At 71.8% G+C, this 56,783-nt stretch carries 50 protein-coding genes and 1 pseudogene (2 of these 51 only partly in view); 20 read left to right on the forward strand and 31 right to left on the reverse strand.

Annotated features, from left to right (window positions below):
• On the reverse strand, positions 1–592 hold the 5' portion of the coding sequence (locus MUU72_RS09395; protein WP_248012706.1) for an ABC transporter permease subunit. Its footprint begins 302 nt before the window's first position; only the first 592 of its 894 coding nucleotides appear in the window; the start codon lies at positions 590–592; its stop codon lies off the left edge, out of view.
• Positions 589–1,677, reverse strand: coding sequence for an ABC transporter ATP-binding protein (locus MUU72_RS09400; RefSeq protein ID WP_248012707.1), 1,089 nt, complete (start codon positions 1,675–1,677; stop codon positions 589–591). The genes MUU72_RS09395 and MUU72_RS09400 overlap by 4 nt, the downstream gene beginning before the upstream one ends.
• Before the next feature lie 251 nt (positions 1,678–1,928).
• Here MUU72_RS09400 and MUU72_RS09405 point away from each other — a divergent pair, with 251 nt between their 5' ends.
• From MUU72_RS09405 to MUU72_RS35590, 3 genes are all read left to right on the forward strand, one after another.
• The gene (locus MUU72_RS09405; protein ID WP_248012815.1) at positions 1,929–2,807 is read left to right on the forward strand and encodes a M24 family metallopeptidase; all 879 of its coding nucleotides are present in this window, start codon (positions 1,929–1,931) and stop codon (positions 2,805–2,807) included.
• Complete coding sequence (locus tag MUU72_RS09410) at positions 2,804–4,651, forward strand: SDR family oxidoreductase (RefSeq protein WP_308403799.1); 1,848 nt, start codon at positions 2,804–2,806, stop codon at positions 4,649–4,651. Before MUU72_RS09405 ends, MUU72_RS09410 begins: the two co-directional genes overlap by 4 nt.
• 358 nt (positions 4,652–5,009) lie before the next feature.
• On the forward strand, positions 5,010–6,197 hold the full coding sequence (locus tag MUU72_RS35590; RefSeq protein WP_248012708.1) for a MerR family transcriptional regulator: 1,188 nt from the start codon (positions 5,010–5,012) through the stop codon (positions 6,195–6,197).
• A gap of 147 nt (positions 6,198–6,344) precedes the next feature.
• On the opposite strand, the pseudogene MUU72_RS09420 reads toward MUU72_RS35590, so the two are convergent.
• The 4 genes and pseudogenes from MUU72_RS09420 to MUU72_RS09435 all read right to left on the reverse strand — a co-directional run.
• Positions 6,345–7,295: pseudogene (locus MUU72_RS09420) on the reverse strand (carotenoid oxygenase family protein); the annotation flags it as partial.
• Positions 7,296–7,384: 89 nt separating this feature from the next.
• A complete protein-coding gene (gene pspAB / locus MUU72_RS09425) occupies positions 7,385–7,948 on the reverse strand; it encodes a PspA-associated protein PspAB (protein ID WP_248012709.1) in 564 nt (187 codons plus the stop codon).
• 101 nt (positions 7,949–8,049) lie between these two features.
• Positions 8,050–8,949, reverse strand: a complete 900-nt coding sequence (gene htpX, locus MUU72_RS09430; RefSeq protein ID WP_248012710.1) for a zinc metalloprotease HtpX — start codon at positions 8,947–8,949, stop codon at positions 8,050–8,052.
• Positions 8,950–9,135: 186 nt separating this feature from the next.
• A complete protein-coding gene (locus MUU72_RS09435) occupies positions 9,136–10,032 on the reverse strand; it encodes an LLM class flavin-dependent oxidoreductase (protein WP_248012711.1) in 897 nt (298 codons plus the stop codon).
• 110 nt (positions 10,033–10,142) lie between these two features.
• Between MUU72_RS09435 and MUU72_RS09440 the strand changes: the two genes are divergently transcribed.
• Positions 10,143–11,021 carry an HAD family hydrolase gene (locus MUU72_RS09440; RefSeq protein ID WP_248012712.1) on the forward strand — a complete coding sequence of 293 codons (879 nt, stop codon included), beginning with the start codon at positions 10,143–10,145 and terminating at the stop codon, positions 11,019–11,021.
• Positions 11,022–11,294: 273 nt separating this feature from the next.
• Here the strand turns inward: MUU72_RS09440 and MUU72_RS09445 are convergent, their stop codons facing one another.
• The 4 genes from MUU72_RS09445 to MUU72_RS09460 all read right to left on the reverse strand — a co-directional run bounded on the left by MUU72_RS09445 (position 11,295) and on the right by MUU72_RS09460 (position 19,281).
• Complete coding sequence (locus tag MUU72_RS09445) at positions 11,295–13,031, reverse strand: sensor histidine kinase (protein ID WP_248012817.1); 1,737 nt, start codon at positions 13,029–13,031, stop codon at positions 11,295–11,297.
• A gap of 109 nt (positions 13,032–13,140) precedes the next feature.
• Positions 13,141–16,713: a thiol reductant ABC exporter subunit CydD gene (gene cydD / locus MUU72_RS09450; RefSeq protein ID WP_248012713.1), complete on the reverse strand. Its 3,573-nt coding sequence runs from the start codon at positions 16,711–16,713 to the stop codon at positions 13,141–13,143.
• Positions 16,714–16,761: 48 nt separating this feature from the next.
• Positions 16,762–17,763 carry a cytochrome d ubiquinol oxidase subunit II gene (cydB, locus tag MUU72_RS09455; RefSeq protein ID WP_248012714.1) on the reverse strand — a complete coding sequence of 334 codons (1,002 nt, stop codon included), beginning with the start codon at positions 17,761–17,763 and terminating at the stop codon, positions 16,762–16,764.
• Positions 17,764–17,772: 9 nt separating this feature from the next.
• Complete coding sequence (locus tag MUU72_RS09460) at positions 17,773–19,281, reverse strand: cytochrome ubiquinol oxidase subunit I (protein WP_248012715.1); 1,509 nt, start codon at positions 19,279–19,281, stop codon at positions 17,773–17,775.
• A gap of 257 nt (positions 19,282–19,538) precedes the next feature.
• Here MUU72_RS09460 and MUU72_RS09465 point away from each other — a divergent pair, with 257 nt between their 5' ends.
• On the forward strand, positions 19,539–19,907 hold the full coding sequence (locus tag MUU72_RS09465) for a cyclophilin-like fold protein (protein ID WP_248012716.1): 369 nt from the start codon (positions 19,539–19,541) through the stop codon (positions 19,905–19,907).
• Between the two features lie 112 nt (positions 19,908–20,019).
• On the opposite strand, the gene hisC is transcribed toward MUU72_RS09465, so the two are convergent.
• Positions 20,020–21,099, reverse strand: coding sequence for a histidinol-phosphate transaminase (hisC, locus tag MUU72_RS09470; protein WP_248012717.1), 1,080 nt, complete (start codon positions 21,097–21,099; stop codon positions 20,020–20,022).
• A 396-nt stretch (positions 21,100–21,495) separates the two neighbouring features.
• Between hisC and MUU72_RS09475 the strand changes: the two genes are divergently transcribed.
• The 3 genes from MUU72_RS09475 to MUU72_RS09485 all read left to right on the forward strand — a co-directional run bounded on the left by MUU72_RS09475 (position 21,496) and on the right by MUU72_RS09485 (position 24,964).
• A complete protein-coding gene (locus MUU72_RS09475; RefSeq protein ID WP_248012718.1) occupies positions 21,496–22,596 on the forward strand; it encodes a LacI family DNA-binding transcriptional regulator in 1,101 nt (366 codons plus the stop codon).
• A 279-nt stretch (positions 22,597–22,875) separates the two neighbouring features.
• Positions 22,876–23,928, forward strand: coding sequence for a metallophosphoesterase (locus tag MUU72_RS09480; RefSeq protein ID WP_282503861.1), 1,053 nt, complete (start codon positions 22,876–22,878; stop codon positions 23,926–23,928).
• Between the two features lie 211 nt (positions 23,929–24,139).
• Positions 24,140–24,964, forward strand: coding sequence for a hypothetical protein (locus tag MUU72_RS09485; RefSeq protein ID WP_248012818.1), 825 nt, complete (start codon positions 24,140–24,142; stop codon positions 24,962–24,964).
• A gap of 101 nt (positions 24,965–25,065) precedes the next feature.
• Here MUU72_RS09485 and MUU72_RS35250 read toward each other — a convergent pair whose 3' ends face one another.
• Entirely contained in the window at positions 25,066–25,197 is a 132-nt protein-coding gene (locus MUU72_RS35250) for a hypothetical protein (RefSeq protein WP_282503904.1), read from the reverse strand.
• A gap of 76 nt (positions 25,198–25,273) precedes the next feature.
• Between MUU72_RS35250 and MUU72_RS09490 the strand changes: the two genes are divergently transcribed.
• Positions 25,274–26,842, forward strand: a complete 1,569-nt coding sequence (locus tag MUU72_RS09490) for a recombinase family protein (RefSeq protein ID WP_248012720.1) — start codon at positions 25,274–25,276, stop codon at positions 26,840–26,842.
• A 150-nt stretch (positions 26,843–26,992) separates the two neighbouring features.
• Here MUU72_RS09490 and MUU72_RS09495 read toward each other — a convergent pair whose 3' ends face one another.
• Positions 26,993–28,207 carry a replication initiator gene (locus tag MUU72_RS09495; protein ID WP_248012721.1) on the reverse strand — a complete coding sequence of 405 codons (1,215 nt, stop codon included), beginning with the start codon at positions 28,205–28,207 and terminating at the stop codon, positions 26,993–26,995.
• Positions 28,208–28,338: 131 nt separating this feature from the next.
• On the opposite strand from MUU72_RS09495, the gene MUU72_RS09500 reads away from it, so the two are divergent.
• Positions 28,339–29,109, forward strand: coding sequence for a GntR family transcriptional regulator (locus MUU72_RS09500; protein ID WP_248012722.1), 771 nt, complete (start codon positions 28,339–28,341; stop codon positions 29,107–29,109).
• A 551-nt stretch (positions 29,110–29,660) separates the two neighbouring features.
• Here MUU72_RS09500 and MUU72_RS09505 read toward each other — a convergent pair.
• The 3 genes from MUU72_RS09505 to MUU72_RS09510 form a co-directional block, all read right to left on the reverse strand.
• Positions 29,661–30,176, reverse strand: a complete 516-nt coding sequence (locus tag MUU72_RS09505; RefSeq protein ID WP_308403801.1) for a phosphotransferase — start codon at positions 30,174–30,176, stop codon at positions 29,661–29,663.
• 242 nt (positions 30,177–30,418) lie between these two features.
• On the reverse strand, positions 30,419–30,550 hold the full coding sequence (locus MUU72_RS35255; RefSeq protein ID WP_282503862.1) for a hypothetical protein: 132 nt from the start codon (positions 30,548–30,550) through the stop codon (positions 30,419–30,421).
• A gap of 92 nt (positions 30,551–30,642) precedes the next feature.
• Positions 30,643–31,968: a VanZ family protein gene (locus MUU72_RS09510; protein WP_248012723.1), complete on the reverse strand. Its 1,326-nt coding sequence runs from the start codon at positions 31,966–31,968 to the stop codon at positions 30,643–30,645.
• A gap of 885 nt (positions 31,969–32,853) precedes the next feature.
• On the opposite strand from MUU72_RS09510, the gene MUU72_RS09515 reads away from it, so the two are divergent.
• Entirely contained in the window at positions 32,854–33,168 is a 315-nt protein-coding gene (locus MUU72_RS09515) for a DUF1330 domain-containing protein (RefSeq protein ID WP_248012724.1), read from the forward strand.
• A gap of 420 nt (positions 33,169–33,588) precedes the next feature.
• On the opposite strand, the gene MUU72_RS09520 is transcribed toward MUU72_RS09515, so the two are convergent.
• Positions 33,589–33,741, reverse strand: a complete 153-nt coding sequence (locus tag MUU72_RS09520) for a hypothetical protein (RefSeq protein ID WP_248012725.1) — start codon at positions 33,739–33,741, stop codon at positions 33,589–33,591.
• 87 nt (positions 33,742–33,828) lie between these two features.
• On the reverse strand, positions 33,829–35,619 hold the full coding sequence (gene thiC, locus MUU72_RS09525; RefSeq protein WP_248012726.1) for a phosphomethylpyrimidine synthase ThiC: 1,791 nt from the start codon (positions 35,617–35,619) through the stop codon (positions 33,829–33,831).
• A 221-nt stretch (positions 35,620–35,840) separates the two neighbouring features.
• Between thiC and MUU72_RS09530 the strand changes: the two genes are divergently transcribed.
• Positions 35,841–37,175, forward strand: a complete 1,335-nt coding sequence (locus MUU72_RS09530; RefSeq protein WP_248012727.1) for a YibE/F family protein — start codon at positions 35,841–35,843, stop codon at positions 37,173–37,175.
• A 202-nt stretch (positions 37,176–37,377) separates the two neighbouring features.
• Here MUU72_RS09530 and MUU72_RS09535 read toward each other — a convergent pair whose 3' ends face one another.
• From MUU72_RS09535 to MUU72_RS09550, 4 genes are all read right to left on the reverse strand, one after another.
• Positions 37,378–37,800, reverse strand: coding sequence for an SsgA family sporulation/cell division regulator (locus tag MUU72_RS09535; RefSeq protein ID WP_248012728.1), 423 nt, complete (start codon positions 37,798–37,800; stop codon positions 37,378–37,380).
• A 104-nt stretch (positions 37,801–37,904) separates the two neighbouring features.
• Complete coding sequence (locus MUU72_RS09540; protein WP_248012729.1) at positions 37,905–38,681, reverse strand: IclR family transcriptional regulator; 777 nt, start codon at positions 38,679–38,681, stop codon at positions 37,905–37,907.
• A 453-nt stretch (positions 38,682–39,134) separates the two neighbouring features.
• Positions 39,135–39,359, reverse strand: coding sequence for a DUF5326 family protein (locus MUU72_RS09545; protein WP_248012730.1), 225 nt, complete (start codon positions 39,357–39,359; stop codon positions 39,135–39,137).
• A gap of 198 nt (positions 39,360–39,557) precedes the next feature.
• Entirely contained in the window at positions 39,558–39,875 is a 318-nt protein-coding gene (locus MUU72_RS09550; protein ID WP_248012731.1) for a cupin domain-containing protein, read from the reverse strand.
• Between the two features lie 48 nt (positions 39,876–39,923).
• Between MUU72_RS09550 and MUU72_RS09555 the strand changes: the two genes are divergently transcribed.
• The 5 genes from MUU72_RS09555 (at position 39,924) to MUU72_RS09575 (ending at position 43,669) form a co-directional block, all read left to right on the forward strand.
• Complete coding sequence (locus MUU72_RS09555) at positions 39,924–40,301, forward strand: phage holin family protein (protein ID WP_248012732.1); 378 nt, start codon at positions 39,924–39,926, stop codon at positions 40,299–40,301.
• A 3-nt stretch (positions 40,302–40,304) separates the two neighbouring features.
• Positions 40,305–40,865, forward strand: coding sequence for a low molecular weight protein-tyrosine-phosphatase (locus MUU72_RS09560; RefSeq protein WP_248012733.1), 561 nt, complete (start codon positions 40,305–40,307; stop codon positions 40,863–40,865).
• Positions 40,862–41,986, forward strand: a complete 1,125-nt coding sequence (locus tag MUU72_RS09565) for a cystathionine gamma-lyase (protein ID WP_248012734.1) — start codon at positions 40,862–40,864, stop codon at positions 41,984–41,986. The genes MUU72_RS09560 and MUU72_RS09565 overlap by 4 nt, the downstream gene beginning before the upstream one ends.
• A 253-nt stretch (positions 41,987–42,239) precedes the next feature.
• Positions 42,240–43,136: a LysR family transcriptional regulator gene (locus tag MUU72_RS09570; RefSeq protein ID WP_248012735.1), complete on the forward strand. Its 897-nt coding sequence runs from the start codon at positions 42,240–42,242 to the stop codon at positions 43,134–43,136.
• A 53-nt stretch (positions 43,137–43,189) separates the two neighbouring features.
• Entirely contained in the window at positions 43,190–43,669 is a 480-nt protein-coding gene (locus tag MUU72_RS09575) for an NUDIX domain-containing protein (protein WP_248012736.1), read from the forward strand.
• 12 nt (positions 43,670–43,681) lie between these two features.
• Here MUU72_RS09575 and MUU72_RS09580 read toward each other — a convergent pair whose 3' ends face one another.
• From MUU72_RS09580 to MUU72_RS09590, 3 genes are all read right to left on the reverse strand, one after another.
• Complete coding sequence (locus MUU72_RS09580; protein WP_248012737.1) at positions 43,682–44,518, reverse strand: pyridoxamine 5'-phosphate oxidase family protein; 837 nt, start codon at positions 44,516–44,518, stop codon at positions 43,682–43,684.
• 94 nt (positions 44,519–44,612) lie between these two features.
• A complete protein-coding gene (locus MUU72_RS09585) occupies positions 44,613–46,379 on the reverse strand; it encodes a globin domain-containing protein (protein WP_248012738.1) in 1,767 nt (588 codons plus the stop codon).
• 455 nt (positions 46,380–46,834) lie between these two features.
• Complete coding sequence (locus MUU72_RS09590; protein ID WP_248012739.1) at positions 46,835–47,470, reverse strand: HAD family hydrolase; 636 nt, start codon at positions 47,468–47,470, stop codon at positions 46,835–46,837.
• A gap of 122 nt (positions 47,471–47,592) precedes the next feature.
• Between MUU72_RS09590 and MUU72_RS09595 the strand changes: the two genes are divergently transcribed.
• Entirely contained in the window at positions 47,593–48,141 is a 549-nt protein-coding gene (locus tag MUU72_RS09595; RefSeq protein WP_248012740.1) for a DUF2269 domain-containing protein, read from the forward strand.
• A 137-nt stretch (positions 48,142–48,278) separates the two neighbouring features.
• Here MUU72_RS09595 and MUU72_RS09600 read toward each other — a convergent pair whose 3' ends face one another.
• Entirely contained in the window at positions 48,279–49,499 is a 1,221-nt protein-coding gene (locus MUU72_RS09600) for an MFS transporter (protein ID WP_248012741.1), read from the reverse strand.
• Between the two features lie 130 nt (positions 49,500–49,629).
• Here MUU72_RS09600 and MUU72_RS09605 point away from each other — a divergent pair, with 130 nt between their 5' ends.
• Both MUU72_RS09605 and MUU72_RS09610 read left to right on the forward strand, forming a co-directional pair.
• Complete coding sequence (locus MUU72_RS09605; protein ID WP_248012742.1) at positions 49,630–50,112, forward strand: MarR family winged helix-turn-helix transcriptional regulator; 483 nt, start codon at positions 49,630–49,632, stop codon at positions 50,110–50,112.
• A gap of 66 nt (positions 50,113–50,178) precedes the next feature.
• Positions 50,179–50,631 carry a GNAT family N-acetyltransferase gene (locus MUU72_RS09610; protein ID WP_248012743.1) on the forward strand — a complete coding sequence of 151 codons (453 nt, stop codon included), beginning with the start codon at positions 50,179–50,181 and terminating at the stop codon, positions 50,629–50,631.
• 15 nt (positions 50,632–50,646) lie between these two features.
• Here the strand turns inward: MUU72_RS09610 and MUU72_RS09615 are convergent, their stop codons facing one another.
• From MUU72_RS09615 to MUU72_RS09635, 5 genes are all read right to left on the reverse strand, one after another.
• Positions 50,647–51,462, reverse strand: a complete 816-nt coding sequence (locus MUU72_RS09615) for a TetR/AcrR family transcriptional regulator (protein WP_248012744.1) — start codon at positions 51,460–51,462, stop codon at positions 50,647–50,649.
• A gap of 329 nt (positions 51,463–51,791) precedes the next feature.
• Positions 51,792–52,922, reverse strand: coding sequence for a pyridoxal-phosphate-dependent aminotransferase family protein (locus MUU72_RS09620; protein WP_372503052.1), 1,131 nt, complete (start codon positions 52,920–52,922; stop codon positions 51,792–51,794).
• Between the two features lie 197 nt (positions 52,923–53,119).
• Entirely contained in the window at positions 53,120–54,481 is a 1,362-nt protein-coding gene (locus tag MUU72_RS09625) for a serine hydrolase domain-containing protein (protein ID WP_248012819.1), read from the reverse strand.
• A gap of 377 nt (positions 54,482–54,858) precedes the next feature.
• Entirely contained in the window at positions 54,859–55,557 is a 699-nt protein-coding gene (locus MUU72_RS09630) for a hypothetical protein (protein WP_248012746.1), read from the reverse strand.
• 103 nt (positions 55,558–55,660) lie between these two features.
• Positions 55,661–56,783, reverse strand: partial view of a MerR family transcriptional regulator gene (locus MUU72_RS09635; RefSeq protein WP_248012747.1) — the 3' portion only. 17 nt of this gene lie beyond the right edge of the window; the window shows 1,123 of its 1,140 coding nt (coding positions 18–1,140); its start codon lies off the right edge, out of view; its stop codon occupies positions 55,661–55,663.

The following is a 56,783-nucleotide window of genomic DNA, read 5'->3' on the forward strand; positions in this document are numbered from 1 at the left end:
GCGGCGTGAGCGCCGAGACGAGCAGTCCTATCCCTGCGAAGAGCAAGGAGAGCAGGGCGGCGCAGAGCAGCCCCTGCCCGAAACCCTTGGTCTGCTTGAGGAAGTCCAGCTTCCCCAGCAGCGCCCCGACATAGAGGATCACCAGGGGCACGGCGGTCAGGATGAACAGCGCGCTGGCCATCGCCGCGAACTTCGCCAGGACGTAGTCGACCCGCTCGATCGGCCGCGAGAAGTACAGCGGCGTGGTCTTGAAGCGCAGGTCGCGGGAGACCGACTGCGGTGCCTGGGCGGCCAGATAGAGGCCGATGACCGCCTGGAGGTAGATGGGGTAGCGGGCGTAGCCGATGGGGAGGCTGCCGGCCTTGGTGAACAGCGTCACCGCGACCAGGATCCCGGCGGGCAGGCACATCACCGCGAAGAGCAGCATCGGCAGTACCTTGCTCTTCGCCGACCGCCCCAGGCCGTACGCACCGCGCAGGCTCTGCGAGAACAGCGACCGCCGGGCGTAGGCGCGGCCCAGCCGGGGGCCGTCGTAGTGGCGGTAGCCGATGTTGTGGATGGATGCGCCGGCCGGCGTGGTTTCGGTGCTCATCGTGCGTTCCCTCCGCCCACGGTGGTGGGGTGACCGGTGTCCTGCCCCGCTGTCGCGCCCTGCCCCGCCGGCGCCGGACCGGCCTGGTCCGCACCGCCCGCACCGGCGCGCGCGTCGGCGTCGCGGAACACCTCGGCGATCTGGTGCCGCCGCTGCTCCATCCGCACCAGGCCGAGGCCCAGCCCGGCGACGGTGTCGCGCACCAGGTCGTAGGTCTCGTCGCCGGCCGCCTCGACGAAGAGGACGTGGCCGGGCGAGGTGGCCCCCCGGTCTCCGGGGGCACCGGTGGAGACCACGGCGCCGGCCGCCGTCAGGGCCTCGCGCAGCGCGCCCGTACCGTCCGGGTGGCTGTCGGTGTCGGTGACCTCCACCGCCAGCGAGGTGGTGACCTTGGTGAACTCCTGGGTGGAGGACGAGCGCAGCAGCTTTCCGCCGTCGATGACGACGACGTGGTCGCAGGTGCGCTCCAGCTCCCCCAGGAGGTGGGAGGTGACCAGGACGGAGATCCCGAAGTCGGTGTGGACGCGGCGGATCAGGCCGAGCATCTCGTCCCGCCCGACCGGGTCCAGGCCGTTGGTGGGCTCGTCCAGGAACACCAGCTGCGGGTCGTGGACCAGCGCCTGGGCCAGCTTCACGCGCTGCTTCATACCGGTGGAGTAGCCGCCGATGGGGCGGTAGCGCTCCTCGTAGAGGCCGACGTGGCGCAGGGTGTCGGCGGTGCGCTCCCGGGCGGCGGTCGGTGGCAGACCGGACATCCGGGCCATGTGCACGACGAACTCGGTGGCCGAGACGTCCGGCGGCAGGCAGTCGTGCTCGGGCATGTAGCCGACCCGCTCACGGATGGTGCTGCCGTCCTTGGTCACGTCCAGGCCGAGGACGTGCGCGGTCCCTTCGGTGGCCGGAGCCAGACCGAGAAGGATCTTGATCAGGGTCGACTTGCCGGCGCCGTTGGCACCCACCAGGCCCGTTACGCCGGGGGCGATGCCAAGGGACAGCCGGTCCAGCGCGGTCACCCTCGGGTACCGCTTGGTCAGGCTTTCGGTCACGATCAGAGTCACGTCTTCGACGGTAGTGGCGCCCGCCACACCCGTCGTCAACCCCAGCGGTGGTCTTCGCCTACCCCTCCGGTACGAGATGCCCGTAGGGGTTCTCCTGCTTCAGCGGCAGCCGGCTCGGGGTCGGTACTCCGGGCCGCCGGCTCCGGAGGGCTGTCACGCGTGGCGTGGATCTCGCCGCCCGCCGCCCCCTTGACGCAGCCGCCGCTCATTGTCACATTCATCAGTGGCAAGTTACGGGCACGTACCGCGATGAACCGCTTACGGACGGACGGTTGGCGATGGCCTCAGGCACCTCAGCGACCTCAGCAGCGACCGGGCGACGCACCACCGAACTCAGCGCCGAACTCACAGGCTTCCGGGAGGTCCAGCGGCTCGCCTACGCCTGCGCGGAAGCCGTGGCAGCCCAGCTCAGGCCGGGGGTCACCGAGCGCGCGGCGGCGCGGATGCAGCGTGAGTGGCTGCGCGAGCGCGGCGTACAGGACTGGTTCCACCTGCCGTTCGCGTGGTTCGGCGACCGCACCGCGTTCGTCGACTTCCGTGTGCCGCTCCAGTTCTTCCCCACCAACCGCGAGCTGGAGCCGGGGATGCCGTTCATCCTCGACATGGCCCCGGTCCACAACGGCTTCACCGCCGACATCGGCTACTCCGGCTGCCTGGGCCTCAACCCCGTACACAACCGGCTCCTCACCGATCTCGAAGCCCACCGCGAACTGATCCTGCGCGAGGTGCGCGAACGGCGCCCGCTGCGCGAGATCTACCAGGACGTCGACCGGCTGATGGTGCGGCAGGGCTACGCCAACCGCCACCGCGCCTATCCCTTCGGCGTCATCGCGCACAAGGTCGACCGGGTCCGGCAGCGCCGCTGGTCCCCCACCCTCTTCGGCTTCGGCACCCAGTCCCTCAAGGGCCTCGCCTCGGACGCGCTGCACGGCCACCGGGAGGGCTGGTCGCCGCTGTGGAGCCCGTACGCCTTCTCCGACCACCCTCCGCAGCCCGGGCTGTGGGCGGTCGAACCGCACCTCGGATTCCGGGGCACCGGGGCGAAGTTCGAGGAGATCCTGGTCGTCACGGACTCCAAGGACCCGCAGGAAAGCGCTTTTTGGCTCGACGACGATCTGCCGCATGTGCGGCGCTGGCAGGAGGAGAAGGCCGCGTGAAGACGGGACGTGGACAAGGCGGGCAGCAGGGCCGGGACCCTCACCGGCGCGGGGGTGGGGAGCACGGGCGCCAGGGGCCCGGCGGGGCACTCGCAACGGCCCGGGAGCGCTGGGTCCGCACCGGCGGCGTCGACCTGTGCGTCGCCGAACTGGGCGATCCGGACCGGCCCACGGTGATCCTGGTGCACGGCTACCCCGACAGCAAGGAAGTCTGGTCCGAGGTCGCCCGCGGCCTGGCCGAACGCTTCCACGTGGTGCTCTACGACGTCCGGGGCTGCGGCCGCTCCACCGCGCCGCGTCCGCTGCGCGGCGGCTTCACGCTGGAGAAACTGACCGACGACTTCCTGGCCGTCGCGGACGCGGTCAGCCCCGACCGCCCGGTCCACCTCGTGGGCCACGACTGGGGCTCCGTCCAGGGGTGGGAGTTCGCCACCGTGCGGCGCACGGAGGGGCGGATCGCGTCGTTCACCTCGATGTCCGGGCCGTCCCTCGACCACTTCGGGCACTGGATCAAGAAACGGCTGGCGCGCCCCACCCCCCGGCGGGCCGCCCAGCTGCTCGGCCAGGGCGCCAAGTCCTGGTACGTCTACCTGCTGCACACCCCCGCGCTCCCCGAGCTGGCCTGGAAGGGCCCGCTCGGCAAGCGCTGGCCCGGCATCCTCCAGCGGGTGGAGAAGGTGCCCGCCGGCGACTACCCCACCGACTCGCTGCCCACCGACGCGGCCCACGGCGCCTGGCTCTACCGCGACAACATCCGCGCCCGGCTCCGCCGCCCCCGCACCGACGCCTACGCGCACTGCCCGGTCCAGCTGATCACCCCGACCGGCGACGCGTTCCTCTCCGAGCGGCTGTACGACGACCTCGGCCGGTGGGCGCCCCAACTGGTCCGCCGCACCCTCCCCGCCCAGCACTGGGTTCCGCGCACCCGCCCCGACCAACTGACTGCCTGGATAGCGGAGTTCGTCACCGCGAAGGAGGAAGGCGACCCGGCCAAGGGCGTCGGCGCGTCCGGACCGTACGCCGATCGCTTCGGCGGCCAGCTGGTGCTGGTGACCGGCGCGGCCGGCGGCATCGGCCGGGCCACCGCGTTCGCCTTCGCGGAGGCCGGGGCCCGGATCATCGCCGTGGACCGGGACGCCGAGGGCGCCGCCCGCACCGCCGACCTGGCGCGGCTGATCGGGGCCCCGCAGGCATGGGGCGAGGCCGTCGACGTCTCGGACGAGGCGGCGATGGAGAAGCTCGCCGACAAGGTGGACACCGAGTACGGCACCGTGGACGTGCTGGTCAACAACGCGGGCATCGGTCTGTCCGGCTCCTTCATGGACACCACCACCGAGGACTGGCAGCGGGTCCTGGACGTCAACCTGTGGGGCGTGATCCACGGCTGCCGGATCTTCGGGAAGCGGATGGCGGACCGCGGTCAGGGCGGCCACATCGTCAACACGGCCTCGGCCGCCGCCTACCAGCCGTCCCGGATCCTGCCCGCGTACAGCACCTCCAAGGCGGCCGTCCTGATGCTCAGCGAGTGCCTGCGCGCCGAGCTGGCGGGCCAGGGCATCGGCGTCTCCGCCATCTGCCCGGGGCTCGTCAACACCGGCATCACCGGCACCGCCCGCTTCACCGGTGTCTCCGCCGAGGAGGAGAAGCGCCGCCGGGCCAAGGCCGCGCGGATCTACGGGCTGCGCAACTACCCGCCGGAGAAGGTCGCCGACGCCATCCTGCGGGCAGTGGTCCGCAACCAGGCGGTGGTCCCCGTCACCCCCGAGGCCCGCGGCGCCCACCTGCTGTCCCGCTTCACCCCGCGTGCCCTGCGGGCCCTCGCCCGTATCGAGCCCCCGGTGTAACCGGCAGGCGCCCCGCCGCCTGCACCCCGCGCCAGCCCCACCGGGCGACCGCGCTCCGTGCAGCCCTCTCCACTCCGGCGTCCACCCCCTGCCGCCCGCGCTGCCGCCCGCCCCGCCGCGCGTGCCGCGGGGTGGGCCGCCCCCGTGAACGGGGCGGCCGGCAGGCCGGGCGGCGGCCGTATCGTGGCACCACCGCCCTGCCCGGCCCGTGACGGGGCCGACCTTGGCGGTACGGCCCCCGTGGCGCGCTCCCACGGCCCCGCCCCTTGGGCGGCTCCCAAAGGCAGCGCCGCCTCCGGTTCGGCCATCCGGCACTACGGCCCCTCGCCGAGGCGGCCGCCCCGTAAGGAGCACCGCAGTGACGACCGAGCAGCCGCCGAGGGCGGAGTACCGCATCGAGGACCTGGCCCACCTCAGCGGAGCCACGGTCCGCACCATCCGCGCCTACCAGGACCGGGGCCTGCTGCCCCGCCCGGAGCGCCGCGGCCGGGCCAATGTGTACGGCGACGCCCACCTGGCCCGGCTGCGCCAGATCGCCGACCTGCTCGACCGCGGCTACACCCTCGCCAGCATCAAGGAACTCCTGGAAGCCTGGGACGCCGGTCGCGGCCTCGACGGCGTCCTGGGGCTGGTCGCCGAGATCGACGGGCCGTGGAGCGACGAGAAACCGACCCGCATCACCCGCGCCGAACTCGATGCCGCCTTCGGAGGCGCCCCCCACGAGCGAGCGGTCGGCGAGGCCGTCGAGCTGGGCGTCCTGGTACGCGTCCCCGATCGGGAGGACGAGTTCCTGGTCCCCAGCCCCCGGGAACTCGCCGTCGCCGCCGAACTCCACTCCGCCGGCGTCCCGCTGCTGGCGATCTCCGGTCATCTCCGAGAGGTGCGCGGCCAGGTCGAGCACATCGCAGCCCGGTTTCTGGACTTCACCACGGAACACGTCTTCCAGGCGTTCCTGGACCACCCGCCCACCGAGGCCGAGACCGCGGAGGCCACGGCGCTGGTGCGCCGCCTCCGCCCGCTGGCCCAGCAGACCGTCGACGCGGAACTGGCCCGCGCCATGCGGTCACTCGCCACCCGCTACATCCGCCACCACCTCACAGGGGCGCTGACGACGGGCCGCCAGGAGGACGGCACGGCGGCGGCCGGTGAGGGGACGCGGGAGGCCGGAACGGGCGCCGGCGCGGGACCGGACACCTGGGCCGGGTCGGCCCCGGCGCCGCCGGAGGGGAGAAGGGGAGCGGCCGCCTCCCAGTCCCCCACCGACGCGCCCCCCGCCGACGCCCCGCCCGTCGCGGACGCCCGGCCCACGCCCGCCCCGGCCCCCGGGCCGGTCGCGGACCCCCGTCCCGCGACCGGATCGGAGGCCGTGCTGCTGCCCGCCGAGGCCGTTCAGGCCGTACGGGACCTGGTCGGCCCGCAGAACACCGCCGCCTTCATCGCCGCCGCCGCCCAGCGCGAGGTCCATGCCCGCACTCTGGACGGCTTGGCCGCAGCCGCCGGCGGAGCCCGTCCGGTGGCCGAGGGACCCGCCGCCGAGCGCAACTGACGCCCCTGGACCGACCCGCGGCCCCGGCTGCGGGAGCGGTCCACCGCCCGGGGCCCGCTCCCGCTGCTTCTTGCCGCTGCCTGCTCCACTCTCCAGTTGTCAAGGATCGAGCCGGGCGCCCCCGCCCGGCCACCCCTGCGGGTTGCGTCAACCGGCCGGGTCGGGGAGCCAGTTGCCGTGGAATCCGTAGGGCACCCGGTGCGGTAGGTGGACCGCCGCGACGGGCCCGGCGGTGATGTCCTCCGCGTCGAGGATCACCAGGTCGCTGGTGTCGGTGGTCGCGTCGTAGACATAGGTGATCAGCCAGCCCGGGCCGCCCGGGCGGTCGTCCGCGGGGGCGAACGCCGCCTCGCCCGGGGTTCGCCCGGGGCCGACGTCATGACGGGCCACCGCACCGGTCCGCAGGTCGTACCGGAGCAGGGCGCCGGGTATCGGGCCGGTGCCCGGTGCCTCGCCCGCGGTGACATGACCGAAGCGGGCCGGCTGCCCCGTGAGACGGTCGTCCATGCGGGGGAACTCCCCGAACCGGTCATCGAGTTGCTCCTCGGCCACCGTCCCGGCGGCGAGGTCGATCGTCCAGCGCCACAGGAAGGACGGGGTGCGGCCGTCGAGCGCGGCGTAGCGGGAAACGTGCAGCACGATGCGCTGGTCGCCGTCGTCGTGGGCGTTCAGCGCGTGGAAGACGTAGCAGGGGTCGATCTCCAGCCAGCGGACCTCGCCGTGGGGATCGTCCCGCCGGAGGACGCCCAGGCGGGCTCCGTACTCCGGGTCCCAGGCGTAGGGCATGCCGGGGCGGCCGCGGTCGTGGACCATCGGGAGGTCCATGAAGACGACGTGGCGGGCCGTCAGGTGGAAGTCGTGCATCATCGTGGCGGCCGGGACGTCGATGGGGCGGCTGACCACCAACTGACCGGCCGCGTCCGCGCGGTGATAGGTCAGGTAGGGCGGCGTGCCACTGCCGTAGCCGAAGAAGTGCAGTTCTCCCGTGGTGGGGCAGGTCTTGGGGTGGGCCGTCATGGCGGTGGTGAGCCGTCCGCCGAAGTCGTGGGGGCCGGTGGTCTCCAGCTCGTGACCGGGCCGGCAGTCGATGTGCCCCGGCGGTGGCCCGGCGGCATGCTGAGGGCATGAACCGCCGGAGTTCCTCCGCCTCCCTGACCGGCCTCGTCCGCCACCATCATCCCCGCACGTCAGAGGCCTGGCGCACCCCACACCGGGAACCACCGCGAAAGATCCTTCTCGACCGTCAGGTCGTCCGCGAGCATCGCCCGCACCTGGAGTTCGAGCGGATTGTCGCGCTTCTCGCCCTCGCCGGACCGCGGCGCGAAGGGGTAGAAGGTGCCGCGCTTGTAGAGGTAGACCAGGGCCAGCGGCCGCTGCCGGGCGTCCCGGAAGCCGAGGAGCGAGCACAGCAGCTGGGGGCCGAAGCCCGCTTCCTCCAGCGAGGTGTTGACCGCGTGCAGATCGTTGACCAGGCCCGCCACGTCCTCCGGTGCGTGCCGCACCAGCAGCCAGGTGTAGCCGTAGCCGTCCTGGGTGAACTCCACCGAACCGTCCAGGAGCGAGCGCGCCTCCTCCTGGATACGCGAGAAGACACCGCCCTCGACGCTCGCGAAGCACACCGACCCCAGGCCGGTGGGCGTGAATCCGGCCGCGGCCTGGAGGGTGACCGCGGCGGACGGCAGCGCGAAGAGCTGGTCCAAATCCGGGCGTACCGGCTTGCTGCGGCCGAGGATGGCGTCCAGAAATCCCATGCGCGGCTTACTCCTCGATCGGTTGCTCCGATGGCGCGCCGGCATGTTTCACGGGAAACATGCCGGGCGCCGTTCCCTGCCGTCCTGCCGGATGCCGCCGCTCACGGCCGCCCCAGCTGCGCCGCTATCCGGCCCAGCTGGTCGAGCCGCTGCTCCAGCGTCGGGTGGGAGGAGAGCAGCTGGTGGAAGCTCTCCTTGTTGAAGGCCGGGGCGAAGTAGAAAGCGTTGAACGGCTGGGCCTTGCGGAGGTCCTCGGTGGGGATCCGGGCGATCTGGCCGGTGACCTTCGTGAGCGCGGAGGCCAGCGCGGAGGGGCGGCCGGTCAGGAGGGCGGCGGCCCGGTCGGCGGACAGTTCGCGGTAGCGGGAGAGCAGCCGGGTGAGCAGGAAGCTGATGGCATAGACGACCACGCTGACGGCGGTGACGATCAGTACGGCGATGGCGGCGTTCTGATCGCGGTTGTTGCGTCCGACGCCGCTCCACAGGGCGGCGCGGGTGATGATGCCGGCCAGCACGCCGAGGAACGAGGCGATCGTCATCACCGCGACATCGCGGTGGGCGACATGGGACAGCTCATGCGCCAGCACGCCCTCCAGCTCCTCCGGCTCCAGCCGCCTGAGCAGCCCGGTCGTGGCGCAGACCAGGGAGTTCTTCTGATTGCGGCCGGTGGCGAAGGCGTTCGGCACATCCGACTGGGCGATCGCGACCCGCGGTTTGGGCATATCGGCCAGGGCGCAGAGCCGGTCCACCGCGCCATGCAGCTCGGGGGCCTGCTCCGGGGTGACCTCGCGGGCTCCCATGCTGAAGGCCGCGATCCGGTCGGAGAACCAGAACTGCGCCACGAACATCGCCCCGGCGATCAGCAGCACCACCACCCAGGCGCCTTTGAGGAGCACCACCAGCGCGCTGACGACCACGACGTACAGCAGGCCGATGAAGAACATCGTCACCACCATGCGCGAGGTCAGCCCGCGGTCCGGGGCGAATCGGGTCTGTGCCATGGCTCCTCCACAACGCGCCGCACTTCGCGCAGTGTCCCGACCCGGTCGCCCACCGTCCTCTCCCCCGCGCGCCGGGCCGCACACTGCGCCGTTGTCCTAATTCTCCCTCTTCACGGCTATATAGCGGGTAAAGCCCCGGCCGGATACCGCGGCAAACCGGACGGGCCCGGCAGCAGGCCGCGGCCGTTACGCGCCGAGCTGCGCAAGCCCCTCGGTCGCGATCCGCTCGAAGACCGCGGGATCGGCCGCGAACACCGAATCGGCGATCGGCCAGTGGATCACCAGCTCATCGATGCCCAGCTCGGCGTGGCGCCCCGCGAAGTCCACGAAGGCGTCGAAGGAGTCCAGCGGACGGTCCGGGGTGAAGCCGGTCAGCATGATCTTGTGGAGTTCGGCGGCGTCCCGGCCCTGGTCGGCACACGCCTTCTCCAGCCCCTCGATCTGCCTGCGGATCGCCTGGCGCGACTCGGCCGGCGTCCCTCCCGCGTTCGCGACCTTGGGATCGCCGGTGGTCACCCACGCCTGGCCGAGGCGGGCCGCCAGCTTCAGCCCGCGCGGGCCGGTCGCCGCCACCGCGAACGGCAGCCGGGGCCGCTGGACGCAGCCGGGGATGTTGCGCGCCTCGTCCGCGGAGTAGTGCGTGCCCTCGTACGAGACGGCGTCCTGGGTGAGCAGCCGGTCCAGCAGCGTGGTGAACTCGGCGAAGCGGTCGGCCCGTTCGCGCGGCGACCAGGGCTCCTGGCCGAGCGCGGTGGCGTCGAAGCCGTTGCCGCCGGCGCCGATGCCCAGCGTGATCCGGCCCTCGCTGATGTCGTCGAGCGAGATCAGCTCCTTGGCGAGGGTGACCGGGTGCCGGAAGTTCGGCGAGGTCACGAGGGTGCCCAGGCGCATCCGGGAGGTCGCGGTGGCGGCCGCGGTCAGGGTCGGCAGGGCGCCGAACCAGGTCTGCTCGCGGAAGCTCCGCCAGGACAGGTGGTCGTACGTGTACGCGGCGTGGAAGCCCAGCTCCTCCGCGCGCTGCCACGCCTCCTTCCCGCCCTCGGACCAGCGGCGGACGGGCAGGATCACAGTGCTCAGTCGCATGCCTCCGAGCGTACGGGGAGCGCGGCGGAACCCCGCCCGGCCGCTCTCCGCCCGGGCCGCGGTGCGTACCCACCGCACGCCTGTACGTGCCGGTACGCGAAGATGGCCCCGTGACTGATGCCTCCGCCACGCCGCCCCGGCCCACCCGGCTGATCGCCACCGATCTCGACGGCACCCTGCTGCACGACGACAAGACGGTCTCCGAGCGGACGATCACGGCACTCGCCGCCGCGGAGGCGGCCGGCATCGAGGTGTTCTTCGTCACCGGGCGCCCGGCCCGCTGGATGGACGTGGTCAGCGACCACGTGCACGGCCACGGCCTGGCGATCTGCGCGAACGGCGCGGCCGTCGTCGATCTGCACCGCGGCAACCGCATCGTGGAGGCCAGCCCGCTGGAGCAGGCGGTGGCGCTGGACGTCGTCCACGCCCTGCGGGGCGCGGCCCCCGGCACCAGCTTCGCCGTCGAGCGCACCAGCGGCATCCACTACGAACCGCAGTACCCGCCCTTCTTCCTCGACCCGGCCGCGGTGATAGCGCCGGCCGAGAAGCTGCTCGCCGAGGGCTTCGCCCCGCCGGTCGTGCACGGCCCGGAGGACCGCCCCGGCATCGCGGACCAGCCCGTGCTGAAGCTGCTGGCGCACCACCCCGAGCTGGACCCCGACGCCTTCCTCTCGCTCGCCCGGGCCACTGCGGGCCACCTGGCGTCCTTCACCCGGTCCAGCCCGACCGCCCTGCTGGAGATCAGCGGTCCGGGCGTCAGCAAGGCCGGCACCCTCGCCCGCTGCTGTGCGGAGCGTGGGATCGCGCCGGAGGAGGTCGTCGCCTTTGGGGACATGCCGAACGACATAGAGATGCTCACCTGGGCCGGTACGTCCTACGCCATGGCCAATGCCCACCCGGACGTCCTGGCGGCCACCACGCACCGTACCGAGTCCAACAACGACGACGGGGTGGCGGTCGTGATCGAGCGGATCCTTCAGGGGCGCTGAGGCACTGCCGCCGGCGGCGCGCAGCCACGGGCGGCAGGCCCCGTGGTTTCACGCGAAACAGTGACGGAGACCTGCACCGGTCCGGCATGTTTCACGTGAAACGCTCAACTCCCGTGGCACGGCGCAATGTTTCACGTGAAACCGTCGAACCCGCCTGCTTCGACGCAGGTTTCACGTGAAACCGCCCAACTCACCGGTCTCTGCGCATGTTTCACGTGAAACAGCGCGACACCGCAGGACCCAGCCTCGCCCGGCGCTCCTGACCTCGCGCCCTCACAGCGGCGCTTCCCACGTCACCGTCGTCCCCCCGCCGCCGTCCCGCAGCCCCGGGCCGTAGGTGCTGGAGCCGCCCAGCGAATCCGCCCGCTTGGCGAGGTTTCGCAGGCCGCTGCGGCGGCCACCCCGCGAGATGCCCACCCCGTCGTCGGCGACGGTCAGCCGGACGCCCGGGGTGCCGTCGGGCAAGGTGACCGTCGCGTCCACCACCACCTCGATCCGGGACGCCTCGGCATGACGGAAGGCGTTCGACAGCGCCTCCCGCAGGGCGGCGATCAGGTTCTTGCCGGTCAGCTCACCGACCCGGGAGTCGACCGGCCCGACGAACTGCGCCGACGGCTGGAAGCCCAGCGGTACGGCGGCGGTGCCGATCTCCCTCAGCACCCGGGTCCGCAGCCCGGAAGGCGCCTCGGCCGGGCCCTGCTGGAGCGCGAAGATCGCGGTCCTGATCTCCTGGATGGTGGTGTCGAGCTCATCGACGGCCTTGCCGATCCGCTCCGCCACCTCGGGCACCTCGGTCCTGCGCTGCGCGCCCTCCAGCATCATCCCCGTCGCGAACAGCCGCTGGATCACCAGATCGTGCAGATCGCGGGCGATCCGGTCCCGGTCCTCGAAGACCGCGAGCCGCTCCCGGTCGCGCTGGGCGTCGGCCAGCACCAGCGCCAGCGCGGCCTGCGCGGCGAACTGCGTCGCCAGCGTCCGCTCGGCGGCCGAGAACGGCCGGGCGCCGCGGGACCGCGGGGTGGCGAGGGTGCCGAGCACCCGGCCGCCGCTCTTGAGCGGCAGCATCATGCTCGGCCCGAACCGCGGCGCGAGAGCGGTGACCATCCGCGGGTCGCTCGCCGAGTCGTCGATGAACACCGGCTCGCCCGCGAGGAGTTGCTCGGTCACCGGGCTGTCGGCCGGGATCCGCGTGCCCATGGCCCCGGCCGGGTCGTCGGCCGACACCGCGACGATCTCCAGCCCGCCGTCCTCGTCCGGCAGCAGCACGATGCCGGCCGCCGAGTCCGCCAGCTTCCTGGCCTGTTCGGCCACCACCGCGAGCGCGTCATCGACATCACTGCCGGCCAGCAGCTCGGTGGTCACCGCCACCGAACCGTCGATCCACCGCTCCCGCTGCCGGGTCGCCGCGTACATCCGGGCGTTGCCGATCGCGATCCCGGCCTCGGTGGCCAGTACCCGCACCATGTGCAGGTCCTCTTCGCTGAACTCCCCACCGCGCTTCTCGGTCAGGTAGAGGTTGCCGAAGATCCGGCCCTGCACCCGGATCGGCACGCCCAGGAACGACCGCATCGGCGGGTGCCCCGGCGGGAACCCGGCCGAACGGGGGTCCTGGGTGAGATCGGCCAGCCGCACCGGCTCGGGGTGGTGGATCAGCGCGCCGAGCAGCCCCTTGTGGCCGTCGGGCAGCGCGCCGATCCGCTCGTGCTGCTCCCCGGTCACGCCGTAGGTGACGAAGTCCGACAGCCCCTTCCGGGCGTCGTCGATGATCCCGATCGCGGCATAGCGCGCGTCGGCGAGCTCGGCCGCGGTCTGCACGATCCGGTCCAGGGTGATGTGCAGGTCCAGGCCCGCACCGATCGTGCGCATCGCCTCCAGCAGCTGCGGCACCCGCGCGGTCAGCTCGGACGACAGGCCCTGGAGGCTGCGGGTGGCCTCGGTGGCGGCGTCCGTGGCGTCGGGACGGCCGCCGGTGCTGCCGGTCTCCGCGGGTCCCGGGGGCGGCCCTGTCATGGCGGACATGCCCCGAGCCTAATGAGGCCGCATTTCGAGAGAAAGCGCGGGCGGCCCGGAGCGGACGGTGTGCCCTCCGCGGCCCGGCGCTCCCCCTTCACGCCCGCCATCAGGCCCCTGCCCCGGCGGTCACCATCCGCGGATACGCCGCATCGACCGCCCGCTCGCGCTCCAGCATCCGCCGGAACGGACCGTCGGCGGCGGCCAGCTCCCCGTACCCGCCGCGCTGCACCACCCGGCCGCGGTCCAGCACCAGGATCTCGTCCACCGCGTCCAGACCGGCCAGCCGGTGGGTGATCAGGACCGTCGTCCGGCCCTCGGTGGCCGCCAGCAGATCGGCGGTCAGCGCGTCCGCGGTGGTCAGGTCGAGGTGCTCGGCGGGCTCGTCCAGCACCAGCACCGGGAAGTCCGCGAGCAGGGCGCGGGCCAGCGCCAGCCGCTGCCGCTGACCGCCGGACAGCCGGGCGCCGTGCTCCCCGACCATGGTGTCCAGGCCGTCGGGCAGCCCGCGCACCCAGTCCGCCAGCCGCGCCCGGCCGAGCGCCTCCCAGAGGTCCTGGTCGCCGGACTCCTGGCCGTCGCCGCGGTTCCGGCGGGCGAGCCGGAGGTTCTCCCGCAGCGAGCTGTCGAAGAGGTGCGCGTCCTGCGCGCACAGGCCCACCAGCCGCCGGACCGCGTCGCCGGCCAGCTCCTGGGCGTCCGTTCCCGCCAGGGTGTACGTGCCCGCCTCCCGGTCCAGGAAGCGCAGCAGCACCTGCGCCAGCGTCGTCTTGCCGGAGCCGGACGGTCCGACGACGGCGACCCGGCGGCCCGGGGTCAGCGTGAAGCCGACGCCGTCCAGCGCCGGCCGCTCCTGGCCCGGGTGGCGGGCGGTCAGCCCGTGGACGACCAGCGGGAACGGCGTGCCGGGCGCGGCCGCGGGGGCCTCCGGTTCGCGCACCGGCTCCGGTGCGTCCAGCACCTCGAAGACCCGTTCCGCGGCGTGCCGGGTGCGGCGGCGGTACTGCGCGGCGAGCGGCAGCCCGGCCACCGCCTCGAACGCGGCGAGCGGGGTGAGCAGGACGACGGCCAGTTCCACGCCCGCCAGCCGGCCCGCGTGCACCGCCTGGACACCGACCACCGCGGAGGCGACCACGGTCAGCCCGCACAGCAGCGCCGAGAGCCCGGCACCCGTCCCGGCCGCGGTGGCCGAGCGGGACGCGATCCGGGTCAGCTCCCGGTCCGCGCGGCGCACCGCGTCGGTCCGGGCCCCGAGCGCGCCGGCGACCGTCAGTTCGGCCGTGCCGGTCAGCAGATCGACGACGCGGGTGGCGAGCACACCGCGGGCCGGCGCCAGCCGCCGCTCCGCCCGCCGCGCCAGCGCGCTCGACAGCAGCGGGACCCCGGCACCGGCGAGCAGCAGGCCGGCGGCCAGCACCGCGCCGGCCTCCGGCAGCAGCCAGCCGGTGAAGGCGACGGTGCCCGCGCCGACCAGCAGCGCCGCCCCCACGGGCAGCAGCCAGCGCAGGAAGTAGTCCTGCACCGCGTCGACGTCCGCGACCAGCCGCGACAGCAGGTCGCCGCGGCGGCGCTCCCGCAGACCGGCCGGCGCCAGCCGCTCCAGCCGCCGGAAGACGGCCACCCGGACGTCGGCGAGCATCCGGAACACCGCATCGTGCGCGACCAGCCGCTCGGCGTACCGGAACACCGCCCGCCCGATGCCGAACGCCCTGGTCGCGGTGACCGCCACCATCAGGTACAGCACCGGCGGCTGCTGCGAGGCCCGCGAGATCAGCCAGCCGGAGGTGGCCATCAGGCCCACCGCGCTGCCCAGCGCAAGGCTGCCGAGCAGCAGCGCCAGGGCCAAGCGGGACCGCCGGGCGCGGGCCGTTCCGCGCAGCCGCCGCAGAGCCGAGTGCGGGGCCGGTCCGGACGCGGCCGGGCCCTCCGGCAGCGGACCGCCGGCCGCCGACCGCACCGGTTCGGCGGCCGGTACCGGCTGGGCCGGCGCGGCCGCCGCATCGGTCTCCGGGCTCCCGGCCCCCTCCTCCGGCCCGGCCAGCCGCACGGTCCGGTCGGCGACGGCCAGCAGCGCCGGACGGTGGACGACCATCAGGACCGTGCGCCCGGCCGCCAGTCGCCGGACCGCCTCGACGACGGCCTGCTCGGTCTCGCCGTCCAGGTTCGCCGTGGGCTCGTCCAGCAGCAGGACCGGCCGGTCGGCGAGGAAGGCGCGGGCCAGCGCCAGGCGCTGCCGCTGGCCGGCCGAGAGCCCGGCGCCGGACTCCCCGAGCCGGGTGTCCAGGCCGTCGGGCAGCGCGTCCACGAACTCCAGCGCCCCGGCGTCGCGCAGGGCCTCCCGGACCGCCGCGTCATCGGCGTCCGGCCGCGCCAGCCGGACGTTCTCCGCGAGGGAACCGGCGAAGAGGTGCGGATGCTGCGGCACCCAGGCGATCCGGCCGCGCCAGCTCTCGGGCGAGAGGCCGGCGAGGTCCTGGCCGTCGACCAGCACCCGGCCCTCGGACGGGGCGGTGAAGCCGAGCACCACGCTCAGCAGCGTCGACTTGCCGGCACCGGACGGACCGACCAGCGCGACGGTCTCACCGGGCCGGACCTCGAACGAGGTCTCCGGCAGCGAGGCGGCGGTCCGCCCGGGGTGGCGGACCACCAGGCCCTCGACGGACAGGCCGGTCCCCGCGGGCGCGGGGGCGGTCCCGGCCGTCCGCGGCTGCGTCTCCAGGACGGCGAAGATCTCCTCCGCGGCCGAGAGGCCCTCGGCCGCGGCGTGGTACTGCGCCCCGACCTGCCGCAGCGGCAGATACGCCTCGGGCGCCAGCACCAGCACCATCAGGCCGGTGGAGAGGTCGAGTTCGCCGTGCACCAGCCGCATGCCGATGCCGACGGCGACCAGGGCGACGGAAAGGGTGGCGAGGAGTTCGAGGGCGAACGAGGAGAGGAAGGCGATCCGCAGGGTGCGCAGGGTGGCCCGGCGGTACTCGTTCGTGATCGCGCGGATGGCGGCGGCCTGGGCCTTGGCCCGGCCGAAGACCTTCAGTGTGGGCAGGCCCTCCACGACATCGAGGAAGTGCCCGGACAGCCGCGCCAGCAGCCGCCACTGGCGGTCCGTCCGCGACTGGGTGGCCCAGCCGATCAGGACCATGAACAGCGGGATCAGCGGCAGGGTGAGGACGATCGTCAGCGCCGAGACCCAGTCCCCGGTGACGATCCGGGCCAGCACCGCGACCGGCACCACGACCGCCAGCCCCAGCTGCGGCAGGTAGCGGGCGAAGTAGTCGTCCAGGGCGTCGACACCGCGGGTGGCCAGGGCCGTCAGCTCACCGGTCCGCAGCTCCGCGGCGCCGTCCGCCCGGCGCACCGCCGACCCCGGCCCCAACTGACCCGCCCGCGTGACCAGCCGCAGCCGGAGTTCGGACTTGACCGCCGCACCGGCGCGGTGCGCGGCCAGCTCGGTGAGCCAGGAGACCAGCCCCCGGCCGGCGGAGACCGCGGCCAGCAGCGCGACCGGGGTGGCCAGGCCGCCGAGCGTGCGGCCCTGCTGGAAGGCCCCGACCACGAGTTCCGCGATCAGCATGGCCTGGCCGACGACCAGGCCCGCGCCGGCAAGCCCGAGCACCACCACCGCGACGAGGAATCCCCGGGTGGCGCGGGCGTATCGGAGCAGGCGCGGGTCGACGGGTTTCACGTGAAACCTTCCGTTCTCCCGGTCCCGCCCTGGCGGGGCGGGACGCGGCTAGTGGGCTTCGGCGATGTGCTGGGTGCCGATCCGCTTGCGGAACACCCAATAGGTCCACCCCTGGTAGAGCATCACGATCGGCGCGGCGATACCGGCGCACCAGGTCATGATCTTCAGGGTGTAGGGGCTGGACGAGGCGTTGGAGACCGTCAGGCTCCAGCCGTCGTTCAGCGTGGACGGCATGACGTTCGGGAAGAGCGTCAGGAAGAGCATGGCGACGGCCGCCGCGATGGTGATCCCGGAGAAGGCGAACGCCCAGCCCTCGCGCCCGAGCTTGTTGGCCCCGAGCGCGGCGACCAGCGCCACCACCGCGACGATCATGGCGATCAGGCTGTTCAGGCCGCCCTTGTCGGCCTGGGTCCAGGCCAGGAACGCCACCGCGAGCACGGCGGCGACCGGTCCGAGGACGCCCGCCATCCGGCGCGCCCGCTCCCGGATGTCCCCGACGGTCTTCAGCGAGGCGAACACCGCGCCGTGGAAGGTGAACAGCGCCAGCGTGACCAGGCCGCCCAGGAGGGCGTACGGGTTGACCAGGTCGAGCAGGCCGCCGACGTACTCCTTGTGCGCGTCGATCTTCACGCCGTGGACGATGTTGCCGAACGCCACACCCCACAGCACCGACGGCAGCAGCGAGGTCCAGAAGATCGCGTGCTCCCAGTTGCGCTGCCAGCGCTCCTCGGGCCGCTTGGCGCGGTACTCGAACGCGACCCCGCGCACGATCAGGCAGACCAGGATCAGCAGCAGCGGCAGGTAGAAGCCGGAGAAGAGGGTGGCGTACCAGTCCGGGAAGGCGGCGAAGGTCGCGCCGCCCGCGCTGAGCAGCCAGACCTCGTTGCCGTCCCAGACCGGCCCGATGGTGTTGATCAGGACCCGCTTCTCGCTCCGGTCCCGGGCGAGCAGCTTGGTGAGCACGCCGATCCCGAAGTCGAAGCCTTCGAGGAAGAAGTACCCCGTCCAGAGGAAGGCGATGATGACGAACCAGATGTCGTGGAGTTGCACGGTCGCCTCCTAGTACGAGAAGGCCATCGGCCGGTCGGAGTCGGCGGAGTCGCCGCCGATCTTGGTGGGCGGGTTGAGGTCGGACGCGGTGAGTTCCTGCGGTCCGGCCTTGATGTACTTCGCCAGCAGCCTGACCTCGACCACGGCGAGGATCGCGTACAGCGTGGTGAAGACGACCAGCGAGGTGATCACCTCGCCCTGCGAGACGCCGGGCGACACCGCGTCCCGGGTGCGCAGCACGCCGTAGACGACCCAGGGCTGGCGGCCCATCTCGGTGAAGATCCAGCCCCACGAGTTGGCGATCAGCGGGAAGCCGAGGGTGACGAAGGCCAGCCGCCAGTACCACTTCGCCAGCCGGTCGCCCAGCGTCCTGTTCCTGGTGAGCGCCAGGTGCGGCGGCTCCTCGTCGCCGGTCCGCAGCGCGGGTGCCAGCCAGAACTTCCTGCGGGTGAGCCACAGCCCGGCCAGGCCGATGGCGAAGGACGTCATCCCGAAGCCGATCATCCAGCGGAAGCCCCAGTAGGTGACCGGGATGTTGGGCCGGTAGTCGCCGGGCCCGAACTTCTGCTGTTCGGACTTGTTGACGTCGTTGATGCCGGGCACCGGCGAGGAGAAGTCGCTGTGCGCGAGGAACGAGAGCAGGCCGGGTATCTCGATGGCGACCTTGTTGTGCCCCTTGGCGACGTCTCCGTAGGAGAAGACCGAGAAGGGCGCCGGTGCGGCCTTGTCCCACAGTGCCTCGGCCGAGGCCATCTTCATGGGCTGCTGCTTGAACATGACCTTGCCGAGCGAGTCACCGCTGACCGCGGTGAGCAGTCCGGCGACGACCAGGGTGACCAGGCCCAGGCGCAGCGACGTCCGCATGACCTTGACGTGCTTCTTGCGCATCAGGTGGTACGCGGCGATGCCGACCATGAACGCGGCGCCGGTCAGGAAGGCCGCGGTCAGGGTGTGGAAGACGACGACCAGGGTGGTGTCCTGGGTCAGCACCTTCCAGAAGTCGGTCAGTTCGGCGCGCCCGGTGGCGCGGTTGAACTTGTAGCCGACCGGGTGCTGCATCCAGGAGTTGGCCGCGAGGATGAAGTACGCGGACAGGATGGTGCCGATCGAGACCATCCACATGCAGAAGCAGTGGATCTTCTTGGGCAGCTTGTCCCAGCCGAAGATCCACAGGCCGATGAAGGTGGACTCGAAGAAGAACGCGATCAGCGCCTCGAACGCGAGGGGGGCGCCGAAGATGTCCCCGACGAACCGCGAGTAGTCCGACCAGTTCATGCCGAACTGGAACTCCTGGACGATGCCGGTGACGACACCCATCGCGATGTTGATCAGGAACAGCTTGCCCCAGAACTTGGTGGCCTTGAGGTACTTCTCCTTGCCGGTCCGCACCCATGCGGTCTCCAGCCCCGCCACCAGAGCGGCGAGGGAGATCGTCAGGGGGACGAACAGGAAGTGGTAGACGGTCGTGATGCCGAATTGCCATCGCGCCATAGTCTCCGGCGCCAACGCCAGTTCCACGTCGCGGCCTCCTTACGTCCTTACGTCGCCGCATCCGTACGGCCATGTCCCTTTTGCGCCGCATAAAGCAGCACATACAGGACGCGAGCTTGTGAACGCGTTCACATTCACAAGAATTATCTACCATTCGACTCTTGCCTTGGGGACTGGGGGTACGTGACTGCGGTCACGCTGGAATCGATGGCGCGTGCACCTTTATGCCGAGGTTATGTACGCACCCTTCCCCACAGCTTCAACATATTGTTGAATTCGGCGCCATGAAGATCCGTATCTCCTGGCCCGCCGGGCACGTGACCGCCACCCTCGACGACACCCCGACCACCACCGCGCTGCTCGCCGCGCTGCCGCTCCAGGCCACCGCCCACACCTGGGGCGAGGAGGTCTACTTCGACACCGGACTGACCCCGGCCCTGGAGTCCGGCGCCCGCCAGGTCGTCGACCCGGGCACGGTCGCCTTCTGGACCGAGGGCAACGCCCTCGCGCTCCCCTACGGCCCCACCCCGATCTCCCGGGGCGACGAGTCCCGGCTCGCCTCGCCGTGCAACGTGCTGGGCCGCATCGACGGCGACCCGCGCGCCCTGGCCACCGTCCGCGGCGGCGACGCCATCCACGTCCAGCGGACCTGACCGCCGGGCGAGCGCGCAGACGGACGAGGCCGCGGGTCGACTGACCCGCGGCCTCGCGAAAACCGGGCACCGCGCACCGGCCCGGCGGCCTTCCGCCGGCGCCGGCGGCGGACTACAGCTCCTTGCGGAACGCCTCCGCGGCCTGGAGGAAGAGGTCCATGGCCGGCTTCTCCCCGATGGTCACCCGCACCCCCTCACCGGCGAACGGCCGCACGACCACCCCGGCCCGCTCGCACGCCTCGGCGAACGCGGTGGTCCGGTCCCCCAGCCGCAGCCAGACGAAGTTCGCCTCGGACGGCGGGACCGTCCAGCCCTGCGCCACCAGCGCGTCCACGACCCGGGCCCGCTCGTCGACCAGCGCCTCGACCCGCTCCAGCAGCGCCGCCTCGCTGCGCAGCGACGCCACCGCGGCCTCCTGCGCGAGCTGGCTGACCCCGAACGGCACCGCGGTCTTGCGCAGCGCCGCGGCCACCGGCGCGTGCGCCACCGCGAACCCGACCCGCAGGCCCGCCAGGCCGTACGCCTTGGAGAAGGTGCGCAGCACGCACACCTGGGGGCGGTCGCGGTAGAGCTCTATCCCGTCCGGCACCTCCGGGTCGCGGATGAACTCGCGGTACGCCTCGTCCAGCACCACCAGCACGCCGTCCGGCACCCGGTCCAGGAAGGACTCCAGCTCCGCGCGGCGCACGACGGTGCCGGTGGGGTTGTTGGGGTTGCAGACGAAGATCAGGCGCGTGCGGTCGGTGATCGCCGCCAGCATCGCGTCCAGGTCGTGGACCTCCCCGGAGGTCAGCGGCACCCGCACGGACGTCGCCCCGGAGACCTGGGTGATGATCGGGTAGGCCTCGAACGAGCGCCAGGCATAGATCACTTCGTCGCCCGGCCCGGCCGTCGCCTGGACCAGCTGCTGGGCGACCCCGACCGACCCCGTACCGGTCGCCAGGTGCTCCACCGGGACCGCGAACCGCTCGGCCAGCTCGGCCATCAGCCCCGTACATGCCATGTCGGGGTAGCGGTTGAAGGAGCCGGCGGCCGCCACCGCGCTCTCCAGGACACCCGGCAGCGGGGGGTAGGGGTTCTCGTTGGAGGACAGCTTGTAAGCGGCCGGGCCGTCCGCCGACGCCGGCCGCCCCGGCTTGTAGGTGGGGATGCCGTCCAGCGCGGCACGCAGCCGCGGGGTCTTCTCGCTCACCGCAGATCCTCCTCGACCATCCCTCTCGACTCCAATACTGCACACCTTATGAGGATTGACCCGGCCGGCGGCAGCCCCTGGGGAAACCGCCCCTCCCCGGCGCCCGCGGCACCGGACGAGCGGCGCGCGTCCCCCAGGGAGCGCCATGTGCCACCTCGCGCGCCGGTGGCTCACTCCGTGGCGCGCATCCCTCGTCAAGGTGACTTGAGACCTCTTCGAGACCTGGACGGATCGCCAGGCCGAGTGCACATACCTCCCGACAAATGATCAGTCGGCGGAGCAACTTCCTTGGATTGCAAGGAAATTGAGGGCAATCCGTCGTGCAGAAACGTGCCTCCTGGTCCTCACCGTGGCTCCCCCGCGAATGGCCGTAGCGAGCCCTACTATCGGCTCGCCATGACAGCAGCAGGGAAGCACCAGGTGGGCCGGTCGGCCGGTCGCCGGCTGGGGCGCGCGGGTATCCGGGACGTGGCCGCCGCAGCCGGTGTATCGATCACGACTGTCTCCGACGCGCTCAACGGCAAGGGCCGGCTTCCGGATGCCACCCGTAGCCACGTCCGCGAGGTGGCCGACCGGCTGGGCTACCGCCCGTCCGCAGCCGCCCGCACCCTCCGTACCGGCAAGTCCGGCCTCCTCGGCCTGACCGTGACCACGTACGGGGATGAACCTTTCACCTTCACCGAGTTCGCGTACTTCGCGGAGATGGCCAGAGCCGCCACCTCCGCCGCGCTGGCCCGCGGCTACGCCCTGGTCATCCTGCCCGCGACCTCCCGCCACGACGTGTGGTCCAACGTCGCCCTCGACGGCACCGTCGTGATCGACCCGGCCGACGGCGACCCGGTCGTCACCGAACTCGTCCGGCACGGCATCCCGGTCGTCTCCGACGGCCGCCCCGGCGGCTCGCTGCCGGTCACCGGCTGGGTCGACAACGACCACGAAGCGGCCGTCCTCGGCCTGCTGGACCACCTCGCCGAGGCCGGCGCCCGCCGCATCGGGCTGCTCACGGGCACCACCACCGACACCTACACCCGGCTGTCGACCACCGCGTACCTCAACTGGTGCGAGCGGGTCGGCCAGGACCCCGTCTACGAGTCCTACCCCGCCTACGACCCGCGGGCGGGCGCGGTGGCGGCGGACCGGCTGCTGGCCCGGCCGGACCGGCCGGACGCGGTCTACGGGCTCTTCGACCCCAACGGCACCGACCTGCTCGCCGCGGCCCGCCGCTACGGTTTACGCGTCCCGGACGACCTGCTGCTGGTCTGCTGTAGCGAGTCCACCGTCTACGCCACCACCGAACCGCCGATCACCACGCTCTCGCTCAAACCGCGGCGCATCGGCACCGCCGTCGTGCAGATCCTGATCGACGCGATCGAGGGGCTCGACGACCGCAGCCCGGTCGAGCAGGTGATACCGACGGACCTGATCGTGCGGACGTCCTCGCAGCGCCGGTCCCCGCGCACCACCGTCAGTCCGCCGCGCGGTCCGGCCGGCGACTGACTGCGCCCCGGCACGGCGGACCGGGCCTACGGGCGGGCCGCGGGCGCCCGCCCGGCGAGGAAAAAACGGGGTGATCCCGGGAGAAATCCATCGCGAACGCCGGGCTTCGCAGGATTGATCACCCCCGGGTGCGTCACAACCCGAGAGCGGCGTTCCTATGATGGGCGCACGACACCGCGGACCGCCGTCGACCAGGCAAAGGTCCGAGAGGTGCACGGCGGCGCAACGGTGGAGGGGTCGATGACTCAGGGGGCCAGTCAGGGACCCATGGTGTGGACCATGGCGGCACAACCTCCGGCGTCCGTTCCGCCGCCCGGGGCGCCCTCCGGACCGCCGCCCGGCCCGCCGCTCCAGGCACCCGCCGGGCCCCCGGCCGCGCCGGACGCCGCGCCGGACGGGATGCCCGAGGAGTACACCCCGACCGCCCGCGACCTGCCGGTCATCACCCGCACGGACACCCTGGTCGACCACCCGTCCGTCCTGCCGCTCCCCGAGCAGGCGCCCGCGCCCGAGGGCATGGGCCCGCTGTACGTCGTGGGGGACGTCCACGGCTACTACGACGAACTGCGCGCCGCCCTGGAGGCCGAGGGGCTGATCGACGGCGACGGCCGGTGGGCGGCCGGCAACGCCCGGCTGTGGTTCCTGGGCGACTTCACCGACCGCGGCCCGGACGGCATCGGCGTCATCGACCTGGTCATGCAGCTCTCCGCCGAGGCCGCGGCGGCCGGCGGCTACTGCAAGGCCCTCATGGGCAACCACGAACTGCTGCTGCTGGGCGCCAAGCGGTTCGGGGACACCCCCGTCCAGTCCGGCGCCGGCACCGCCTCCTTCCAGGCCGCCTGGCTCCTCAACGGCGGCCAGAAGACGGACATGGACCGGCTCCAGGACCACCACCTCCAGTGGATGGCCCGGCTGGACGCCGTGATGGAGGAGGACGGGCACCTGCTGGTGCACTCCGACACCACCGCCTATCTCGAATACGGCGACTCCATCGAGGCGGTCAACGACACCGTCCACGAGGTCCTGACGCGCAGCGACGCGGACGAAGTGTGGGACCTGTTCCGGAAGTTCACCAAGCGGTTCGCCTTCCGCGACGAGGCCGGCGCGCAGGCCGTCCGCGAGCTCCTCGACACCTACGGCGGCACCCGCATCGTGCACGGCCACAGCCCGATCCCGTACCTGCTGGGCGAGGTCGGCGCGGAGGACGGCGAGGGCGACGGGATCGCGGTGAACGGCCCGCACGTCTACGCGGACGGACTGGCCATCGCCATGGACGGCGGTATCACGATGGCCGGAAAGCTCCTGGTGTGCCAACTGCCGCTGGCCGGCTGACGGTTCGCGGTCCGGGCCGGGCCCTCCGGCCGCCGGCGAGCGGGCCGGACACCATCCGGCCGGTCCCGTCCGCGAATTCCGCAAACTCTCTGTCACCCCGCACCGGGCGCGCTCTACCATCGGTCTATCCGTAGCAGGCTCTCCTCCGTTTCCGCCCGGCGCCCGGCTCCCGGCCGGCCCGTACGGCCCTACGGAGCATCGGGGGATGCACATGAACAGCGCTCCGCACCTGCTGAACGAGGACCGCGCCGACTTCGCGCGGCTCCTCGATGAGGCGCTGCGTACCGCCGACCACCACCCGGACGGCCGCCCGGCCGGCGCCGGGAACCGGCTCACCACCGAGCAGTTGCGCGCCATGGCGCTCAGCGCGACCAGTGCGATCGCGGCCTGCGCGACGGCCGAATACCAGCGCTACGTCCAGCTCCGCAGCGCACTGCGCGCCCCGGCGTCCACCGTTCCCGGCGGCGGCGCGGGCCCGGTCCCGGCGGACCGGCCCGCCGGCGACCGCGCCGAACCGGCCACCGAGGACGACGAGGGGGCCGACGCACCGGCCGGTTTCGGACTCGCCGCGATGGCCGTCGTCCTGGTCCCGGTGCTCGCCGGGATCGCGGCCGTCCTCTTCCTCCTCATCGGCTACCTGCTGCGCGCCGTGGACCCCGACCCGGCCGTCTCCCGCCCGCTGGTCGGCGTCGGCTGGATCTTCGCGGCACTGGCCGCCGCCGGCGCACTGGTCGCCATGGGCTGCCTGGTCGTCACCGCACTGCGCAACGGCAGGGCGCGGGACACCGCGGCCGAGGAGCGGGCCGCCGCGCTGGACAGCGCCCACGACGCCTGGTGCCGGGCGCTCCTGGAGCGCGGGATCGGACCGTTCCTCCGCGAGGCCCTCGCCGACCCCGCCGCCGACCCCGCGGACGACCCGCTCCGCTACGTCCCCCACCCCACCCCGCCCCCGCACCGCCGCACCCCCACCCTCGGCTACACCCGCCCCCGCTTCACCAGCCCCGACCACGGCGGCCGGGAGGACCGGTTGCGGTAACGGGGCACGGGACGGGCGCACTTGGATCGGCGGGCGGGGCGGGGCGGACGGTCCATTCGCCCCGCCCCGCTCGCTCGCTCGCTGGGTGCCGCGCGGGCCGCTCAGTCGGCGATCGGCAGATAGACGCGATTGCCGGCGGCCGCGAACTCCCGGGACTTCTCCGCCATCCCGGCCTCGGCGTCCACCGCCAGGGCTCCGCCGTGCTCGCGACGGATGTCCTGGCTGATCTTCATCGAGCAGAACATTAGCTAAGCGCTCATACGCTACGGTCGTCTCAGCAGCCCGATCTACGGACCGAGAGGGACCCCTGTGGGCAAGCGTGAAGAGGTCATCAGCAAGCTGCGAGGCGTTCCCGAGGGGCTGCCGTCCGTCGAGGAGGTCCGCGCCATGGTGGCCGCCGACCCCAATCTCAAGTGCGTCGTCTGCTACGCGCGGATCTCGTTCGACGGCCGGGTGAAGGACGCCCACGGCATCGAGGACCAGCACCGCGACATGACGGACGACGCCGGCAAGCTCCGGTGGCTGGTCGTATACCGCTACACGGACAACGACAAGAGCGCCAGCAAGGAGAGCGTCGTACGCGACGACTTCGAGCAGTTGCTCAACGATCTCGCGGCAGGAACCACGCCGGAGGGTTACCCGATCCACGGCGTGATGGCCGTGAACGACGATCGTCTGTACCGACGACCGAGCGACTGGGAGCGCTACCTGAAGGCGTTCACCTCACACGAGGGACGCGTCTATCACGACTCGAACGGCGTGCAGGATCTGTACGCCGAGGGGTTCGAGATCAAGGGGCTTGTGGGTGTGGCAATGTCCCTCAGCGAGACGAGGAAGAAGCAGCGGCGCACCCGCAACAGCCACCGCAGCCGCGCCATTCGCGGCCAGTCCGTCGCAGCATGGCGCCCTTTCGGTTGGGAGGACGACAACGTCACGCTCCGCGCGAAGGAGGCAGAAGCGATCCGGAAGGCCGTGCACGACGTGATCGCGGGCGCCTCCATCTCTGAGATCACCCGTCGGTGGAAGGAGGCCGAGTTCATCACGAGCCGCGGCAATCCGTTCCAGTACCAGACCGTCAAGCAGGTCCTTTTGAACGCGCGGCTGTGCGGATACCGGGAGATCAAGGGCGAGTTGGTCCGTGACGGCGACGACCAACCGATCGTGGGCGAGTGGGAGGCGATCATCACCCCGAAGGAGTGGTTCGCCGTTACGACGAAGATCAGGGAGCGAGGCCAAGGCTCCGGGCTGCCTCGTGGCGGCCTGGTCCACAAGTACTTGCTCACCGGCATTCTTCGCTGCGGACACGTTCTCGAAGACGGGACCGTCTGCAACAACAAGATGATCGGGGTCAAGGCGAACGACTGGCTCAATTACAAGCACGCCTACATGTGCAAGAAGACCGTGGACGGCGGTTGCAACAAGACGTACAAACGCGGCGACAAGACGGATGAGCTCATCGAGGAATTCGTAGTCGCCAAGTTGGAGGAGAACGCTGCCAGCAGGTCTCAGGACCTGCCCGACTGGGACAAGGCCGAGGCCCTGGAACGGGCGGTCAAGAGCCGCAACGAGCTTGAGCGCCGCTGGCACGACGATGAAGACGAGGACATCGACGACGAGACGTTCTTCCGCAACCTCCCCGTGCTCGAACGACGAATCAAGGAGCTACACGCTGACCAGGCCAAGCACCAAGCGTTGAAGGCCGAGACCGAGGCAGCGGAACAAGACATCGCAAGGTCATGGAAGGCGAAGACGCTCACGCAGAAGCGCGAAGCGATCAAGAAGGTTCTCAGCGCCGTGATCGCCGTTCCAGGTGGCAAGGGGAATAAGGCGTTTGACCCGGAACTCCTCAAGCCTGTCGTGCGGACTTCCGGCGGATGAGCTGAAGCCCCAGGATCTCCCCCAGGCTCCGCAACTGATCGTCGGAGAGTGGGGGAGATTCGCGTACGTGCCGCTCAATCCAGGTTCTCTTGGCGGCCTCTTCCTTGACCTTCCTGTTATCACTCTCCGCTTTCGCTGCCTGGACACCGGTCATCGCGCAACTCCCGTGACCTTCAGTTCTTCCCGTGCGAAGTGCCTGTTGAGCACCAGGTCTTCTGCGATGCCGGCGGCAATGAGCGCAGCGCCGGGGGTGTGACCGGAGCCGACGTAGCGCCAGTGCCCATCCTTGATCGTGCCGGGGCCGTCGAGCTCCTCGGTCGCGGAGGTGGACCCTTGGTGTTGAGCTCGTTCGGAGCGCAGAGCGGTGTACGTGGTGCAATAGGCACGGGATTTGGTGAGGATGTGGCCCCGGTAGCCGAGGGTGTGTGCCCAGGCCCGCAGTCTCAGGGGAGCCAGTTCCGGGAGGCCGCAGAGCTTCCAGCAGGTGTGGATGAGGTTCCGGACGTGAGCCGACAGCCGGCCGACGGCGAAGTCGTCGGGGCTGGTGATCGGGTGGTCGAGGCCGATGCCGGTGTCGGCTGCTCCCTTGGTGACGTACTTGGCGACGTAGGCGGCAACGGCTTCGTCGGCCAGGCCCTCATGCCCGCCGAAGGCGCGGAGGGGCCGGATGTCGAGCTGGGAGCCCCAGCGCAGGCTGTGTTCTCCCAGGGCCCGGCTGTAGGGAGTGTGCAGGTGGACGGCTGCTGCGGCGGTCCGCACGGCTGCGGTCAGGTCTTCGGCCGACGCCCATGCCGGAGGCGGATCAACGGGACCGGTCGCGCCGTCGAGGCGCACCACCGCATGGACGTGCACCGCGGCGCGCTTTTGGTACTCGGCCACCTTGGCGTAGGAGATACGCACTGTCCGGCGAAGGCCGGTGCGGGTGCGCCCAGTTCGGGCGGCGAGGTGGTTGTAGAGGTTGTCCGTGAACGCCTTCCACAGCCGTCCGGCATGGGCGTGCCACAGGACGTGTGCCAGGTAGTCGTAGCAGTCAGGGCACAGGGGTTGTCCGGCAAGCGAATCTGAAGCGTCGTGGGTGGCCGGGCAGCCACGAGGCCGGTCGTGTTCGCAGCAGTCAGCGTTACGCCGGGGGCGGCAACGCTCGCCGCCCGTGGTGGCGCGGTGAACGGCCCCGAAGGAGGGGGCGGTGAGGGTGACGAAGAGCCGCGGGTGGTCCCGTACCTCGGTGGGGACGTTCTTGCCGCCGAGGAGCCCGGCGCGGACCAGGTGGAAGGTGTCGCCGGCGTAGAGCCGGGAGCAGGGGGCGCAGACGGTTGCGCGGCGGTTGCGGCAGCGGACGAGGGCCCTGCAGAGATGAGACGTCACGTGACGTCACTCATGCTTACGAGCTGCTATCCACTATGCATGCCTTGACCGACCAGGGCAACCACTTATGCTTACGAGTGACGTCAGATAACGTCATGACCGCCGACAACAGGTGATGAGGAGACCCCCACATGGGAGAGATCCAGCGACCCGGAGCGCTCTACCAGCAGATTGCCGCCGCGATCCGCAACGGCATCACCGAAGGCGAATACAAGCCCGGCGCCCCCCTCCCCTCAGAGGCCGACCTCATCAAGCAGTACGGGGTCAGCCGCCCGACCGTACGGAAGGCCATCGCTGCACTCCGCGCCGAAGGGCTCATCGAGGTAACCCACGGCAAGCGCAGCTACGTCCGCGCCCTCCCTGCCCCGGCGGTCAACATCGAGCGGGCCATCACCCGCAGCGGCAAGACCTTCCGTACCGGTCACCAGGACTGGCAGCAGGCCGAAGCCCCCACCGTCTACCGCACCACGACCACGGCCGCCACGGGCCCGCTGCTCGGACTCGCGGAAGGGGAGGCGCTGTTCGCCGTCGATCGCCTGCTGGCCGACCCGCACACCGACACCCGCGCCCTGCACCGAGTGCTGATCCCGTTCGCCACCGCCGACCAGGCCGAGCAGCTCGCCGAAGCGCCGGACACGGAACCCGAGCAGATCTACGCCCTTCTCGCCGCGGCCGGGCACAAGCTCACCTGGCACGAGACCGTCAGCGCCCGCATGCCCCTTCCCGACGAGCGCGACGCCCTCCAGGTCCCCGACGCGACCCCGATCCTGCTCGCCTCACGGCTGACCCTCGGCACCGACCAGCACCCCTTGATTCTCGAAGAGCTGCGCACCGGCGCCGACCGCGCCCAACTCGCCTACCGCCTCACCGCCGACAGCCCCCGCACACTGCACGCCGTCTAAAGCCTGCCGTCCGGCGGGTGTCGAAAGCTGGCTTCACTTACTCAAGGGCGCGCCTGCGGCGCGCCGGGCGGTTCGGCCGCCCCGCCGGGCTGCGGCCTGGCGGCCGGTCCCGGCGGACGCCCACCGCCCGCACCACCGCAGCCCGCCCGAGCACCGCCAGCGGACAACCGCCGTACGGGCTCGGGGCGTTGTGGCTGGGGCCGGCGGCCGCGGAGACTTTAGGCAGCCACCACGGGGCGAGCCTCTAAGAACAGGGGGCCGATCGGGCCATTGCGGGCAGGCCAGGAGCCAGCCCGATCGCGGGTCAGCGTAAGGCCCCCTGTTCTCTCGCCCCGTGGCAGCTCCCGCCCAAAGTCCCCACGACCACCGGCGCTCCCACCGCGCGCCACCCGGCACCGCACGTCCCGAAGCCGGCCCCGCCAATCAGCGGGACGAACGGTCACGCCGGCATCAGCCCGCGGTCGTCCACCATGAGGTTCTGAACGTGCGCATCCCCGTGGACAGGCCCCGTCGCCGACTCGAACCGCAGTCCCGCGTACTCATCACGCAGTTCACGATCCCGCTTGCGCAAGAACTCGATGTCGTCCGTCAGGTATCCCCGCAGCCCGGTCAAGGCGAAGATCCGTCTTCCCGAAAACGCTGTACGTAGGGATGTCCAGCCCGGCCGGGAGGTCCAGGGTGTGCAGGTCACGAAGCACCGCCCCCAACTCCCCGTACGTAGCCTTCCGGTCACCCTCAACGAAGAGATGCCAGAAGGTCACCGGGTGACCGTGGATCAGGAGGGGTTGTTCAAGATCACCGATGACACGTGCGGCAGGGAAACCTTCACCGGCCAGCCAACGTGACACCGCCACTTCATTCCGAGCCAAAGGCAGATAATCGGCAGTCCGCGCGATCCGCACGATCACCGGCGCGGACGCCAGGCGGAACAGAGCGTTCTCCCCGAAGCGGATCAACTCTGCGCCTCTGTCTTCGAGCCCCGCGGCCCGGCACGCAGCGACCAACACCCGCCCCGCCCCCGCCGACGTGAACCTCTCTTCCCGACTCCGAGCAGCGTCAACCGTCATGCCCGTACCAGCTCCCCAAATCAAGCGCGATCAACCGGCTCCGCCCATGGGTGACCCACCCGACGCCGCCGGACTCGACAACGACCGTACCGAGGGAAGCCCGCTTCGAACGAGGGGCCAAGTGGATCAAGGCTGAACCGGAGACACTCACCGACAAGCAACTGATGTCGCTGGAGGCAGTACACACAGGTGCGCCCCGGCCCTGGGAAGGATCGGGGCGCACTCGGTGAGACAAGGTCAAACTAGGCAGCAGCCGCTACCACAGCCTTCTCCTCCGCGTCGTCGTCAGCGGCCGTCTCCAGGCTGATGTTCTTGACGCCGTCGTACGCGTCACGGACGAGGATCCCCTCACGCGCCGCCAAGAGCAACTGCATACCGATTGACGGGCGCCCGTACCTCAGTCACCGCTCAAGTGCGCACCGAGGCACAATGTTGCGCGACATAAAAAGACGTTGATCTTACCAGATCAACTGGCGACATTCGGGTGCTCTTCTTTCATTTCGACCACTCCGGATCTTGCATTAACATGAGTGAGTGTACTTGAATGTTCACACGTAATGAGAATACGCCAAACAGCATGCCAGCTAGTCCCCTTGCGCACCGCGAGCAATTCACCCACCTCGGCCTTTCCGCATCCAGGCACAGCCTTCAATGCCAGTTGAGTGGCCCTTTGTTTGTCGATGCGGACTGCCGGAACCAGAACATCAGGCACTTTCCTTGTCGATAGCTGAGAGACTCGCCCTGTCCGGTCAATCTGCACATCCAAACGCATAGGCATGAGCACATCGTTTCGATATCGGCGCCAGCTGACCATCCACCCCAGAGCCGCATTTTCTCCGACCGCCGAGACTTTCACGTCACTCTTCGGGATACCCCATGGGAAGTGATGCTCAGCGTACGCAATGGCGATATCCTTCGCCTGTGCAGAACTCGTGATCTCCGACGGGGCCCCCGGCACCGGAAAGCCTGACGGCTTTCCATTGGCCGACATGTCAAGGCTGGCGGTAATCTCGTCCTGGCCCGGCCAGTTGACTTGAACGTACCCCACGGGCAAAATCGCCATAATAGTGCCACTGGCAGAACCGTCGGAAGGCGCGAATTTCACGTCACCGATTGCATAGTGATCACCAAATGCCTGATGGACTACTTCAGTGATCGCCTTCCGTTGCTCACTGTCAGCCGAAGCTATTGACTCAGTGGCTGCCACAGTGCGCGGCTGAATAGAAGTCGCCCAGACAACACCGACTAGCACAGCAAAGCTCACGTATGTGATAGCCATCCGCCACGCCTTCGGCCGCCAGGGATCCAATCTCCCATGAGCTGTGCGCACGAGAATGAATGCCACAAGCGCGCCCAGGATACTGCCAGTCGAATTAGAAACGAAGTCGCTAGTATCACACGCTCGCCCGATGGCCGGGATGGCGCCTTGCGTGGTCTCGATAACCGCAGACGCAATCACCCCACTTGCGGCTCCGGGGAGAATCCTGCGTGCTGCAAGCACACCCAGGAATCCCACCGGGACGAACATGAGGCAGTTCAATATGCCCTGTTCCGTTCCGAAGGGTTCGAAAACGTTAAGGTTGATAACACATGTGCCGGAACCTTGAGTGCCACCCGTCGACCATAGCGTCAAACAGAGCACGCTAACTATAGAGGCGCACCAGAGTGCCAAATGTAAGGGGCGGTCCGTTTTCTCCTTCGAAGCAAAGTAGACCGCAAGACCAAATACGATGGAGATGGTAATTGCGATGACAATGAATGCCAGGTGCCCCTTGAATACGGCTTCTAGCATTTATACCTCCCGTTCCTAGCCATGTGAAAGTGCGTGTACCCCCTGGCGGTTATACCGCAGGGGGTACCAAGCAGTATCGCCGACCAACTGGCGAGACCGTCAGTCAACAGGGCTATTTCCTGACGGAAGCGGATTGTGTCGCGTCGATGCTGACTAGCACTTCCTCGTAGGCGGAGTCTGGTACTGGCCTCCACCTGCGAGAAGAAGGCCGACGTCAGGGTTGCACGAAGCGCCGGGAGTCCAACTCGCCGTAGCGTTTAATGACGTGCTGCACGTCTTCGGGCCGCTCCAGTGCACCCCTCCGTTTCTCATGTATCCCACCTTGCACGAAACGTCACCCCCTCCGGTCTTGTAGTAGTCCACGCCTATGTGGCTACCGTCGTTAGTTTCGTGCAGAAGCAGAGAACCGTTACTGAGCGAGGTGCACACATCCCAATTCGAAATGTAGCCATCGTGCGGGCAGTTAAAACTAGCAAGCGCTGCTTTCTTCACCCCGCCGGACACCTCCACGGCGTTCGCGGTAGTAGCAGTCAGCAGCGGCACCAGAGCGACGGACGCAATCGCAGTTGCGACACGAAGATGCGAATTCATGAAGCCCCCTTTGTTTATTTATCTGGTCAAGACAGCGCAAGGCTCTAACAATTTTCGACTCTGGTCCAGCCGCTTTTCGGTCACCATGATGGCCGATTTGACAACTTCGTATCAGCAGCCAAGCAGCGCCGGTGTTCCTCGTAAGATTGAGGACTTCTTGAATCTCGGCAGTGAGATCGCCCCCGAGGACCGAGTCTGCTGCGTCTACGCTCAGCGCCTGCCGCTCGATGATTCAGCCTCGATGACACATGCAGCGGAGAAGTCCTCACCAGCCTGCCGGTGTGAGCCACCTTCATGCCCGCTCACGTCATCGTCAACGTCGATGTCTTAAACGAGGAGGCCGGCCTGGCCTACGCAGCCGTGGCCCAGGAGTCCATCCTCAGCCATGGCGGCCGTTACCTGGTCTCGGGCTCCACATCCGAGCCAGTCGAAGGCACCTGGGATGCCTCCCGTTTCATGGTCATCGAGTTTCCCGACATGGACCGGATCCGGGAGTGGTACGACTCCCCGGAGTACCGGCGCGCCCGGGCGATACGGGAGGGCAAGGTTCGGGTGGGGATGATGTTCGTCGAGGGCACGTTACCCGAGGGCTTCTCGCTCCCGACCTAGCGGCCATCAGGCCCCCGAGCCCGCACGACAGCCCGAAGATGACAAGTCGTCGCGAAGCCGTGCCTCATAGTGTGGCGACATTCGGCGACGGACGGTACTCAGTCGGGACTACTGCACGGAGTCGGCCGCAGAACCGGTCGTCAGCCGCGCGAAGACGGTGACCTCCTCGTCCCGAGCGCAAGAGCGGACGGCCGATCAATGGGGCGTCCGCCACCTGTGGTGGAGTATCAAGTCCCGCGCAAGTACGACTAAAGCGTCCGACTTCGGAGCAGGTTCGATGCCCGTCGGACAGGACGCTCCCCAGTTCGTTTCGAACGGGGTACTTAGCTTGACCCCGTCCCGCCCGGCCCGCAGTAGGCAGTAGCACTGCTGTGCCCCGATCTCGTCGAGGTCGGGGCACAGCCACAGGACAAGCTCAGGCTAGACAGCAGTCGTCGCTACGGAGACCTTCTCCTCATCCAGGCTGATGCTCTTCACGCCGTTGTCGGCATCGCGATCGAGGATTCCCTCAGGCGCCACCACGATCAACGTGCATACCGGTTGACCGGCCACGCTGGTCGTGGTTCGCATCATGCCTGGGATTGGCGATCAGTGGACCGACGTCCAGCGGGTCCAGGCTGGGCCTCTCACACCGCAGGCAGCGGCCCACCGCTCCAAGCATCAGGAGTCAGCCAGCGGCAAGTAGACCCGGTTGCCGGCAGCCGCGAACTCCTTGGACTTCTCCAGCATCCCGGCCCGGACCTCCTCGGGGGTCGCGCCCTCCGCGCCACCGAACTGCTCTGTGATGCTTCTGCTAATTTTCATCGAGCAGAACTTCGGACCGCACATGGAGCAGAAGTGGGCGGTCTTCGCCGGTTCGGCGGGGAGGGTCTCGTCGTGGAAGGCGCGGGCGGTGTCCGGGTCGAGGGCCAGGTTGAACTGGTCCTCCCAGCGGAACTCGAAGCGGGCGTCGGAGAGCGCGTCGTCCCAGTCCTGGGCGCCCGGGTGGCCCTTGGCGAGGTCTGCCGCGTGAGCCGCGATCTTGTAGGTGATGACGCCGGTCTTGACGTCGTCGCGGTCGGGGAGGCCCAGGTGCTCCTTGGGCGTGACGTAGCAGAGCATCGCGGTGCCCCACCAGGCGATCATCGCGGCGCCGATCCCGGAGGTGATGTGGTCGTAGGCGGGCGCGACGTCGGTGGTGAGGGGGCCCAGGGTGTAGAACGGGGCCTCCTCGCAGATCTCCTGCTGGAGGTCGATGTTCTCCTTGATCTTGTGCATCGGGACGTGCCCCGGGCCCTCGATCATCGTCTGCACGCCGTGCCGCTTGGCGATGGTGTTGAGCTCGCCCAGCGTCCGGAGTTCGGCGAACTGCGCCTCGTCGTTGGCATCCGCGATGGAGCCGGGACGCAGGCCGTCGCCCAGCGAGTAGGTGACGTCGTAGGCCGCGAGGATCTCACAGAGCTCCTCGAAGTGGGTGTAGAGGAAGGACTCCTTGTGGTGCGCCAGGCACCAGGCCGCCATGATCGAGCCGCCGCGGGAGACGATGCCGGTCTTGCGGTGGGCGGTGAGCGGGACGTAGCGGAGCAGCACGCCGGCGTGCACCGTCATGTAGTCGACGCCTTGTTCGGCCTGCTCGATGACGGTGTCCTTGTAGATCTCCCAGGTCAGCTCCTCGGCCCTGCCGTCGACCTTCTCCAGCGCCTGGTAGAGCGGGACGGTGCCGATCGGCACGGGGGAGTTGCGGAGCACCCACTCGCGGGTGGTGTGGATGTTGCGGCCGGTGGAGAGGTCCATGACCGTGTCGGCGCCCCAGCGGGTCGCCCAGGTCATCTTCTCCACCTCCTCCTCGATCGAGGAAGTGACCGCGGAATTGCCGATGTTGGCGTTCACCTTCACCAGGAAGTTCTTGCCGATGATCATCGGCTCGATCTCCGGGTGGTTGATGTTCGCCGGCAGCACCGCGCGGCCGGCCGCGATCTCGTCGCGGACGAACTCGGGGGAGACGTTCTCGCGGAGGGCGACGAACTCCATCTCCGCGGTGATCTCACCGCGCCGGGCGTAGGCGAGCTGGGTCACCGCGGCGCCGTCCCGGCCGCGGCGCGGCTGGCGCGGCCGGCCCGGGAAGACCGCGTCGAGGTTCCGGAGCCCGCCGCGCGGCGAGGTGTGCTTGATCCCGTCGTCCTCCGGACGCATCGGGCGGCCCGCGTACTCCTCGGTGTCGCCGCGGGCGATGATCCAGTTCTCCCGCAGCGGGGTGAGTCCGCGCCGGACGTCGGTTTCGATATGGGGATCGGTGTACGGACCTGACGTGTCGTAGAGCGTCACGTCCTTGCCGTTGGTGAGGTGCACCCGCCGGACCGGGACCCGCAGATCGGGGCGCGATCCGGAGACATAGCCCTTGTGCCAGCCGATCTGCGGCTTCTCGCCGTCGGCCGGACCGTTTTCAGGCGTGCGTGCATCCTGCAGAGTCATATAGACCCAACTCCCTACGCCGGCATTACCCGGTAACAGGTTCGGCGGTCGACGCAGCGGCTTCCGTCGTCCGGTGTTTCACGTGAAACACCGCTGGGACGGAGGTCAGCGCCCTCTCAGCCCGGTGCTCCGAGCTCCCGCGATTGCAAAGGTGGCACCACGGTAGCGGCCGATGCGCCGGTGTGAACAGGGGGCCCACCGGTTCTTGCGATGATCGGGCGGTGAGCCCTCCCGAAGACCGGCACGCCATCGTCGCTCCCGCGCACCACCACGGTCACGGCCATGGGCCGGCAGCCCCCGTCTCCCGGCATCTGCGCAAGGTCATCGCCGCGGTCCTGATCCCGTTCGCGGCCGCGGTGGCGGTCGGTCTGATCGTCCTCTGGCCCGGCGGCGCGCCCCCGCACCCGCCGTCCGGGGTGGGCTTGGACCAGCCGACGGAACAGGCCCGGGTGGTCACCGTCGAGGAGGTCGACTGCGCGGCGGTGCATGCCGAACGGCATCCGCAGCCGGCCGGTCCGGGGGACGGGCCACCGTCCGGGGGAGCGGCCGCGGACAAGCCCTGCGAACAGGCGACGATCAAGGTCACGACGGGGGAGAACGCCGGGCGGACCTTCCGGACCGTGGTGACACCGGACTCGCTGCGGCGCTACACCACCGGCCAGGAAGTGATCGTCTCCTACTCCCCCAAGGCCCCGGCGGAACTCCAGTACGCGGTCCGCGATGTCGACCGTACGGTGCCGATGTGGGTGCTGGCCGCGGTCTTCGCCTTCGCGGTCGTGCTCATCGGCCGGCTGCGCGGGGTGCTGGCGCTGGTCGCGCTGGCGGCGAGCTTCGCGGTGCTGACGCTGTTCATCCTCCCGGCGGTCCTCCATGGCTCCGATCCGCTGCTGGTGGCGGTGGTCGGCGGCAGCGCGATCATGCTGATCGCGCTGTACCTGTGCCACGGGCTGACCGCCCGTACGTCGGTGGCGGTGCTCGGCACGCTCGCCTCCCTGCTTCTCATCGGGGTGCTGGGTTCGGTGTTCACCGGCTGGGCGCTGCTGACCGGGAACACCGACGACACGACCGGGCTCGTGCACGGCCTGTACCCGGACATCGAGATGCGCGGGCTGCTGCTGGCGGGGATCATCATCGGCTCGCTGGGGGTGCTCGACGATGTGACGGTGACCCAGACCTCCGCCGTCTGGGAGCTGAAGGAGGCGGATCCGACGGCCGGTTGGCGCAAGCTGTACGGCGCGGCGATGCGGATCGGGCGGGATCACATCGCGTCCGTGGTGAACACCCTGGTGATGGCCTACGCGGGCGCCGCGCTGCCGCTGCTGCTGCTGTTCTCGCTCGCGCGCAGCGGCGTCGGGACGGTCGCCACCAGTGAGGTGGTGGCGGAGGAGATCGTCCGCACGCTGGTGGGCAGCATCGGGCTGGTCGCCTCGGTGCCGGTGACCACGCTGCTGGCGGCGCTGGTGGTCGCGGCGGACCGCGGGGCGCCGGGCGGGGCGCGGGCGGTACCGGCCGGCCGCGGCCGGCGCGCGGCGCGGGGTCGGCGCCGTAAGCACTGAACGCGGCGGGGGAGGGTGGTGGGGGAGAGCGGGTGCGGGCGGGAACGGGGTGGGCACGCCTGGGCGGGCACGGGTACGGGCGCACCCGGACCGGCGGACGGAGCGCGGGGGGGGTACGGCCGGGAGAGCCGGTAGCGGGGGCACCCCGGGGAGAAGACGCGGCAGCGCGGCGCGGTGGGGCCGGTGACCGGTGGCCGGTCGGTCAGCCGGCCGGGGCCTCCGTCAGGATGCGGTCCAGCGCGGCGTCCAGGGTGTCGCAGACCTCTTCCTTGCCGAGCGGGACCAGCCGGTCCGTACGGTCCAGGAAGGCGATCAGCGGGGCCGCGCCGGCCCGGAACAGGGCGCGCTCGGCGCCCACTTGGAGGCTGATGTGGACCTCGCCGAGGTGCTCGCCGGCGGTCGGCTCGACCCGGACGTCGCCCTCGCCGGTCGGCCGGCTGAGCCCGTCCAGCAGCAACTCCCGTCCGAACACCCAGCTCACCGGCGCGTCACCGGGCAGATCGAAGGTGAGCCGGACGGCGTAGGGGTCGGCGCTGTCGAAGTCCAGCTCGACCGGGATCCGGAAAGCGAGCTCCTCCGAGACGAGGAAGCTCATGATCACTTCTGCCTGAACCGTGTCGTTCATCAACCGCTGCCCCGCACTTGATCGCAGATGGCCGGGAAACGTCCCCGGACGCCCTAGTGCCGCCATCGTCGGTCACCCGCAGGCGGATCACAAGGAGTGAGTTTTCAGATACTGATAGAGAAGGCGAGTGTCGTTAGTGCCGCCTCCGCCATTGTGCGTAGCCGCGTCGTAACCGCGTGCAATCGGTGCACTTCGTCGGCGGGAAGGGACACCGCCAGCGTCGCGGCGGCCGAGCCGACCCGGATCGGGAGGGCCGCACACACCGTGCCCAGGGCATATTCCTGCCGGTCAAAGGCGACTTGGCCGCGACGCACCGTAGCCAGCCGGTGGAGCAGGTCGCCCTCCGAACGGACCGAGAACGGCGTTATCGAGTGCACGGGATAGCGGTCCAGATGCTCCCGGCGGGCCGTCTCGTCGAGCTGGGCCAGCAGGCACTGGCCGATCGCGTGGGTGTGCGCGGTGGAGCGGAAGTCGGCCCATTCCTCGACGGGCGGCCGGGCCGGGTCGTCGGTCATGGCGACCACCTCGACCTCGCCGTCGCGGTAGACGGCGAAGTAGACGGCGGCGCCCAGTTGCCGGCCGGCCGCGGCGAGGGTGTCGGCGAGCTGCCGGCGGTGGCGGCGCCGGGCCCCCGCGCGGCCGATGCACTCGGCCCCCTCGCCGATCACGAAGACCCCGTGCTCCCGGCGCAGATAGCCCTCATGGGTCAGCGTCCGCAGCAGGTGGTACGCGGTGGGCAGCGGCAGCTGGGCCTCTCGGGCCAGCTGCTTGGCGGGCGCGCCGCCGGTGTGCGCGGCCGCCGCCTCCAGCAGGCGCAACGCCCGCTGCACCGACCCGATCAGGGTGGGGTGCGAGCCGGTTTTGCCGGTGCCGATCACCATCGCCAACCCCCAGGTCCGAGCGGTGTGGTCCCGTGGCCGCGCGTCCCCCGGGACGTCCGCCGCGCCGCCCGGCCCGATCCCTCGGTATTTTCCGGAACGTCAACATCCGGAAGATGCCTGCGGTCCGCACTCTAGCCCGGGGGCTCCGGGCGCGGCGCGGGATGCCGTGAGCACTCCCGCCGCCGGACACTCCCCTGGTCCGCGTGCCCCTGAGGGACGACCCGCACACCTCCGGTGAACTGGCTGTACGCGGGGACGAACGGACCGTGACGGGCCGCTGTCCGGGGTCCTTCCGAACCCCGTTCGACCTCCGGGGCCCGGAGTGTCGGCGGCGGCCCGGGAGGACGGGGAGGCGCACCGCGTTCCCGGAACGCCGGACGCCCTGTCCCGGGGCGGGGCAGGGCGTCATCGGACGGTGCGGGCCGGCCGAAGCCGATCGGTCGGGGGCTCTCCCTACCAGTCGCTCTTGGACGACGACGAGGAGAAGCCGTTGAACCTGCGCACGAGGTAGATGACACCGGCGATCAGGGCCGCCGCGATCAGCACCTTGAAGAGCAGGCTGATCAGGAAGCCGAGGGCGGTGGCGAGCAGTCCGCCGAAGACCGCGATCAGGATGACGGGCACCACGACCCAGGTGACCCACCACGGAATGCCTGCGAGTATCCCCTTGTCAGCCACTGTTCTGCCCTGCTTTCTGTCTGCGTTGCCGGTCTCCGCCGCGCCGGTGGCACCGTCCGCGTCCTGCGCGTCTGCCGCGTCGCGTCCGGGGTTCTTCCCCTTCGTACCAACGATGCTAGGGCGCGGCAGGGCGCCGCGGGGGGCCGACAGCCCCGGCTCACCCCTGAGCTGACCCCTACGGGTTCCGGGGTCCGGCCCTCAGCTTTCGGGCGGAGAGAACACCACCACGACCCGGAGGTCCTCGCTGATGTGGTGGAACTTGTGGGGTACCCCGGCGGGTACGTAGACCACGCTGCCGCGGGCCACCGACTCGGTCTCCGTGCCCACGGTGATCGCCCCGCGGCCGCTCACGACCAGGTACACCTCGTCCTGGCCGTGCGGCTGCTGGGGGTCCACGGAGCCGGCGTCCAGCGCGTACAGCCCCACCGACATGGTGCGTTCCCGGAGGAACTGTAGATACGCGCCGTCGTTCGCGACCCGTTCCGCTTCCAGTTCGTCCAGTCGGAAAGCCTTCATCCCGTTCGCACCCCTCATCGGTCCGCCGTCGTCTGCGACGATCTCACCATGAAGCATTTCCTGGTCAAGACGCTCGCCAACGCCGCGGCCCTGGCCGTGGCCATCTGGTTGCTCAAAGGCATCACGCTCACCGGTGAGAACACCGGCCGCAAGGTGCTCACGCTGATCCTGGTGGCGCTGATCTTCGGGCTGGTCAACTTCCTCGTCAAGCCCGTGGTGAAGGTGCTCTCGTTCCCCCTGTTCGTGCTCACACTCGGCCTGATCACGCTGGTCGTGAACGCGCTGATGCTGCTGCTGACGTCCTGGCTCGCCGGCAAGGCGGCTCTCGCCTTCCATGTGGACGGCTTCTGGACGGCCCTGCTCGGCGGCGTGATCATCTCGATCGTCTCCTGGGCGATGCATGTGGTCCTGCCCGACGAGGACTGAACCGTGCCCTACCGCGTCTGCTTCGTCTGCACCGGCAACATATGCCGCTCGCCGATGGCCGAGTCCGTCTTCCGCGCCCGGCTCACCGAGGACGGCCTCGACGGGCTGGTCGAGACCGACAGCGCCGGTACCGGCGGCTGGCACGAGGGCGACGACGCCGACCCCCGCACCCGCGCCGTCCTGCACACGGCCGGCTATCCGTGCGCGCACACCGCCCGCCGGTTCCGCGCCTCCTGGTTCGCCCGCCTCGACCTCGTGATCGCCCTGGACTCCGGTCATCTGCGCGAGCTGCGCCGGCTGGCGCCCACCCCCGAGGACGCCGCCAAGGTCCGCCTGCTGCGCGCGTACGCCGGCGGCGCCGGACCCGCCGGGGACCCCGCCGCGCACGACGTACCCGACCCGTACTACGGCGGGTTCGCCGGATTCCAGGAGTGCCTGGAGATGATCGAGACGGCCTGCGACGGCCTCCTGGAGGCGGTCCGCGCCGAGGTCACCTCCACCGACCCCGGTCCCGCCGAGCCCCGGCCGGGACCGCACCGCCCCCGCCCCAAGGAGAGCGCATGACGGGCGACGGCACCCGCGCGGTACGGGCCGGACTCCCCGCACCGGAAGCGTACGAACCGCCCCTGCCCGGGCCGGTGTTCGCCGCCCACTACCACCTCCCCGGGGAGGCCGCCGGCCCGTACACCTACGGGCGCGACACCAACCCCACCTGGACGCACCTGGAAGCCGCCATCGGCGAGCTGGAGTCCCCGGACGAGCCCGCGCACACCGTCGCGTTCGCCTCCGGGATGGCGGCGATCACCGCCGTCCTCTTCTCCCAGCTGCGCACCGGCGACGCGGTGGTGCTGCCCGCCGACGGCTACCAGCTCCTGCCCGCCGTCCGCGCCCGGCTGGAGAGCTACGGCATCGAGGTCCGGACGGCGCCCACCGTCGGCGACGCCCAGCTCGACGCGCTGGACGGAGCCCGGCTGCTGTGGATCGAGTCGCCCTCCAACCCCGGCCTCGACGTGTGCGACATCCGGCGGCTGGCCGACGCGGCGCACGCCCGCGGCGCCCTGGTCGCGGTGGACAACACCCTGGCCACCCCGCTCGGCCAGCGCCCGCTGGATCTCGGCGCGGACTTCTCGGTCGCCAGCGGCACCAAGGCGCTGACCGGCCACGGTGACGTCCTGCTCGGGTACGCCACCACCCGGGACGCCGCGCCGGCCGACGCCGTCCGGCTGTGGCGCAAGACGGTCGGGGCGATCCCCGGTCCGATGGAGAGCTGGCTCGCCCACCGCTCGCTCGCCACGCTGGCGCTGCGGGTCCGCCAGCAGGCGGCCGGTGCGCTGGCCCTCGCGACCGCGCTCACCGGCCGCCCCGAGGTCACCGGACTGCGCCACCCCGGCCTGCCCGGCGACCCCGCGCACGCGCTCGCCGCCCGGCAGATGCGGCCCGGCCGCTTCGGCTGTGTGGTGTCCTTCGTGCTCCCGGACCGGGCGCACGCCGAGCGGTTCCTGACCGCGCTGACGCTGGTGGACGACGCGACCAGCTTCGGCGGCGTGCGGTCCACCGCCGAACGGCGCGCCCGTTGGGGCGGCGACGCGGTGCCGGAGGGCTTCATCCGCTTCTCCGTCGGCGTCGAGGACCCCGAGGACCTGGTCGCCGACGTCCTGCGCGCACTGGACGCGGCGAAGGAGTGACGCCGGCCGGGCGGTCCCGTACCGCGCGGCTGCGCGGAAGGGGCCGGCAGGGTATCCCCCCTCGTCACCCTGCCGGCCGGCGGCTCCGTGAGACCGGTCCGGATACGCCACGGACCGATGTTTCACGTGAAACGAACCGCTCTTACCAAGCTAGTTGACTGAGCGTCAGTGTCCAATCACGCTAGCGACACGGCCCTATCGGCAAATTTATCGGTGGCCCGCGACCAGGCCCCCAGGGCGCAGGAGGGACGCGATGGACCTGACACTGCTGCGTACCTTCGTCACGGTCCACCGGGCGGGCTCCTTCACCCGCGCCGCGGCGTTACTGGGACTCTCCCAGCCCGCGGTGACCAGCCAGATCCGCACGCTGGAACGGCAGTTGGGCCGCCCGCTCTTCGTCCGCCGCGCCCGCGGCGTCACCGCCACCACCTTCGGCGACGAACTCGCCCACAAGGCCGCGCCGCACCTCGACGCCCTCGCCGAGATCACCGAGGCCGGCCTCGATCCGGACTCGCCCACCCGCACCCTCCACCTCGGCGGACCGCCGGAGTTCACCGCCGAGCGCGCGTTACCCGCCCTCAGTCCGCTGATCACCCAGGGCCTGTCCATACGGACCGCCTTCGGCGCCGCCGACGCGCTGCTGACCGGCCTGGCCGCCGGCCACCACGACCTGACCGTGACCACCGTCCGCCCGCGCGGCGGACTGCTCACCGCCACCCCGCTCTGCGACGAGGAACACGTCCTGGTCGCCGCACCGCGCTGGGCGGCCCGGCTGGGCGGCCCGGACGTCCTGCGCGCCCGCGGCGTCCGCGCCCTGGACCCGGTCCCGCTCGTCGAGGTCCACGAGAGCCTGCCGCTGATCGCCCGCTACTGGGCCGCCGTCTTCGACGCCAAACCGACCGCCGCCGCCGCGGTGGTCGCCGGCGACCTCCGGGCGGTGCTGGCCTGCGTCTCGGCGGGCGCGGGGCTGGCCGTGCTGCCCCGGTACCTGTGCGCCGAGGCGCTCGGCCGCGGGACCGTGGTCGCCCTCCTCGACCCGCCGGTGCCGCCGCTGCGCACCTACTTCCTGGCCGTACGGACCGGGACGCTGGGGCTGCCGCACATCGCGCGGGCGCACGAGTGGCTGCTGCGCACCGCGGCGGACTGGTGAGGGGGTGGTGGGACAGGGGTTTCACCCGCCGGTGTCTGCGGCATCTGTCCCCTATGACCGTACGGCCAGTCGTGAAACGCACCGCCCGCGCGATTCTGCTCGACGGAGCGGACCTCATCCTGATCAAGCGCACCAAACCGGGCCGGGCGCCGTACTGGATCACCCCCGGCGGCGGCGTGGAGCCGGGCGACGCCACGGTCATCGAGGCCCTCCACCGCGAGCTGGACGAGGAGCTGGGCGCCAAGGTCACCGATGTGGTGCCGGTCTTCGTCGACACCGTCGAGCACCTCACCGACGGCGGGGTGGACGGCGTCAAGGTCCAGCACTTCTTCGTCTGCCGGCTGGACTCGATGGATCCGTCCCGCCGGCACGGCCCCGAGGTCGACGAGCCGTGCGGCGAGTACGAGATCGTCCGGGTGCCCTTCACCCGGGTCGGGATCGCCTCGGTCGACGTGGTCCCGCTCTCCCTGCGGCACTACCTCGACGGCAACATCGAGGGCGTCCGCGCGATGCACGCCCCCGATCTCGGCTAGCGGACCGCCGGCTCAGCCGTCGCGCCGGTCGAACCAGCCGCGGAAGCCGGCGGAGTCCTCGGCGGGGCGGCGCGGCCGGGCGCGCGCCAGCACCTGTTCCACCCGGTCCAGGAACTCACCGTTCAGCTGCGCGGCCACCTCGTCCCGCGGCGCCGGCCGCGCACCGGGCGCATGGACCGGACCGGCGCCGCCCGCCGACTCCGGGGGCACGTCCTCGTGCAGGCCGCCGCGCAGGTGCGCGTGGGTGTGCTCCGGGGGCCGGAAGGGCGGGCGGCGGTCCGCCTCGGCGGCGGCCCCGAAGAAGTCGCCGCCCTTGCGCTTGACGTCGTCGGTGCCCCAGGACCGCGCCCGGCGCGCGCCGGCCGGGACCTTCTGGAGGTGCGGTATGTGCTTGGCGCAGTGGATGTACGCCTCCTCGACCTCGACCATCACCCACAGCTGGGCCCGCCGACCGGGCACCGGGTCCACCGGCAGGCCCGGGTAGTGGGCCCGCATCTCCTCGTCCAGGACGACCCGGGCCCGGCCGTTGACGTGCAGCCCGATCCGGTCGCGGGTGAAGTCGATCATGAGGATGCCCAGCCGCGGGTTCTCGGAGAGGTTGCCGATCGACGCCATGACGCCGTTGCCCCGGTATTCCGGGTACGCCAGCAGCCGCTCGCCCAGGACCTGGACGAATCCGGGCGGCCCGGCCCGGAAGGTGGAGTCGCACTCGCCGTGCCGGTCCGCGGTGGCCAGGAAGAACATCTCCTGGCGGGGCACGAACTCCCGCATCCGCGCGTTGAGATGGTCCAGGACCTGGTCCGCGTAGAAGCGGTCGGCACGCCCGGTCGTCCCGAGTCTCTGCTGCACGAGGTGCTCACCGTCGCTCCCGGGCCGCCGCGCCGTCCCGCGCCGCGCCCGTTCCTCCCCCGCCCGGCCGTATTCACCGTCTGCTGCCAAGGATTCAGTCTCCCGTCGCTACCAGCTCTTCGATGGAGTCGTGCCGTATCCGGTCGGACGGGACACCGACCCCCATGAGGGCCGCCACACCGCTGCGGATCAGTCCCGGCGGGCCCGAAAGGTATGCGTCGTATTCCCGGTACGGGCCGAATCGGCGTACCGCGTCCGGGAGTTGGCCGGTCAGGGTGGCGGGCCCGCCGCGGGTGCCCGGCCCGATGGCGACGACCGGGCGCACCGAGAGCCAGGGGTGGGTCCGCTCCAGGCGCAGCATGGTGTCGATGTCGTAGAGGTCGTGGTCGCTGCGGGCTCCGTAGAAGACGTCCACCGGGCGACGGGTGCCGTGCTCGGCGACGTCCTCGACCAGCGCCTTGATCGGGGCGATACCGGTGCCGCCGCCGACGCACAGCAGGCCGCTGCGGGTGGCGTGGTCGACGGTCATCGTGCCGCCGGGCCCGCCGAGCCGCAGCACGTCGCCGGGGCGGGCGCGGTGCACCAGGGCGTTGGAGACCCAGCCGGCCGGGACCGCCTTCACGTGGAACGAGAGCAGGCCGTCGGAGCGCGGGGCCGACGCGAAGGAGTAGTGCCGCCAGACCCGCGGCCACCAGGGGGTCTCCAGGCTGGTGTACTGGCCGGCGCGGAACGGGTACGGCTGGTCCGGGCGGACCGTCACCACCGCGGTGTCCGGGGTGCGCAGCTCGTGGGCGACGATCTCGGCCTGCCACCAGGCCGGGGCGACCGCCTCGTCCTCGGCCGCCGCGTCGATCATGATCTGCGAGAGGGCGGTGTACGCGCGCACCCACGCGCCCTCGGCTTCCGGGCTCCAGACGGCCGTGGCATACCGGGACAGCGCGCTCAGCAGGCACTCGCCGACCGCCGGGTAGTGCTCGGGCCGGGTCCCGTACTTGCGGTGCCCGCGGCCGAGCCGGGAGAGGTACGCGGTCAGCGCCGCGGTGTCGTCGACGTGCTGGGCGGCGGTGAGCAGCGCCTTGAAGAGGCGGTCGCGCTGGACGTCCATCGAGGCGGGGAAGAGCGCCCGCAGGTCGGGGTGGCGGACGAACAGCAGCGCGTAGAAGTACGAGGTGACCTGGTCGGCCGCCGGTTCGATCTCGGCCAGGGTACGGCGGATCAGGACCGCGTCGGGGGAGGCGGCCGCGGTGGACGAGCGCAGTGCGGCGAGGGAGGGCTCCGCGGCGGGGGGTGCCGGAGCGGCGGGTGGCGCCGGAGCGGCGGGGGGTGCCGGAGGGGTAGCTGGTGCCGGGGTCGGGAGGGGCGCGGGAGGGGCGGCAGGCGCGAACGGGGCCGGAGTGTCGACGGGGGCCTGTGGTGCGGGGGCCTGGGGTGCGGGAGACTCCGGTGCGACGGCCGAGGTGGGTGGGGCGGTGAGGCCGAAGGCGTCGAACGGGGTCGGCGCGGCGGACTCGTGGACCGGTTCCGGCTCGGCGGCGCGGGGCGGTGCCGGGGCGTCGGGCCGGCTGTCCTCGTGGCCCGCCGGCGGGTCCTGGTGCGGCACCCGCCGCGCCGCGGGCTCCCGGTCGGCGGCGGTGCCGACCGGGCGGATCGGGCTGACGGGCCGGCTGGGTATCCGCTCCGCTTCCTGCCGTTCGCCCGGGCCGGCCTCGTCCCGGTGCGCCGACTTCCGCTCATCGCCGGAATTCTGCCGGTCCTGTTGATCACCGGGAGATTTTGTCGACGGCGGGGTGAACCAGCCCCAATCGCCACTGCTGCCGCCGGGAGATCCGCTATCGGCCGACGTGGTGGTCGGAGCGTCCATGGTCTGCCTCGCCTCGAACGTCTTTCGGTCGTCTTCGCCGTTCCGCTGACGGAACTGCCCGGAATTCCCCCGCCCTGCCCGGAATTCTTGAGCGGCCGCAGCAACTCCGGCAACACCCACTCAAGCGGACACCTCGTACCTTCTTGCCGCAAGCGGCGCGCATGCCGTTCCCTCAGCATGCCGGTCGGCTCGCCGCGCCGGACATATATCGGGAAGTCCGGGCGAGACGGGCCGCCCACCCGCTAGGCTGACCGGCTTTGGCTGCCGTCCACCCACCCGCGGAGACCGCCGCCCCCGCCGAGCCGGACTCGACCATACCGGCAGTACTTGAAACCACAAGCCCGATCCGGGAACACTCCGCACGCCCCCGCCGATAACCGTGATCCGCACCACGGAAGGCAATTTCCCTGCACACAGCGGACGTATCCACCACGGAAAACGCACGGTCCGCCGAATTACCCGCCAGTACACACCAGTTCGTATGCGTCGCGCAGATCACGGCCGGTGTAGGCATAGGTGGCCAGCCCACTGACATGGTGATCCGCATTCACCGCCACCGATTCCGGTACCACGGTGAAGAGTTCGACGTCCGACATGGAGTCGCCGTACGCCACGCAGTCGCTCCGGGTCAGCCCGTACCGGGCGCACAGGGTGTCCGCGATCCGCACCTTCGCGGCCGACGAGAGGATTCCGGACGGTTCGAGCGGTTCCCGGATCGGCACCGCGGGCCAGCGGGAGCCGTGCGCGGTGTCGGCGCCCCACGCCACCAGCCGCTCGACGAAGAACCCGGGAGAGAGCGAAATCACGGCGCACCGCTCGCCGCGCGCCCGGATATCGGCCCATACCTCCCGTATGCCGGTCAGCCACGGCGCGCCCTCGAAGGCCGCCGCGACCCGGTCCTCGGTCAGTTCGGCGGCCCACAGGGCGCAGGCCCGCTGCGCGAAGCCCACCGGGGTCAGCGCGCCGGCCGCGAACGCTTCCTCCAGAGCGGCGATCTCCCGGTCCAGGCCGAGCTGGCGGGAGATCTCCACGGCGGCCGCGGACCCGTGGAGCAGCGTGCCGTCCATATCGAAGAGATGCAGCTTGCCCATGCGCCGGAGCCTAAGTGCCGCCCCTGGGGGAGCGCGGGTGAACCGGTGTACTCGCCGCCGCGTACCCGCGGATACTCCCGGCGCCGGACGCCCTGCCGGGCGCCGCGCGCCACCGTGGAGACATGCCGCTGCGCCGTCCCGTCCGCCGGGCCCTCCTCGTCCTCCATGTCGCCGTGTCCGTCAGCTGGCTGGGGCTCACCGCCGGGCTCTGCGCCCTCGGCGTCGCGGGGTTCACCGCCTCCTCGGCGGCCACCGCGGCCGCCGCCTACCGGGCGATGGGGATCCTCACCGACCTGGTGGTGCTCCCTGTGGCGCTGCTCTCCCTGGCCGGCGGGGTGGCGCTGGCCCTCGGCACGCACTGGGGCCTGGCCCGTCACCGCTGGGTGCTCACCAAGTTCTGCCTGACGGTCCCGGCCGTCGCGCTCACCGTGCTCGTCCTGCGGCCCGGTCTCGCCCGGCTCGCCGCCGCGGCCGCCGCGGGCCGCCCCGCCCCCGAACCCGGCCTGCTCGTCGCACCGGCGGTCGCCTCCGCCCTGTACCTCTTCCTGACCGCGGTCTCCGTCCTCAAGCCGTGGGGCCGCACGCGGCGCGGCGGCCGGCCGCGCGGGGGCACGGCCGGCCGGGAGGGAGGGGCGGGAACGGTCGGGTCCCCGGCCGGCCGGAAGGCGTGATCCCGTGAGGTGAGCCGGTGCTGCACGCGCCGGGCGCGGCCCTCCGCCCCGGTAGGGCAGCGCCGCCACCCGGGCTCCCCACCGGGACGGGCTGTGGGACGCCTGCCGTCCGGCGCGGGCGTCCGCTGCCCGGCCGGTCAGCCGCGCGCCGCCGGAACGGCCGCGTCCGCCGTCGCCGCCGGGCCGCCGGCGGCGACCACCTGGCCGCGGCCCGGCTGCCGGCGCTCCAGGGCGGCGGCCAGCACCGCCACCCCCAGGGCGGCGACGGCCATCAGCGCACCCACCCAGTTGGGCGCGGTCAGGCCCAGCCCGCCGGAGATCACCAGGCCGCCGAGCCAAGCGGCCAGCGCGTTGCCGAAGTTGAAGGCCGCGATGTTGCCGGCCGAGGCCAGGGTGGGCGCGGCGGCCGCCTGGTCCAGCACCCGCTTCTGCAGCGGCGGGACGGTCGCGAAGCCGAAGAAGCCGATCAGCGCGACGGTGACGACCGCCGCGGCCTTGTGCTGCGCGGTGAAGGTGAACGCGGCCAGCACCACGGCCAGGCCGGTCAGCGATGCGTACAGCATTGGCATCATGGCGCGGTCGGTGAACCGGCCGGAGACGAGGTTGCCACCGACCAGCCCGAGGCCGAAGACCGCGGTCAGCCAGATGACGGAGGACGGTGCGAAGCCGGTGACCTCGGTCATCATCGAGGCGAGGTAGGTGACGGCGGCGAAGACCCCGCCGAAGCCGAGGACGGTCATCAGCATCGCCAGGCCCACCTGCGGGTTGCGGAAGACCGCCAGCTCGCTGCCGATCCGGGCCGCCGCCCGGGCCCGCTGCGCCGGGATCAGCCGGACGATGCCGAGCAGCCCCAGCACGCCCAGCGCGGCGATCGCGTAGAAGGTGGTGCGCCAGCCGAACTGCTGGCTGAGCAGGGTGCCGGCCGGGACGCCCACGACGTTGGCCACGGTCAGCCCGCTGAACATCAGGGAGATCGCGGCGGCCCGCTTCTGCGGTGCGACGAGGTCGGCGGCCACCAGCGACCCGATGCCGAAGAACGCGCCGTGGGTGAAGGCCGAGACCACCCGGCCGGCGAGCACCAGCCCGAAGGTGGGCGCGAGGCCGGTGAGCAGGTTGCCCACCACGAACAGGCCCATCAGCAGCATCAGCATCTGCTTGCGGGTGAAGCGGGTGCCGAGCGCGGTCATCAGGGGCGCGCCGACCACCACGCCGAGCGCGTAGACGGTGGTGGCGTAGCCGGCGAGCGGGATGGACACCCCGAAGCCGGCCGCCATGTCGGGCAGCAGGCCCATGACCGCGAACTCGGTCGTTCCGATCCCGAAGGCTCCGATGGCGAGCGCCAGGAGAGCAAGAGGCATGGGGTCCCTCCGATTGATTGCATCCATCCCTAACGAGCGTCCACAATAATTGCAGACGCCTGATACTTGCAAGCGCGGGATATTTCGTCTGTGGCCTATCCTGGCCCTACGACGGATGAGGAGGTCGGCGATGACGCAGCGGACGCGGGAGACGACGGCGGCGCCGGAGGCCGCGGCCGGGGGCCTCGCCCAGGGCTGGTGCGCGCTGTCCGCGCTGCACGGCCGCATCGAGGCGCACATCGAGCGCGCCCTCCAGGCCCGGCACGACCTCAGCGTCCGGGAGTTCTCGGTCCTCAACGTGCTCAGCGCGCAGCACGACGGGCCGGGCGGCCACCTCCGGATGCACCAGGTCGCCGACGCGGTGGTGCTCAGCCAGAGCGCCACCACCCGCCTGGTGACGCGCCTGGAGGACCGCGGACTGCTCTCCCGCTACCTCTGCCCGGACGACCGGCGCGGCATCTACACCAACGTCACACCCGACGGTCTGCGCCTGCTGGAGGAGGCCCGGCCCACGCACGACGCCGCGCTCCGCGCCTCGCTCCAGGAGGCCGCCGAGCGGCCGGAGTTGGCTCCCCTGGTGACCGCGGTCCGGGCGCTGGGCAGCTCGGCGTGACGCGGCCGGCCCGGCGGTCCGCCCGCACCCCGGTCCGGGCGGTGCGCACGGCATAGGGTCGCCCCCATGAGCGATCCCGTGATACGCCGCGCCACCGAGGCCGACCTGCCCGCCATCGTCGCGATGCTGGCCGACGACCCCCTGGGCGCCACCCGGGAATCCCCCGGCGACCTGGCGCCCTACCGCACCGCCTTCACCACCCTGGCCGCCGACCCGCACCAGCACCTGGTCGTCGCCGAACGGGACGGACGGGTGGTCGGCACCCTCCAGCTCACGGTGATCCCCGGTCTGTCCCGGCGCGGCGCCACCCGCTCGCTCATCGAAGCGGTGCGGGTGCACGCCGACGAGCGCGGGGCCGGGCTGGGCTCCGTCCTCATCGAATGGGCCGTCGCGGAGTCCCGGACGCTGGGCTGCCGACTCGTCCAGCTCACCTCCGACGCCTCCCGCACCGACGCCCACCGCTTCTACGAGCGCCTCGGCTTCGAGGCGTCCCACGTGGGCTTCAAGCGCGCGCTCTGACCTGCCGGGTGCCGGTCAGGGGGCCGGGGGAGCGGTCCCGCGCGCCCGGTGCGCCTTCTGCCGGCAGGCCCCGCCGCAGTACCGCGCGGGCCGGCCGGTCCGGGCGGGCCTGAGCGCCGTCCCGCACACCCGGCACCGGGTTTCGTTACGTTTCCGGGCCGCGGTGGGGAGTTCCGTGACGTTCCGGCCCGCGCGCAGGCCGTCGAGCATCAGCGCCGTCATCCGGCCCACCGGCACCGCCGCCGGGCCCGCTTCCGGTCCCGCCTCCGGGTCCGCCGGCCCCCGTCCGGCCGACCTCCGGCGCTCCATCGCCAGACAGCCGGCCAGCAGCACCCGGACGTCCTCGAGATCGACGTCTTTCCGTACCGCGCCCGCCTGTTGGGCCCGTACCAGCAGGATCCCGAGGGCCGTGCGGAACTCCAGGTCCGGGCCGTCCGGGGCCGCCCCGGCCACCGCCGGGACGTCCTCCCCGGCCGCCGACAGCGCCTCGCACAGCGCCCGGTCGGGCGCGGCCAGCCGGACCACCGAGGCCAGGAAGCGGAAGAACACCCCGCCGGGGTCCTCGGCGTCGGCCACGTCCGCGGCGGTATCGGCGAACAGCCGGAGCCGGTCCCGGACCGCCGCCCGGAACAGCGCCTCCTTGGACGGGAAGTGGCGGTAGACCGTGCCCGGGCCGACCCCGGCGCGCCGGGCGATCTCCCCCAGCGGAACGCCCAACCCCCGTTCCTCGAAGGCGGATCGGGCCGCTTGGAGCACCAGCGCGCGATTCCGCCGGGCGTCCGCCCGCACGGCCGCCGGCCGCCCGTCCGCCTCCCGGCCGCCTCCTGACACCACCCGGCTCCTCCGCACTGCGCACCCAGGACAAGAACCACTGCGCACCCGGCGACGAGAACCGGGTTGGTCGTTCCGATTCTATGAGCCGGTGAAAACCGGGGGCGGACCGGCATGCGGAGCGGTGCGGGGGCGTTCGGCGGCTCCGGTGGGGCGGCGCCGCGGCGAAGGCACGACCGCAGCGAAGAAGCCCGCAGGCAGCAAAAAGGGTGGGGACTGTTTCACGTGAAACAGTCCCCACCCCTGCCCTCCTGCCGAGGGCGCGTACGGCGGTGCGGGAGCGGCCGCCGGAGCGTGGGCCCGCCGGATCAGCGGCCGGGCCCGGTGACTCAGGCCACGGTGACGGCCGCGTCCCAGGCCGCGCCGGCCGCACCGGCGGCCGCGTCCTCGTCGACCGCCACGCCCAGCGCCCGCAGACCGGTCGCCAGCGCCGCGAGGGAGGCCAGGACCACCGCGCGGTCCGCGGCCCGCCCGTAGTGGTTGACCCGGATCATCTCCGCGGCCAGCGCACCGGCGGCGGCCTGCACCGGCACCGTGGCGTCGGCGGCGAGCGCGGCGGACACCACCTCGCGGGCGTCCACCCCGGCCGGGGTCCGCAGCGTGGTGGCGGCCGGCGCCGCGTGCTCGTCCCGGATCACGTACGGCACCGGCCCGCCGAGCACCGCCACACCGGCCCGGACCGCCGCCGCGGCCGCCCGGTGCCGGGTGATGACCGCGCCCAGCCCCTCCTGCTCGATCCGGTCCACGGCCTGCTCCAGCGCCAGCATCTCCAGCTGCGCCGGGGCGTGCGGAAGGGCGGTGCGCCCGGCGTCGATCCAGCGCTCCTTCCAGTCCAGCAGGGAGAGGTAGGAGCGCCGCGGCGCCTGCTCGTTGGCCGCGATGCGCTCCCAGGCCCGCGCGCTGACCGAGACCGCGGAGACCCCGGCCGGCCCGGCCAGCGCCTTCTGCCCGCCGATGACGCACAGGTCCACGCCCCACTCGTCGGTGAGCAGCGGCTCGGCGCCCACCGAGGCGACCGCGTCGAGCATCAGCAGGGCCCCGTGCTCCCGGACCACCGCGCCGATCTCGGCGACGGGGTTGGTGTTGCCGGTGGCCGCCTCGGCGTGCACCAGGCTCACGAAGTCGATCTCGGGGTGCTCCCGCAGCGCGGCCGCCACCTGCTCGGCCGAGACGGCGGCGGTGAAGGGGGCGCTGAGGGTGACGACCTCGGCGCCGCAGGACCGCAGCCAGCCGCCGAACGTCTCGCCGTACGGGCCGGTGATGATGTTGAGCGCGGTGCTGCCGGGCCGGGCCGCCGAGCGGATGCACGCCTCCAGCGGCAGCAGCGCCTCGCCCTGGGTCATCACGACATCGCAGCGGGTCCGCATCAGCGCGGCGACCTTGTCCTCGATCCGGGCGAAGCGGGCGGCATCGAGCGGAGGCAGATCGAGCAGAACCGGGGCGTCGGCGTTCGCAGTCACGGCAGTCACAGTGGCCTTCCAGCGGTAGCGAGCCGCGCACTGCGGCGGCTCCTGACATCTCGCTCGACTGTACGTCCGGCCGCCCGTCACCCGCCGTACGGGCCCGGCCGGGCCGGTTCGGGCGCGACGGAGGGCGCGGGTCAGGGCGGAGGGCGCGGGTCGGGGCGCGCGGGGCAGGGGCGGGGCCTGCGCGCGGGTCAGGGGGCGCCGCGCCAGCCCTGCGGGTCCACCCCGCCGGGTACCGGGTCGGCCGGCTCGTAGGGCCCCCGGGTGAACACGAAGGTCGCCAGGTCGAGGTGGCTGACCGAACCGTCCGGCGCCCGCACCACCCGCAGCGATTCCCCTGCGTAGTAGCCGTCCAGCCCGGTCCACGTGCCGTCGGACTCGGCCCGGAACCGGGAGCCGCGCCCGTTGCCGGACAGCGTGACCAACTCCAGCCCGCGCCCGCCGGTCAGCCGCAGCGCGAACGGGTTCGCGCCCCAGTACCAGGGGCCGCTCAGGGCCAGCAGCTCCTCGTCCACCGGCTCGGGCAGCGGGCGCCACGCCTCCGGGATCCTGGGCTCGTGGGCGGTCACGGTCTCCACGAGGTCGGCGGCCACCGTGCCGATCGGGAGGCCCGAGGTGCAGTTCGCCAGGGCCAGCGCCGCCACGTCCTGGTCCGTATCGACCCACAGGGCGGCCAGGAACCCCGGCATGGACCCGGTGTGGCCCGCCAGCCGGCGCCCGCCCTTCGACACAAGCTGGAGCCCCAGGCCGTATCCGGCGCTCCAGCCGTCGCCTTCGGGCGGCACCGCGGGGGTCCGCATCTCGGCCAGGCTCGCACCGTCCAACACCCGGTCGTCGCCGCGCAGCAGGAACGCCGCCCACCGGCACAGGTCCTCCGTGGTGGACCACAGCTGCCCGGCCGGTCCCATCAGCCCGCTGTCGTGGGCGGGTTCCGGCAGCAGCGCATCGGCCCACGGATGGACCGCCCAGCCCTGCGCGTGCGGAGCCGTCGGGGTCAGCGTCGTACGGGCCATGCCCAGCGGCTCCAGCACCTCGCGCCGCAGCACCGCCCCCCACGGCGTCCCGTCCCGCAGCCGCTCGACGAGCGCCCCGAGGACCGCGTAGCCGAGGTTGGAGTAGTGGTGGCGCCGGCCGGCCGGGTGCGGCCGTGGCCGTTCGTCGAAGAGATCGGCCGGTTCGGGTCGCAGCCCGCCCGGCGTCCGCTCCCACCACGGGCCGCGCGGTTCGGCGCTCAATCCGGCACCGTGTGCGAGGAGTTGCGCGATCGTCACGTCCGGGGCCGGGAGGCCCTTCAGGTGGACACCGAGGGGGTCGTCCAGCCGCAGCAGTCCCTCGTCCCGCAGCCGGAGCACCAGGACGGCCACGAAGGTCTTGGACAGCGAGCCGATCCGGTACTGCACATCGCCGTGCGGCACCGCCCCGTCCACCGTGCCCCGGGCGCCCGTCCAGACCACCCGGCCACCGCGGACGACCGCACCCGTCATCGACGGCGCCCTTCCGTCGGCCTGGGCGAGCGCCAGCCGCCGCAGCAGCGCCCGCCGGGTCTGCGGCATCAACTGCTCATACTCCGCACCCGAGTCGATGACCGCTCCGCCGCGCGGGATCACCTCGGACACCCCGCCCCCGTGCGCTCCCGGCTCCGGCGGCTCCGCGGACTCCACGGCCGTCATGACGCTCCTCCACGAGACTGTCCACCCGGCCGCATCGGCTCGGCCGGTCATCCGCAGCGGCGGATCCCTGCCCGCCGCGCCGCCATCCTGCCCGGCTCCCGCCTGCTGACGCCCGATGTTTCACGTGAAACCGGCCCGCGGCGGACCCACCCCGGTTTCACGTGAAACAACGAGCCACGGACGACCCTCGTTTCACGTGAAACAACGCGTGGCCGGCGTCCCTCGGTTTCACGTGAAACATCACCCGCCGCCCGGCTCGCTCACGGCACCGGCACAGCCACCGCCGCGATCGCCTCTCCCAGGGCGGCCTGTTCCTCCTCGGGCAGCCAGCGCGCCGCATGCACCATGTGCAGGGCGCTCCGCAGCCGCACCCGGTCCTCATCCGTCCCCAGGTACCCCAGGTACGCCGGAAGCGTCAGCCCCAGCGCCTTGAGGTCTCCGCGCGCGCACCACCGCGCGAACAGCTCCCGGAGCAGCCCTGCGCCGTCCGCCTCAGCGCACCCCGGCGCCACCGCGGTGCCGTCACCGCTCCCGGCGGCCGCCTCCGCCGTGTCCCGCAGTCCCTCCGCGATCGCGAACCGATTCCAGTCGGTGTACTGGCCTTCCGGCGCGTCCGCGACCCGCTCCGCGGCCCGCACGAAGTACTCACGGGCCGTGGCGAGTTGGCCGAGTTCGCGGTACGCCCGCCCCAGGTTGACGTACAGCGACGGGTAGAAGCCCTGGACCCGTGCGTCCCCGACCCGGTCGGCGCGGTCCAGGCACTCCTGGTTCCAGCGCAGGGTGCCCTCCGGCGTGGTCTGGTGCCGGGCGAGGTAGTGCGCGGCGATGCATGCCTCGTAGTCGTCCCGGGCACCGTCCCACGCCTGCCGGAACAGCTCCCGCGCCGCCGCGGCGCGCCCTTCCGCCTCGGCCTGCATGCCCGCCACGCAGAGCCGCACCACCGGCAGTTCCGGATCCATCCGGCACTTCCCTCCCCGAGTCCCCGGCCGCCCCGTCCTCGGGGCGGCCGTACCGCTTCCGGCACCACTGCGCGCGCCGCGTTCCCTCGTGCCCGCCGCCGCGTCAGTCCGGCGCCCGCACCGGCATCACCAGCGTCGTGAAGCTCCCCTGGTCCGCCGAGCGCACCACGACCGGCCGGTCCGGCGCGGCGATCTCCAGCAGCACATCCGGCCCCACCCCGGCCTCCAGGGCCGGCACCAGAACCGCCGGGTCGAAGGAGATCCGCAGCCCCGGCCCGGTCGGGACCGCGCGCAGCCGCATCGGCTCCGCCTCCCCGCCCGACACCGCCAGCACCCCGTCGCCGAGGACCGCCGCGCCCGCTCCGAACGCCAGCGACACCGGTCCGCCGCCGCGGGCCGCCACCGCGTCCCGCAGCCCGGCCCGGTCCACGATCAGGCGCTGCCGTACGGCTGCCAGACCGGACAGCATCAGCCGGTAGTCGGGGAACGCCTCCGCCGGTGCCGTTCCGGCCGCGCCCGGCCCGGCGTCCCAGCACTCCTCCCCGCTGCGCAGCAGCACCCGCGCGCTGTCCGGGCCGCCCGCCGCGGCCGGGAACTCCACCTCGACCACCGTCCGGCGCACCGCCCACTCCGCCAGCCGCCGCGCGCTGCCCGCCGGGATCAGCGCCCGCCGCGGCCCGCCCTCGGCGGCCTCCGGCCGCAGCCCCCGGACCGCCAGCCGGTAGCGGTCGGTGGCCACCCACCGCACTTCCCCGTCGGCGAGTTCGCACAGCAGACAGGCCAGGACCGGGAACTCCCCGGCCGCCGGCCCGGTCGCCGCGGCGGGCGCCACCTGCCGTACCGCGCTGGCGAGTTCCGGCCCGCCGATGCGGGCCCGCGCCGCACCGCCGGCCCCCTCCGCTTCCCCGGCCGTCTCCTGGAGAAAGTCCGCCACCACGGCCCGCGCCTCGTCCGCCGCCCGCCGGGTCCGGTCCAGATGTGCCCGCAGGACGTTCCGTGCCGCCTCCCCGGGCCCGTCGAGCACGGTCTCGACGTCCACCAACGGCAGCCCGGCCGCGCGCAGTTGGCGCAGCCGCACCGCACGGCCGGTCTGCCCGGCCCCGTAGCGGCGGTATCCGGTGGCCTCGTCCACCCGGTCGGGCCGGAGCACCCCGCAGTCGTCGTAGAAGCGCAGCGCACTCGGCGTCAGGCCCACCCGGCGCGCGAACGCGCCGATGCCCAGCAGT

It is taken from the genome of Streptomyces rhizoryzae (assembly GCF_023155275.1).
In the GTDB taxonomy this organism is placed as follows: Bacteria; Actinomycetota; Actinomycetes; order Streptomycetales; family Streptomycetaceae; genus Streptomyces; species Streptomyces rhizoryzae.

Excerpts from the sequence above, each read along its gene's own strand:
- MUU72_RS35255 (WP_282503862.1), bottom strand. The coding sequence starts at position 30,550 with ATGCAGTTGCTCTTGGCGGCGCGTGAGGGGATCCTCGTCCGTGACGCG.
- MUU72_RS09445 (WP_248012817.1), bottom strand. The coding sequence starts at position 13,031 with ATGACAGGGCCGCCCCCGGGACCCGCGGAGACCGGCAGCACCGGCGGC.
- htpX (WP_248012710.1), bottom strand. The coding sequence starts at position 8,949 with ATGGCACAGACCCGATTCGCCCCGGACCGCGGGCTGACCTCGCGCATG.
- MUU72_RS35250 (WP_282503904.1), bottom strand. The coding sequence starts at position 25,197 with ATGAAGATCAGCCAGGACATCCGTCGCGAGCACGGCGGAGCCCTGGCG.
- MUU72_RS09480 (WP_282503861.1), top strand. The coding sequence starts at position 22,876 with ATGGCGGCACAACCTCCGGCGTCCGTTCCGCCGCCCGGGGCGCCCTCC.
- MUU72_RS09630 (WP_248012746.1), bottom strand. The coding sequence starts at position 55,557 with ATGGATCCGGAACTGCCGGTGGTGCGGCTCTGCGTGGCGGGCATGCAG.
- MUU72_RS09610 (WP_248012743.1), top strand. The coding sequence starts at position 50,179 with ATGAGCGATCCCGTGATACGCCGCGCCACCGAGGCCGACCTGCCCGCC.
- MUU72_RS09535 (WP_248012728.1), bottom strand. The coding sequence starts at position 37,800 with ATGAACGACACGGTTCAGGCAGAAGTGATCATGAGCTTCCTCGTCTCG.
- MUU72_RS09565 (WP_248012734.1), top strand. The coding sequence starts at position 40,862 with ATGACGGGCGACGGCACCCGCGCGGTACGGGCCGGACTCCCCGCACCG.
- MUU72_RS09485 (WP_248012818.1), top strand. The coding sequence starts at position 24,140 with ATGAACAGCGCTCCGCACCTGCTGAACGAGGACCGCGCCGACTTCGCG.
- MUU72_RS09570 (WP_248012735.1), top strand. The coding sequence starts at position 42,240 with ATGGACCTGACACTGCTGCGTACCTTCGTCACGGTCCACCGGGCGGGC.
- MUU72_RS09435 (WP_248012711.1), bottom strand. The coding sequence starts at position 10,032 with ATGCGACTGAGCACTGTGATCCTGCCCGTCCGCCGCTGGTCCGAGGGC.
- MUU72_RS09585 (WP_248012738.1), bottom strand. The coding sequence starts at position 46,379 with ATGGACGCTCCGACCACCACGTCGGCCGATAGCGGATCTCCCGGCGGC.
- MUU72_RS09520 (WP_248012725.1), bottom strand. The coding sequence starts at position 33,741 with ATGATGCGAACCACGACCAGCGTGGCCGGTCAACCGGTATGCACGTTG.
- MUU72_RS09510 (WP_248012723.1), bottom strand. The coding sequence starts at position 31,968 with ATGCTAGAAGCCGTATTCAAGGGGCACCTGGCATTCATTGTCATCGCA.
- MUU72_RS09505 (WP_308403801.1), bottom strand. The coding sequence starts at position 30,176 with ATGACGGTTGACGCTGCTCGGAGTCGGGAAGAGAGGTTCACGTCGGCG.
- MUU72_RS09405 (WP_248012815.1), top strand. The coding sequence starts at position 1,929 with ATGGCCTCAGGCACCTCAGCGACCTCAGCAGCGACCGGGCGACGCACC.
- MUU72_RS09600 (WP_248012741.1), bottom strand. The coding sequence starts at position 49,499 with ATGCCTCTTGCTCTCCTGGCGCTCGCCATCGGAGCCTTCGGGATCGGA.
- MUU72_RS09475 (WP_248012718.1), top strand. The coding sequence starts at position 21,496 with ATGACAGCAGCAGGGAAGCACCAGGTGGGCCGGTCGGCCGGTCGCCGG.
- MUU72_RS09595 (WP_248012740.1), top strand. The coding sequence starts at position 47,593 with ATGCCGCTGCGCCGTCCCGTCCGCCGGGCCCTCCTCGTCCTCCATGTC.
- MUU72_RS09575 (WP_248012736.1), top strand. The coding sequence starts at position 43,190 with ATGACCGTACGGCCAGTCGTGAAACGCACCGCCCGCGCGATTCTGCTC.
- MUU72_RS09550 (WP_248012731.1), bottom strand. The coding sequence starts at position 39,875 with ATGAAGGCTTTCCGACTGGACGAACTGGAAGCGGAACGGGTCGCGAAC.
- MUU72_RS09605 (WP_248012742.1), top strand. The coding sequence starts at position 49,630 with ATGACGCAGCGGACGCGGGAGACGACGGCGGCGCCGGAGGCCGCGGCC.
- MUU72_RS09555 (WP_248012732.1), top strand. The coding sequence starts at position 39,924 with ATGAAGCATTTCCTGGTCAAGACGCTCGCCAACGCCGCGGCCCTGGCC.
- thiC (WP_248012726.1), bottom strand. The coding sequence starts at position 35,619 with ATGACTCTGCAGGATGCACGCACGCCTGAAAACGGTCCGGCCGACGGC.
- MUU72_RS09540 (WP_248012729.1), bottom strand. The coding sequence starts at position 38,681 with ATGGTGATCGGCACCGGCAAAACCGGCTCGCACCCCACCCTGATCGGG.
- pspAB (WP_248012709.1), bottom strand. The coding sequence starts at position 7,948 with ATGGGATTTCTGGACGCCATCCTCGGCCGCAGCAAGCCGGTACGCCCG.
- MUU72_RS09500 (WP_248012722.1), top strand. The coding sequence starts at position 28,339 with ATGGGAGAGATCCAGCGACCCGGAGCGCTCTACCAGCAGATTGCCGCC.
- MUU72_RS09625 (WP_248012819.1), bottom strand. The coding sequence starts at position 54,481 with ATGCCGCAGACCCGGCGGGCGCTGCTGCGGCGGCTGGCGCTCGCCCAG.
- MUU72_RS09465 (WP_248012716.1), top strand. The coding sequence starts at position 19,539 with ATGAAGATCCGTATCTCCTGGCCCGCCGGGCACGTGACCGCCACCCTC.
- MUU72_RS09515 (WP_248012724.1), top strand. The coding sequence starts at position 32,854 with ATGCCCGCTCACGTCATCGTCAACGTCGATGTCTTAAACGAGGAGGCC.
- MUU72_RS09590 (WP_248012739.1), bottom strand. The coding sequence starts at position 47,470 with ATGGGCAAGCTGCATCTCTTCGATATGGACGGCACGCTGCTCCACGGG.